A 51,872-nucleotide genomic window follows, 5' to 3' on the forward strand; every position below is an offset into this window, starting at 1 on the left:
AAGACCCTGTGCACCTTTACTATAGCTTGACATTGGATCTTGAACTATCATGTGTAGGATAGGTGGGAGACTGCGAAGCGGGTACGCTAGTATCCGTGGAGTCAACCTTGAAATACCACCCTTGTTAGTTTAGGACTCTAATCCCTCGCCGTCATCCGGCAGGGAGACAGTGTCTGGTGGGTAGTTTGACTGGGGCGGTCGCCTCCCAAAGAGTAACGGAGGCGCGCAAAGGTTCCCTCAGGCTGATTGGAAACCAGCCGTCGAGTGCAAACGCATAAGGGAGCTTGACTGCGAGACAGACATGTCGAGCAGGTACGAAAGTAGGTGTTAGTGATCCGGTGGTCCCGCATGGAAGGGCCATCGCTCATCGGATAAAAGGTACGCCGGGGATAACAGGCTGATCGCATCCAAGAGTTCACATCGACGATGCGGTTTGGCACCTCGATGTCGGCTCATCACATCCTGGGGCTGGAGCAGGTCCCAAGGGTACGGCTGTTCGCCGTTTAAAGTGGTACGCGAGCTGGGTTTAAAACGTCGTGAGACAGTTTGGTCCCTATCTTCTGTGGGCGTAGGAGAATTGAGTGGGTCTGTTCCTAGTACGAGAGGACCGGAATGGACGATCCCCTAGTGGACCTGTTGTCGCGCCAGCGGCATAGCAGGGTAGCTATGATCGGAATGGATAACCGCTGAAAGCATCTAAGCGGGAAACCAGCCACAAGATAAGTTCTCCCTTGTCGAAAGACACTCAAGATCCCAGGAAGACCACCTGGTAGATAGGCCGGAAGTGTACGCGCAGTAATGCGTTCAGCTGACCGGTACTAATAGATCGTGAGTCTTAACTCTCTTCCTTCACCTGTTTCTCTTACATATTTCGTCCTGGTGACCACGGCGGAGGGGCCACACCCGATTCCATTCCGAACTCGGAAGTTAAGACCTCCAGCGCCAATGATACTGCCAGTCCACTGGTGGGAAAGTAGGTCGTCGCCAGGACTTTTTTTATTCCTTCCCTCTCACAACCACATGTCCGCTTTCTTCGCCGCCTTCGTATTCCTCCTTCTCATCACTGCCTTCCCTATGTTTGTCAGATAGCTCTATCTGCTTGTTTTTCTGAGATTCTTTCGGTTCGACAGTCTTTCTGGCCTTGTCGGCTTCGATCAGATAGAACGCTTGCGTGTCACGATCAGAGCACTGAAGATAGCCATCATGCAGAAAATCACAGCTTGGGCCGGTAACGCCTATTTCGCGTCTCACATGCGTAGCGCAGGGTATCATGTCGTTGTCCTGCCGCGGCATCTGCGCACGCTCACTTGGACCGACATCACTCATCATTGCGGCACAGCTCCCGATGTATTCATCTACGGCGATTGCAGCGTTCCTCCATTTTTGCGGGATATCGAATCATTCCCCTGCCCCACGGTTTTTTACGCCATCGACACACACATCCACAGTTGGTATCCGCGCTATGCGCAGGGCTTTGACTTGTGCTGTGTCGCAATGCGCGACCATCTGTCGAGTTTTGCAGGGCATCGCCTCGGAGACGAGCAGATTGTCTGGCTGCCCCTTTTCGCCAAAGATACGGACCGGCGAATACCAATTCATGACGGCCCGCGCTATGATGTCGTGTTTGTGGGCAAGAATGATCCTTTGCTCACTCCAGGCAGGCACAAGCTGCTTCAGGAATTGGCAGGCAAAGTGCCTTTGACGGTTTTGCAGGGCAGATACGACGAGTTGTATTCCCGCTCGAAGCTCGTTCTGAACATATCCGAGCATGGCGATCTGAACTTCAGGGTGTTCGAAGCCTTGGGATGCGGCGCCTGCCTGATTACTCCCCGCGTAGGTCATGGGCTCCGCGATCTTTTTTCTGACGGAAAGGAACTTTTCACCTACGACCCGAACGACATTACGGCGCTGGCCGCACTCGTTCGGGAGTTGCTGGCGGATGAAACGCGGCGGCTCGAGGTCGCCGAAGCGGGTTTTGCTGCCGTGGACGGTAAGCACCGAGCCGCAGACCGTGCTCGCGAGTTCATGGAGTGGATTTCAGCCCACGACCTCGCACGCTTGGTCAGGGAGAGGCTGGCCGCGAAAGAATGGGTCAGGCAGACCTATCTGCGTCTGCTTTACCTCCATCTGGCGGACGCCGAGAGCGACGTCGAACGGGCTAGGATGTATGTCGAATTTGCCGGTCCGGGACCGGTCATGTGATCGGTAGTCGCCTCTCACCGGAGTTTCGCCGGATGAGGCACGTTGAGCGCGATTGGCGGCCTTCATGTGTCAGGCATACGTATGCCAACCGTTCACCCCAGGGTTGCTTTAAGCGCTCTGGCGACGTCCTCGATGATCCAAGAAGGTGTCGACGCGCCTGCTGTAAGTCCGATGCGCTCGAAGGCCTTGAGCTCCCCCCAGGGCAGTTCGTCGGCGGTTTCGACATGCACGCTGAATATTCCCGCTTCCTGGGCGATCTGTGCCAGCCTGCGGGTGTTGCCGCTGTTCTTTCCTCCCACCACGACCATGGCCTGCACCAGCCTCGACAGACTGCGAACCTCTTCCTGCCTGTCCTTCGTTGCGGTGCAGATGGTATCCAGAATGGACATGTCTGGATCGATTTCCCCTAGAAGATATTCGCGGATGGCGGAGAATGACTCACGGTCCTGGGTTGTCTGCGCTGCAAGGAAATATCTGGTGCCCTTTGGAAGCGAAAGCGTTTTCAGCTCCTCAAGGCTTTCAAACACAGTATGCTGCGGTGCATAGCTGATGAGCCCCTTGACTTCGGGGTGATCCCGTTCGCCGAAAAGCAGGAGATGCTTGTCCTGCTCGGCCTGCTTCTGAATGAGGATCTGCGCCTTTTTGACTTTCGGGCACGTGGCGTCGATGAGGACGACGCCCTGCCGTTCGAAGTTTTCCTGCACCTGCTTGGGGATCCCGTGCGCCCTGATGATGACAACGTCCGCAGGGTCCAGGGGTTTTGACCCATCCGTCTGCTTGACCCCGAGGTTCTGGTATCGTTCGAGGACCTGCGGGTTGTGGATGATCGGCCCCAATGTGTGGATGGTACCCTTGCCGGGCGGGTTGCGAACGGCCTTGTCGAGCTTGTTCAGGGCCATGTCCACGCCCATGCAGAATCCCGCGGTCTCAGCGATGATGAGTTCCATGATCTTCCTCCGTCTCCATGTGCGTCGCATGCCCTTCCAGCAGGGCAAACACTTCATCCCAGGTTTTGCAGAACACGATATCGCGCCGCAGGCCGCGCGCGCCTGGCAGGCCTTTGAGAAAACGCGGCACCAGGGTGCGCATCTTCAGAAGACCAAGCCGGTCCATACCGTGTCCCGTATACAGGTCACACAGCCTGCGGACCAGGACGATGGCCTGGCGTCCGCACTTTTCCGGCGCTTGGGCCTGTCCTCGCAAGGCCAGATAGCGTTCGAAAATCGCCGGGTCGTTCAGGGCGCCCCGCGCGAACATGATGCTGTCGACCCCGGTCTGCTCGACGCAGCGGATCGCGTCTTCCGCCAGGAAAAGGTCTCCGCTGGCGATGACGGGCAGGCTGACGGATTTCTTCAGCACCGCCAGCTGGGTCCAGTCCGCGTGTCCGGTGAACCCCTGGGCTCCATAGCGGGGGTGCATGGTCACCCAGCCTGCCCCGAGATCTTCGAGCCCCTTGGCCACATCCAGAAAGACCGGCTGCCCGACGTACCAGCCCAGACGGATCTTGAAACCCATACAGCCGGGTTCGGTGGCGCCGATCATAGCCTTGGCGAGCCGCAGGAGGTGCTGCGGCTCCTTCAGCAGGGCTGCGCCGCTGCCTGTTTTTGAGACCTTGCGCACCGGGCAGCCGCAGTTGAGGTCGAAGTAGCGGAAACCGGCTTCCCGCAGGCGTTCAACGGCCTGAACCAGGAATGGCTCCTCGGATCCGAAAAGCTGCACGACCAGAGGTTCGTCCCCCGCGCTGGTCATGAGCAGTTCCTGCGTGCCGGGGCTTTGGTAGATAAGCCCTTTGGCGCTGACCATCTCCGTTACGGCCACGCGGCAGCCGTGTTCGCGGCAGAGCAGTCTGAAGGGCAGGTCCGAGTAGCCGGCCAGGGGGGCAAGCCATGGCTCTTCGGGCGAAAAGGATAAGCGTGGGGTCATGTGAGCAGCAGGCTGTGGTAGCAATTAAGTGTGTTGTAATGATCGTGGCGGGAATCGTGTCTGGATTTCGGGCCGTCGCAGCTCGAAAGTTCCCTGGGCATCAGGATTCGGTCTTTGGCTGGTCGAGGATGAGCTCCACTTCGTCGACGCTGAGTCCAGTGGCCTGGGCCAGAGCCTGTGCCGACTGGCCGCGTCGAAAACCGCTCAGGATGGTCTGCCGCAGGAACTGGGGCGATTTGGTGAAGTTTTCAGCCTGTTCGAGGAGGCGGCGCATTTCCGTGGAGCGCTGGTGCAGCTTGTCCTCGAGCAGTGCCAGCTCTTCCTGCCGCTTGGAAAAGGTCTCGACGATTTCCTTTTCCAGGCGAGCGTTGAAGTCGAGCTTCTGCAGAAATTCCTGCTGCTTGTCCTGCAGGGAACGGACAAGGAGTTCCGACTTCTTGAGCTTCAGGTAGAAGATGCACGCCAGCACCATGAGCAGGAGCTCCACTGCCGTGGACGCTGCGAGAATCCAGTAGGAAAAATCCGGGTTCATCTAGACCTGCGTGTCGATCAGGCGGCCCTGATCCGATTCGGGTTCAGGCTGCCTGTCCTGGGGCTCCCCATGCCTGGCAAAATACTGTCCGCTCGACTGGTTGTGGCCTTCGGGGTCCACCAGATTGCCGGCATCGGTGCCATCGCTTTTGATGACCTGCTTCTGCTCCTGACGCTGACGGCGCAGCACCGCCTCCTGGGCCAGGGCCTGCTGCGCTTCGGGGTGGGCGACCTGGACATGGTGGATTTTCTGGGCCTCGGGAATCTGGCTGATGAGCGTCGTCAGATTGAGATTGTCGACCATTACCGCACCACATATTCCTCGATAAGGATTTCCGACACGGTCCCGCTTTTCATGTGCCGATTGATGACGGCCGCCAGTTCGCTTTTGAGCTTATCGGAATTGGCCGGGTTGTCCAGAAAGGACAGGGGGGCGTTTTTCAGGTAGCCGTAGATGCCGTCCCGGATGAAAATCGATTTGACCTGCATTTCCAGGCGCATCATTTCCGTCACGTTGGGAATCGACAGGGTGAAGGTCAGGATGCGGATCTGGTCCGCGAGCGCGAATTCCACCTGAAACCGCTCCAGACTGTGGGTCACGAGTTGAGGAAGCTGCGTCGAGGCATTTTCGGCTTCGGGTGTTGCGGTTTCGGGCTGCGCCTGGGGAGCGGCTTCGGTCTGCTGCTGTGGCTCCTCAGCTTCCGCCTGTTGCTTTGCAGGCTCGCCAGTCGGGGATTTCATGAAGAAATACGCGCCGCCGGCGCCAAACAGCAGACAAAGTGCCGCGGCGATACCGAGTATCCAGATTTTTTTCCGTGAACGTTTGGGAGCGGCCTGCTCCTGCGAAGCCAGGGCCGTGGCTGCAGGTTCGGGTTCCTGCTCGGCAGGGGGAGGAGGGGGTTCTTCCTCTTTCTCCTCGAATTCGAGGAACAGGGCGTCATCAAGGTCGAGTTCGACCTTCTGCAGGCCCTTGGGGACCTCGTCCCGCAGGCGTTCATCATCCAGGGCGACATTCGTGTCCCCGTTCTGGAGCGGCTGGGCGAGAAGGACGAGAAGAATCATGGGGCAGCCCCGACCGGCAACGGGGAACGCTGCCGGCCAGGAGGGTTATTCAAAGATTTTGTTGATTTTCTGGCCCAGGGTTTCCGCAGTGAAGGGCTTGACGATGTAGTTGGAAACCTTGGCCTGCACGGCCTCGATGATGTTCTCCTGCTGGGCCTCGGCCGTGACCATGAGGAAGGGCAGGTCCGCGAACTCCTCGCTGGCGCGCACCTTGCGCAGCAGTTCGATGCCGGTCATCTGCGGCATGTTCCAGTCGGAGATGATGAAGTCCACCTGGTCCTTGTTCAGGATCTCCCAGGCCGCTGCGCCGTCGTCGGCCTCGATGATGTTGGAGAACCCGAGCTGTCTGAGGATATTTTTAATGATCCGGCGCATGGTCGAAAAGTCATCGACGATAAGCACCCGCATGTTCGTGTTGACGGCCATGTATTCCTCCGCATTGGAAATTCATGAAATCGAAGGGGAAGTCAGTTTATGTCCCCGTACTCGCGCATGAACATGTGCTTGAGCTTCCCCAGGGCCTGCGAGTGCAGCTGCGAGACCCTCCCCTCGGTGATGTTCAGGGCGGAAGCCACTTCCTTCATGTTGAGCTCTTCGGTGTAGTACAAACTGAGTACCAGCTTTTCCCGTTCGCCCAGTCTATCGATGAGATGACCCAGCTTGTCAATGATATCCTGGAATGCCGCGGAGGCAAAGGGTTCCTGGTGATTGCGCCCCTCGCCGGCCTGCTCCCCGTGGTCCTGGATCGCTTCGAGGCTCAGGATGATCTGGGAGTTCAGGGCTTCGAGGGTCGTCTCCAGTTCCAGGCGGTCCTGGCCCGTGACCTCCAGCAGTTCATTGCGGGACGGGGCGTGCCCGTTCTCCTGTTCGAACTCGCGTATGACCTGTTCCAGCTTCTTGATCTTCTGCCTGAGCCCCCGCGAGAGCCAGTCCATGCGCCGCAATTCGTCGAGCATGGCGCCGCGGATTCTGTTGTCGGCGAAGGTATCGAAGCGGATGCCCAGATCGGGGCGGAACTTGCCGAAGGCTTCCATGAGGCCCAGGGTCCCCGCGCTGATCAGGTCCGACAGTTCGATGTGGGCCGGGAGCTTGGCCTTGAGATGCAGGGCGCTGGCTTTGATGCGGGGGGCGAAGGCGCGGGCGATGCGGTCCTTGTCGGCGGGGGACAGGGACGAGAAGGAGGTGCCGGTCTGCTCCAGCACGGACCAGACCGGTTCGGCGGCGTTATTCCGCAAAGAGGAGCTTCTTCCAGAAGAACTTGATGTTCCCATCGAGATGGTCCTGCGGTTTCCATTGCGCCAGCTTGCGGGCCACGGCGAGCATGGCCCTGGACGCCTCGGCCTCCGGGTTCAGGCTGCAGAAGGGCTGCTGCCGGATGACGGCCTGGCGCACCGTCGGGTCCTGGGGGATGGCGCCGACGAAATCCAGGGAGATGCCCCCCAGAAAATGGTCGCAGGCGTTGTAGAGCTTGGCGAAGATTTCACGGGCCGCTTTTTCGCTGCCGGCCATGTTGACCAGCACGTGGAACGAATCGACACCGTGCCGGAGCTTCAGGACCTTGATGAGGGCGTAGGCGTCGGTCAGGGACGTCGGTTCGGGCGTGATGACCAGCAGCCGGTTCTGGACGGCCAGATTGAAGTAGAGGACGTTGTCGTTGATGCCCGCACCCGTATCGACGATCAGGAAGTCGATGCTGTCCTCAAGGACGTCCATGGCTTCAAGGAGTTCGAGCTTCTGCCCAGTGGACAGGGACAGCATGCCGCTCACGCCGCTGGCCGCCGGCAGGATGGAGAACCCGTATTCCGTCGGGTGGAGGATGTCGCCGATGGACACGCCTTCGTGGAAGACGTGGAACAGGTTCTTTTCCGGCGTCATGCCCAGCACCACGTCGACGTTGGCCAGGCCCAGGTCCGCGTCGAGAATGACGCAACGCTTGCCCAGCCGTGCGAGACACAGGGCGAGATTGACGGAGACGTTGGTTTTCCCGACGCCCCCCTTGCCGGAGGTGACCGAGAGAACGATGGGGAGGTTGGCGCTCATGCTCTGTCCGGGACGTGTTTTCAGTTGGTTGCGAGGGGCAGCTCGTGCCGCAGCAGGAGTTTCCAGACATCGTGCCCGCAGGGCTGGACCAGGGTGTTCTTCAGGTCCGGCCCGACGGAAAAAAGGGAGACGGGCAACCCGGTGCTGCTGGCCAGATTGATTATTTCCCCGTAATTACAGGCTTCGTCCAGCTTCGTCCAGATAATGCTGGACACCGACGGGCAGCGCAGCCGGCTCATGAAGCTCTCCATCTGGGCCGAGCCGAACAGCGGGCTGAGGACCAGATGCACGTGGCAGGCGGGCAGGGCGCCGCCGGCTGCGTCATCCAGCCAGGACGCCAGGCTTTGGCGACCGGGCAGGCCGGGCAGGTCCACCAGGACGAGGTCGTGGCTCTGGGCGTCGCCGCGCAGGGCCTCCCAATGCTCCCTCGAGTCCAGTTCCCGATACGAAAGCCCCGAAAGCTCTGTGTAATGGCGCAGGTAGAGGCGTCCCTTGCCCTGCGAGCGGTCGGCGTTGACCACCAGGATGCGCGCGCCCTTTCGGTTTTTCTTCGCGGCCAGGGCCAGACGCAGGGCCGTGCTGGTCTTGCCGCTGCCGAAGGGCCCGGCCAGGAGATGGACCTTGTGCTCCCACGGCGTCTCCATCCAGGGGGCGACGCCGATCATGTCGTTCATGACCGAGAGGGTGGGCGTGTCGGGCGAACGGCGGAATTTCTCCCACAGGTCCATGAGCACGTCCTCCTTTACGCCTTCACGCTCCAGGTATTCGAAGACCAGCTGCTGGCGGGGCGTGAGCAGGCCTACATCCATCTGGGGCTTGAGCACGGCCATGAGCTGCTTGCGCAGCCTCGTCCACTCCTCGCGCAGGCAGGATGCGTCGTCCTGCCCCAGGGGGGCGGCCGTCTCGGCCGAGGCCGTGGCGGCGGGAGGCACATCCAGGGCGGCCATGATCTCGTAGGTGGTCATCCCTTTGACGGACCGCTTCTGGTTGCTGAGGATGATGGCGTCAGGGCCCAGCTCGGTCTTGATCCGGGCCATGATGTCCTTGGTGCTCGTTCCGGTGAATGTCCTGACCTGCATGCTAGATTTCCACCATGGCTACGGATTCGAGTCTGATGTCGGCCGGGATCTCCGCCTGGGAGATGACCGGCATGGTCGGCAGGAAGCGGGCCAGCAGCTGGGCGAGGTGCTGGCGGATGACCGGGGAGGTCAGCAGCACGGGCTGCCCCTCGGCCACGATGCCCTTTTCGGACGCCTTGTTGATGGCCTGGATAATCTTGTGCGCCAGCCCCGGCTCCATGGCCAGATAGGTGCCGTTGTCCGTCCGCTTGATGCTCTCCTGGAAGGCGTTCTCGATGGCCGGCGCCAGGGAGATGATGGGCAGCAGGTTGCCGGACCCCAGGTAGGATTTGATGATGGTCCTGGACAGGCGCTGCCGCACGAACTCCGTGAGCTGGTCCGGGTCCTTGATGGAGTGGCCGTAGTCGGCCAGGCATTCCACGATGCTCAGCAGGTCGCGGATGGACACGTTCTCCTTCACCAAGTTCTGCAGGACCTTCTGCACCGAGCCCAGGGACAGGGTGCCGGGCACCAGTTCCTCCACGACCTTGGGGGCGCGCTGGGACAGGTTGTCGAGCAGCGCCTGGACCTCCTGGCGGCCCAGGAACTCGTGCAGGTTCTGCTTGAAGACCTCGGTCAGGTGCGTGGCGATGACCGTCGAGGGGTCCACCACGGTGTACCCGGCCATGACGGCTTCGTCCTTCTTGGCGTCCGGGATCCACAGCGCCGGCAGGTTGAAGGCCGGTTCCAGGGTCTCGATGCCCTTGATGCGGTGGCGCGCGTCGCCCGGGTCCATGGCCAGGAAGTGGTCGATCATGATCTCGGCCGAGGCCACGCGGTTGCCCTTGATCTGGACCACATACTCGCCGGGCTTGAGCTGCAGGTTGTCGCGCAGATGCAGGGACGGCACGATGACGCCCATGTCCAGGGCGAACTGACGGCGGATGGAGCGGATGCGCGCCAGCAGGTTGCCGTTCTGCTCCTCGTCCACCAGCGGGATGAGCCCGTAGCCCACCTCCAGTTCCATGACGTCGAGGGGCAGCAGGGCCTGCACCTCTTCGGGGCTGTCGGGCGCCGAGCCCTTCTTTTTCCTGGGTTCGGGCTCCTTGGTTTCGGCCTTGATGCGGTCGGCCAGGACGGACACGCCGAAGAGGGCGCCGGAAATGGTCATGAAGGCCAGGGTCGGCATGCCCGGGACCATGGCGAAGAGCAGCAGCACGCCCGAGACGAGCTTCAGGGCCTTGGGGTGGTTGGTCAGCTGGCCGATGAACTCCTCGCCCATGCGCGCCTCGGCCGCCGCGCGGCTGACGATGATGCCGGCCGAGGTCGAGGTGATCAGCGAGGGGATGGTCGAGACCAGGCCGTCGCCGATGGTCAGGAGCGAAAACGTCTTGGCGGCGTCCATCCAGCTCATGTCCTTCATCAGCACGCCGATGAAGATGCCGCCGACGATGTTGATGAAGGTGATGAACATGCCGGCGTTGACGTCACCGGACACGAACTTGCCCGCGCCGTCCATGGCGCCGTAGAAGTCCGCCTCGCGGCGCAGGTTCTCGCGCTGCCTGACGGCCTGTGCCTCGTCGATGAGGCCGGCGTTCAAGTCGGCCTCGATGGCCATCTGCTTGCCGGGCATGGCGTCCAGGGTGAAGCGAGCGGCGACTTCCGCGATGCGTGTCGTGCCGGCCACGATGACGGTCTTGTTCAGAATGAAGAGGATGAGGAAGATGACCGCGCCGATGGCGAAATTGCCGCCGACCACGAATTCGCCGAAGGCCTGGATGACCTTGCCCGCGGCCCCCGTGCCTTGGTCCCCGTGCAGCAGGATGAGCCTGGTGGAAGCCACGTTCAGGGCCAGGCGCAGGAGCGTGGTCACGAGCAGGACCGACGGGAAGATTGAGAATTCCAGCGGCGAGGTCATGAACATGGAGGTGATGAGGATGACCAGGGAGAAGGAAATGGAGAAGGCCAGCAGTACGTCCAGGACGATGGTCGGCAGCGGCACCAGCATGACGAAGAGCGTCAGGACCACGCCGCCGGCCAGGAGAAAGTCCCCCTGCTTGGTGAAGCGCTTGTAGTTGATGTCCATGACCTGGGCGCGTGAAGACATTATTTTGACGTCCTGAAGCGGTTGCGGTTCTAGGGGCGGCGCTGCCTGGTTCGGTAGATCTGGGCCAGGATCGCGGCCACGGCCTGGTAGAATTCCTCGGGGATGGTGTCCCCGACCTCGACCACCTTATACAAGGCCCGTGCCAGGGGTTTGTTTTCCCGGATGGGGATGCCGTGTTCGCGGGCGATCTCCCTGATGCGCTCGGCCACCTTGCCGGCGCCCTTGGCCAGCACGATCGGGGCCGGGGCCTCCTGGGCGTTGTAACGGATGGCGATGGCCAGGTGGGTCGGGTTGGTGATGATGACGTCGGCCTTGGGCACGTCCTGCATCATGCGCCGCATCATGACGGCCATCATCTTCTGCCTCTGCTTGCTCTTGACGACCGGGTCGCCCTCGGCCTGCTTGCGCTCGTCCTTGACCTCGCTCTTGGTCATCTTGATGTTTTCCTCGTAGTCCCAGCGGGAATAGAGCAGGTCGGCGATGCCGATGATGAGCATGGGCGCCAGGGCGTACTGGAACATGGTCTGCCCGGCCGAGAGGACGTAGGCGGCGATGGCCTCGGGAGTCTGGTAGAAGAGGGGGATGACCTCGCCGAAGGCCTGCTTCAGGACCACGTAGGGCCCGATGGCCACGGCCACGGCCATGAAGATGCTCTTGAGCAGGCGGACGACGGCCTGTTTGCTCAGGACCAGTTTCTTGAGTCCTGATACGACGTTGAGGAATTTGAACTTGGGCTTGAGGACCTTGGGCGCCCAGAGCTTGCCGACCTGCAGGCGGATCGCGATATAGGCCGCGACGGAGATGACCAGCATGACGGGCAGCACCATGACGGCGATGCTGACGAGGCAGTCCTTGAAGAGCGCGTATACAGAGGTGCGGGTCAGTTCGAAGACGAACCCCTCGTGGAAGAACCAGCGCATGAGCTTGTCCATCTCGGCGTGGATGGTGTCCAGATACAGGCGCAGCATGATGATGCCGAAGAGCAGGGTCAAAGGCTTGGGCAGTTCCTGGCTCTTGGGTACGCTCCCTTCGTCGCGGGCCTTGTTGCGGCGTTTGGGGGTGGCTCTCTCTGTGCGGCTCGGATCGTTCTGGGACATGGGGTCCTAGCGCATGGCGCCGATGAGTTGGGAGAAGAGAAGCGGCATGCGCGACACGAAACCCTCCATGTGCAGGGTCAGAATCTCGAAAATGATGCCCAGGAACAGAAAGCCGATGCTGATCTTGATCGGGAAGCCGATGATCAGCACGTTCATCTGCGGGGAAGCGCGCGAAACCAGGGCCAGGGCCAGGTCCACCAGCAGGATGGCGGCGATGACCGGGGCGCCGATCTGGATGGCCAGGACAAAAATCTGACCCGAGAGGGCGAAAACCTGGGAGACCAGCCGCTCGGTGATGAGGATGGAGCCCGGCGGCAGCACGTCGAAGCTCTTCATCAGGCCGCTCAGGAGGTAGAGGTGCCCGTTGAAGCTCAGGAACGTCAGCAAACTGACCATGTAGAGGAAATGCGCAGTGACCGCCTCGGACGCGCCGGAATCCGGGTCCACGACGTTGACCATGGCGAAGCCCATCTGGAAGCCGATGAGCTGGCCGCCGGTCTGGATGGCGGCGAAGACGAAGCGGATGACCAGGCCCAGGATCAGGCCGATCAGCAGTTCCGCGCCGAGCATGACCGCCAGGGAGAACGGGTGCGCGGGCAGTTGGTCCCCGACCAGCGGCAGCCGCGGCCAGAGGGCCAGGGTCAGGGTCAGGCAGAGGGCCGCCTTGGCGGGCGTGGGCAGGGTCTGGCCGCCGAAGAAGGGCATGAGGAAAAGAATCACGCTGATGCGCATGAGCGCAAACAGAAAGGTCAGGGTGACGCCCGGATCGAAGGAGAAGAGGTCCATGCGCCGCCTGAAGCAAAACGCGGACCATGGCGCGGGGGCGGCCCCGCGACGCGTCCTAGACCATGCCGGGCCAGGATTCGGTCTGCCAGCGGCGCAGGGCGTTGAACATGTTGGTGCGGATGCGCTTGTCGCCCTTGCACAGGGCCAGGGCGGCGTCCAGGGTCTCGCTGCGGGCCGTCGCGTCCTTGGACGGGCAGTCGTTCTGCCAGACCGGGAGCTTCCACTGCCGACAGGCCTGGGAGATGGTGGACTTGTCCAGCAGGAGCAGCGGGCGGATGAGGGTCAGCTGGCCGCCGAAATAGGTTTCCTTGGGCACCAGGCCGTATATTTTCCCCGTCTTCAGCATGTTCATGAAGAAGGTCGAGACCAGGTCGTCGGTGTTGTGTCCCAGGGCCAGGTGGGTCAGGTTGTACTGGCGGCAGAGGTCGAAGAGGCGCTTGCGGCGGTGCCAGGCGCAGAAGAAGCAGGGCGATTTCTTGCGGTTTTCCGGCGAGTGGGCCCGGGGTCCGAAGTCCGTGGTTTCGAGATGGCCGGCCACCCCGTGCTCCCGCATCCAGTCGGCCAGGGGCGCGTGGTTGGTCGCGTCGAAGCCGGGGTTCAGATGGATGACGAAGAGTTCGAAGGGGAAGGGGACGATACGCTGGCGCATGGTCATGACCTGGAGCATGACCCAGCTGTCCATGCCGCCCGACACGGCCAGGCCGATGCGGGCCCCGGGCCAGGCCATGCCCGTCTGCTGCATGAGTTTGCCGGCCTGCCCGAGGCAGGACTGCTGGGCGTATTTGAGTTTGCCCCACTGGGCCATGGCGGTCTCCGGAAATCGGCTTGTAGCGGTGCGTGGAGGCACTTCCGCAGGGGTTTGACAGATTCGCGATGCGTATTATGAGCCTTGGATGCCCGCCTCCCTATCGACGCCGCAGGCCCGTGTAAAGGGCCGGTCCCGGGGCGGAGGCGAGTTGCACGTTGACAGGGCCCGGAGGTTGTGCGTAACGTGAAATGTTATTCCCGACTCGATCCGTTGAGTCGGGCATTTTTTCCGTGTATTCTCAACTTGATATATATTTCGGAGGTGCAATGGCCAGGATTACCGTTGAAGATTGCCTGGAGAAGGTCAACAACAGATTTCTGATCGTGCAGATGGCCATCAAGCGGGTCAAGCAGTATCACGAAGGGTACGATCCCCTCGTCTCGACCAAGAACAAGGAAATCGTGACCGCCCTGCGCGAGATCGCCGAAGGCAAGGTCCTGCCCGATGTGGAGCACATCGAGGATTTCAGTTTCGAAGCCGACGATCAGGATGAATAATGGCTGACAAGCGCGATTACTACGAAGTGCTGGGCGTCGGCCGCAGCGCCTCGGCGGATGAGATCAAGAGCGCCTATCGCAAGCTCGCCCTGAAGTACCACCCCGACCGCAACCCGGACAATCCGGAGGCCGAGGACATGTTCAAGGAGGCGGCCGAGGCTTACGAGGTCCTGAGCGACGCGTCCAAGCGCGCCCAGTACGACAGGTTCGGCCATGCCGGCGTCAATGGCCAGGGCTTCGGGGATCATTTCCACTCCTCCGAGGACGTGTTCAGCGCCTTCGGCGACATCTTCGGGGATTTCTTCGGCTTCGGCGCGGCCGCGGGCGGCAGGCGTCGCCCACGGGCCGGCGCGGACCTCCGCTACAACCTGAACGTGTCATTCCGCGACGCGGCCAAAGGAACCGAGGTCGAGCTCAACATCCCCAAGAAGGAGACCTGCTCCGACTGCGGCGGGTCCGGCTCCACTCCGGGCCACACGCCCGAGACCTGCCAGCACTGCCGCGGGCAGGGCCAGGTCACCCAGAGCCAGGGATTTTTCCGCATCTCCGTGCCGTGCCCCGTCTGCCGGGGCGAGGGCAAGGTCATCACCCACCCGTGCGCCAAGTGCCGCGGCCAGGGCGTGACGCAGATCAACAAAAACCTCAAGGTGCGCATCCCGGGCGGCGTGGACAACGGCAGCCGCCTGCGCCTGCGCGGCGAGGGCGAACCCGGCGATTTCGGTGGGCCCCACGGCGACCTGTACGTGGTCATCTACGTCGAGGACGACAAGATCTTCACCCGCCGCGGCCAGGATCTGGTCATCGTGGCCGAGATCTCCATCGTGCAGGCCATTCTCGGCGCCAAGATCGAGGTGCCGACACTCGACGAGCCCGTGAGCCTGGAAATCCCCAAGGGCACCCAGTCCGGCAAGATCCTGCGCATCAAGGGCCTAGGCCTGCCACATCTGGGCAGCACCCAGAAGGGCGATCTGCTGGTGGAGGTCTCGGTGCGCATCCCGACCAACGTGACCAAGAAGCAGGAGGAACTGTTGCGCGAGTTCGAGAAGCTCGAGGACAACCGCCCGCTGAACAAGGTCAAGGATTTCTTCAAGAAGGCCATGGGCGACTAGCCCCGGCTGCGGACGCCAACGGCCGGAACCTGTTTCCGGCCTTTTTCATTTCCGGGAGGGCGCGTGGAGCAGAAACTGACGCATATCGACGAGGCCGGGAACGTGGTCATGGTGGACGTCGGCGGCAAGGCCGACACCAAAAGGCGGGCCGTGGTCCGCTGCCGCGTGCTGCTGAACGCGCACACCTTCGACCTGTTGACCAAAAACGCCCTGCCCAAGGGCGACGTGCTGACCACGGCCAAGGTGGCCGGCATCATGGCCGCCAAGCGCACCTGGGAGCTCATCCCCATGTGCCATCCCATCCTCCTGTCCAAGGCCGACGTGCGCCTGACCCCTGTGCCGGCCGACCTGTCCGTCGAGATCGAGGCCGAGGCCCGCACCACCGGGCCCACGGGCGTCGAGATGGAGGCCCTCATGGCGGCCCAGGTGGCGGCCATGACCATCTACGACATGTGCAAGGCAGTGCAGCGCGACATCCGCATCACGGACTGTCGCCTGACGCACAAGAGCGGCGGCAAGAGCGGCGAGTTCAACGCCGAGTGACCTTGAAAAGGATTTTCGGTTTTCACGGCGCGCCCCGGTCCTTCCCCGGCGCGCCTTTTTTCGCGGCCCAGGCACCCCGTGGCGGTGAACGCCACGCAACCCATTGAAACTGCAGACAAGGATATATTCGTGAGCACAGAGACCATCATCAAGGACACTTCGGCCAATCCCGCGCCCCTGGGCCTCATCGGCTTCGGGCTGACCACCATCCTGCTGAACATCCACAACGCCGGACTCTACCCGGTCAACTCCATGATCATGGGCATGGGCATTTTCGTCGGCGGCATCGCGCAGATCTTCGCCGGCCTGCTGGAATCCAAGAAGAACAACACGTTCGGTCTGACGGCCTTCACGGCCTACGGCTCCTTCTGGCTGTCCCTGGTGGCCATCTGGATCCTGCCCGCCCTGGGCCTGGCAGAGAAGAGCGACGAGACGGCCATGGGCATCTACCTGGCCATCTGGGGCCTCTTCACCTTCTGCATGTTCCTCGGCACCTTCCGCCTGAGCCGTGCCCTGCAGGTCGTCTTCGGCACCCTGGTCGCCCTGTTCTGGCTCCTGGCCATCGGCGACCTGACCCACATCGCCGCCTACAAGACCACGGCCGGCTACGTCGGCATCCTGTGCGGCTTCTCGGCCTTCTACACGGCCATCGCCCAGGTCCTGAACGAGGTCTACGGCCGCACGGTGCTCCCGCTGGGCCCGGTGGCGAAGAAGTAGTTTGGGGACGCCTTGGCGCCATGAAAGGCCGATCACGCTGTGGTCGGCCTTTTTTTAGGCGTTCGGTCGGAAAAAAAGAAAAGCCCCCGTCCGGAGACGAGGGCCTTTGGAAGGGCAGATTGGCGGTTGCGCTACCAGATGCGGCGCACCTTGACCCCTTTGTCGGCCATGTAGTTCTTGAGGTCCGTCACCGTGTACTCGCCGTAGTGCACGATGGAGGCGATGAGGGCGGCCGAGGCGCGGCCTTCGGTCACGGCGTCGACCATGTGCTGCGGGTTGCCGGCTCCGCCCGAGGCGATGACCGGGATGCGCACGCTGTCCGCGATGAGGCGGGTCAGGGTCAGCTCGTAGCCGTCCTTGGTGCCGTCGGCGTCGATGGAGTTGACGCACAGCTCGCCCGCGCCCAGCCGCTCGACCTCCCTGGCCCACCACAGGGCGTCGATGCCCATGTGCTTGCGGCCGCCGTGGATGACGATCTCGTAGCCCGAGGGGATGGTCTCGGACGCGGGCACGCGCAGCACGTCCATGCCGACGACGATGCACTGGGAGCCGAAGGCCTCGGCCCCTTCGGTGATGATGTGCGGCGTCTTCACCGCGGCCGAGTTGACGGAGATCTTCTCGGCGCCGGCCAGGAGCACGTCGCGCATGTCGGCCACGGTGGAGATGCCGCCGCCCACGGAGAAGGGGATGAAGATCTGCGAGGCCACGGCCTCCACGACCTTGAGCATGATGCCCCGGCCCTCGTGGGAGGCCGTGATGTCGTAGAAGACGATCTCGTCGGCCCCTTCGTCGTAGTAGCGCTTGGCCGTCTCGACCGGGTCGCCGATGTCCACGTTGCCTTCGAACTTGACGCCCTTGGTCAGCTTGCCGTTCCTGACGTCCAGGCAGGGGATGATCCGTTTACTGAGCATTGGCCGCCTCCCTGCAGTACGCGTAGAAGTTGGAGAGCAGCTTCAGGCCCGGCCGACCGCTCTTCTCCGGGTGGAACTGGGCCGACCACAGCCCGTCGCGGCCGTGCACGGAGCAGAACTCCCGGCCGTAGTAGGTCGTGCCGATGACGTATTCGGGAGCGGGGTTGGGGTAGTAGCTGTGCACGAAATAGAATTCGCTCTCGGAAGAGATGCCGTCGAAGAGGGGGCAGTCCTTCTTGAGGGCCACGGTGTTCCAGCCCATGTGCGGGATGTTGATGGGCGAGCCGTCTTCCTCGGTCAGGTCCGGGGTGAAGATGTCGCAGCGGCCCGGGATGAGGCCAAGCGTCGTCGTGTCGTTCTCGGGACTGTATTCGAGCAGGATCTGGCAGCCCAGGCAGATGCCCAGGAGCGGCTTGCCCGAGGAGATCTCATGGGCCATGATTTCTTTCAGCCCCGACTGGCCGAGGTAGGCCATGGCCGATCCGGCCGCGCCCACGCCGGGGAAGATGAGGCCTTCGCAGCCGGCTATGACCTGGGCGTCGGCCGTGATGGTGCAGGGGATGGAGAGGTAGTCCAGGGCGCGCTTGACGCTGGTCAGGTTGCCGGCCTTGTAGTCAAGGATGGCGAGCATAGGGTGCTCCTCGTGGAAGTGGTGAACAGGAAGGCGGCACTGTAGCCGAGGCGTGCGCAAAAACCAAGACCCGAATGTTCCTCTGGCCGGAACGACGGCGCGGAGGCGGCCGGGAATCCGTCCCGTCCAGGGGCTGGCTTCTTGCCCCTGATTCCCTTTCAAGCTAGGGGCGGTGGGAGAAGATTCGAAAGGGAGGCACTATGATCATCATCACCGGCGGCGCCGGCTTCATCGGCAGCGCCATGGCCTGGGAACTGAACCGCCAGGGCGTCCGCGACATCCTCGTGGTCGACAATCTCGGCTCCACCAACAAGTGGCGCAACCTCGTGGGCCTCAAGTACCACCGCTACATCCACAAGGACGAATTCCTCGGGCTGACCAAGACCCGCTACATGGAGGGCCGAATCGAGGCCGTGATCCACATGGGCGCCTGCTCGGCCACCACCGAGGCCGACTGCGACTACCTCGTGCACAACAACCTCGAATACTCCAAGACCCTGTGCCGCTTCGCCCTGGAGCGCGACGCGCGCTTCATCTACGCCAGCTCCGCCGCGACCTACGGCGACGGCAGCCGCGGCTTCGACGACTCCGACGAGGCCATGGAGGCCCTGCAGCCCCTCAACATGTACGGCTACTCCAAGCATCTCTTCGACCTCTGGCTCAAGGGCGACGGGCTCCTGGACAAGGTTGCGGGCCTGAAGTTCTTCAACGTCTTCGGCCCCAACGAGTATCACAAGGACGACATGCGCTCCGTGGTCTGCAAGGCCTTCACGCAGATCCGTCAGACCGGGAAGCTCAAGCTCTTCAAGTCCTACCGCCAGGAGTACGCCCACGGCGAGCAGCGCCGCGACTTCGTCTACATCAAGGACTGCGTGCGGGTCATCGACTGGCTGCTCAAGAACCGCGGCGTCGGCGGCGTCTTCAACGTCGGCACGGGCCAGGCAAGAACATGGAACGACCTGGCCCGGAGCGTGTTCGCGGCCATGGGCCGGGAGACGCAGGTCGAGTACGTCGACATGCCCGACGCCCTGCGCGGCAAGTACCAGTACTACACCTGCGCCGACCTGAAGAAGCTGGCCGGCCGCGGCTGCGACGTGGACTTCCGCCCCCTGGAGGACGGCATAGCCGATTACGTGCAGAATTACCTGATGCACGGCTACGCGCACATGACATCGCGTTACTGACGGTCGGAGCGCGGGGCGAAAAAGGCGGCCGGGTCTCCCGGGCCGCCTTTTTCAATTGCGGCGCGCTTCGAGCATGATGGAGACGATTCTCGGGTCGAGGCAGGAGCGCATGAACGCGTTCATGTCCGTCTCGTCGCCCGAAGGATAGAAGGCGAGCATCAGTTCGTTGAACTCCAGGCGGCGGCTGGCCGGCAGGTTGATGGCGGGGTAGCCGTTGGCCAGGAGATGTCCGTTCATGAGGAATCTTCCCATGCGCTTGTTGACGTCATAGAAAAATTGGCAGCGGGCCATGGTCAGGAAGATGTGGATGGCCTGGTCGTAGATGTCGGGCATGGTGGCCGCGGTCAGAAGCATGTCCTCAAAGAGGCGCGGGAGTTCGTCGGAAGCCGGCGGCGTGTACTCCGTTCCCGCGATCAGCACGCCGCCCGAGCGGAACCGCCCCCATTCCAGGGCGTCCTCGCGCGCAGCCAGGGCGTGAAGGGCGCAGGCCTTGTCCCGGGTGAGTTCGAATTCCCCAGCCTCGACCCATTCGAAGAGCCGAGTCCAGGCTTCGCGCTGGTTGAGGGCTATCCTCTGGTCCGAAAGTCTGTGCCCTCCGACTGTGACGCCCTGCAGGAGTGTCTGGATTTCCGGCAGCGTGAACGGGATGCCCTCCAGGTTCACGGCGTCGTAGACGAATTCCGCAAGCTGGCGCTTGGCCAGCATGAGGGCCTTGGACCGGTCGGGCGTCATGCCCCAGTGCGCGTCCGTCATCAGGCGGCTCTCCTTGGTTGCCGGGTAGCGGCTGTTCCGGGCAGGCATACCTTCAATTCCCCGCCCTTCGCAAGGCTCGGTTCACAGCTCCAGAAACGGCCCCGTGACCGAGCCGGGGTTTTGCTTCAGTTCCTCGGGCGTGCCCTGGGCCACGACCAGGCCACCTTTCTCGCCGCCGCCGGGGCCCAGGTCGATGACGTGGTCCGAGGCGGCCACCACGTCCAGGTTGTGCTCGATGACGATGACCGAGGCGCCCTTGTCCACTAGGGTGTGCAGCACCGAGATGAGCTTGCCGACCTCGTGCATGTGCAGGCCCGTGGTCGGTTCGTCCAGGATGTAGAGGGTGCCGGGGAGGCTCCGCTTGCCCAGCTCGCGCGAGATCTTGATGCGCTGGGCCTCGCCGCCGGACAGGGTCGTGGCCGGCTGGCCCAGGCGGATGTACTCAAGGCCGACCTCCTCCAGGACCCCGAGCTTGCGCTCCAGGGCCGGGTGGTTGGCGAAGAACTGGCGGGCCTGGCGGACCGTCATGTCGAGGACATCGGCGATGGACTTGTCGCGGTACAGGATGTCCAGGGTCTCGCGGTTGTAGCGCTTGCCGCCGCAGACCTCGCAGGTCACGAAGACGTCGGGCAGGAAGTGCATCTCGACCCGGATCTGGCCGTCGCCCTGGCAGGCCTCGCAGCGGCCGCCGCGCACGTTGAAGCTGAAGCGCCCGACGTTGTAGCCGCGCTTGCGGGCGTCCTTGCTGCCGGCGAAGATGCCCCGGATCTCGTCGAAGACCTTGGTGTACGTGGCGGGGTTGGAGCGGGGCGTGCGGCCGATGGGGCTCTGGTCGATGGAGATGATCTTCTCCAGGGCCTCGGCGCCATCGATGCCGGCGATGGTCCCCGGCGCCTCGACCTTGAGGCCCTGGGCGAGGGCCAGGTGCTTGTACAGGGAGTCCACCACCAGGGAGCTCTTGCCCGAGCCCGAGACCCCGGTGATGCAGACCAGGGAGTCCAGGGGGAAACGGACGTCGATGCCGCGCAGGTTGTTGGTCGTCACCCCGCGCAGGGTGACGGCCCGGCCCGATGTCCTGCGCGCCGGCGGCCGGGCGATGCGCAGGTCGCCGCGCAGGTACTTGCCCGTCAGGCTCTGGGACTCGTTGACCAGTTCCTCGGGCGTGCCGGCGAAGACCAGGTCCCCGCCCAGGAACCCCGAGCCGGGGCCGAGCTCCAGCACGTGGTCGGCCGAGCGGATGGTGGGCTCGTCGTGCTCGACCACCAGCACCGTGTTGCCCCGGCTCTGGAGCTGGCGCAGGGTGCTGATGAGGCGCTCGTTGTCGCGCGGGTGCAGGCCGATGCTCGGTTCGTCCAGGACGTAGGTCACGCCGACCAGACCCGAGCCGAGCTGTCCGGCCAGGCGGATGCGCTGGGCCTCGCCGCCGGACAGGGTGGTCATGTTGCGGGCCAGGCAGATGTAGTCCAGGCCCACGTTGGCCAAAAATTCCATGCGATGGCGCAGCTCTTTGAGCAGCGGCGTGCTGATCTCGGCGTTCACGCCGGCGAAGTCCAGGCCCTGCAGCCACTTCAGGGCGCGGGCGATGGGCAGGGCGCAGAAGTCGAAGATGTTGAGCCCCTCCACGCGCACGGACAGAGCCTCGGGCCGCAGACGGGCGCCCCTGCATTCGGGGCAGTCCATGGTCTGGCGGTAGCGCGCCAGTTCGTCGCGCCAGATGTGGCCGAGTCCCTGGCCCTGTTCGAGGAAATGGATGACGCCCGGCCACTGGCCCTCGCCGTGGAACAGGGCGTGCCGGGCCTCGGGCGTGAACTCCCGCAGGGGCGTGTCCAGGGTGAACCCCTGCCGCAGGCCCAGGGCCTTCAGGTCGGCGGCGAAGCGGTCGAAGGAGCGGCCCTTCCAGGGCAGGATGGCGCCCTGGCGCAGGGACAGGCCGCCGTTGGGGGCCAGCAGCACCGGCTCGTAATATTCCACCGCGCCCAGGCCCGAGCAGTGCGGGCAGGCTCCCTGGGGGCTGTTGAATGAGAAGAGCTGGGGGCTGGGCTTGGGCAGGCTCAGGCTGCAGCGGGGGCAGACCGCGTCGGTGGAGAAGAAGATGTCCTCGCCGCCGATGACGGACACGACGATGCGCCCCTCGCCCGACGTCAGGCCCAGCTCCACGGAGTCGGCCAGGCGCTTGCGCATGTCGGCCTTGAGCACCAGGCGGTCAACCACCAGGTCGACGCTGTGCTTCAGGTTCTTGGCCAGCTCCGGCATGGGGTCCAGGGGCAGCACCTCGCCGTTCACGCGCACACGCACGAAGCCCTGGCTTTTGAGCTTCTTGAAGAGGTCGGCGTGGGTGCCCTTCTTGTGGTCGACCATGGGCGCCAGGAGCATGAACTTGGTGCCCTCGGGCAGGCTCATGATGCGGTCCATGATCTGGTCGCCGGTCTGGGCCTGGATGGGCACGCCGCATTCGGGGCAGCAGGGCGTGCCCAGGCGCGCGTAGAAGACGCGCAGAAAGTCGTAGACCTCCGTGACTGTGCCCACGGTGGAGCGCGGGTTTTTGGAGATGGTCTGCTGCTCCAGGGAGATGGCCGGGGTCAGTCCCTCGATGAGGTCGATGGCCGGCTTGTCCATCTGGGGCAGGAACTGGCGCGCGTAAGCCGACAGGGACTCAACGTAGCGGCGCTGGCCCTCGGCGTAGACGATGTCGAAGGCCAGGGTGGACTTGCCCGACCCCGAAGGGCCGCAGACCACCACAAGCTTGTCGCGGGGGATGTCCAGGGTCAGGTTCTTGAGGTTGTGCTCGCGTGCGCCTTCTATATGTATGACTTTGGTATCCATGAACGCCCTGTTGCTGCTGCAGGGGAAATGCAGGTTTAGACTTGCGGGATGCTACCTATAACCATATGAAAATCCCTGGCAAGTGGGACCTTAGGAAATGAACGTGACGCCATCCCGGAGACGACCATGAAAATCTCCCTCGGGGCCAAAACCCTGGCCCAGCCAACGCCCTTGTGGATCGTCGGCTCCTATGACGAAAGCGGCAAGCCCAACGCCATGGCCGCGGCCTGGGGCGGGATCTGCTGTTCCAAGCCGCCGTGCGTGGCCGTTTCCCTGCGCGAGGAGCGGCACAGCTTCTCGGCCATCACCGCCCGCAAGGCCTTCACCGTGAGCGTCCCCTCGGTGCGTTTCGCCGCCCAGGCCGACTTTTTCGGCATCGCCTCGGGCCGCGACACGGACAAGTTCGCCGCCGCGGGCCTGACCCCGGTGCGCTCGAAGCTCGTCGACGCCCCGTACGTCGGGGAGTTCCCCCTGGTGCTGGAGTGCGCACTGCTGCGGACCGTGCCGCTGGGCATGCACGTGCAGTTCATTGGAGAGATCGTAGATGTCAAGGCTGACGAGGATGTCCTGGATGCGAAGGGATATCCGGACGCGGCCAAGGTGCAGCCCCTCATCTTCACCCCCGTTTCCAGGGCCTATCACGCCGTGGGTGAGTATGTCGGGCAGGCTTTCGAAATGGGCCGGGCCTTCTGCGGGAAGGACTAGTCCGGACCTCAACCTCACGGAATAAGGTCATGACCGAGCACTACGCCGATTTCTTCTGTTCACGCGACGTCGTCCTGTCCCTCGTCAAGGCGGGCGTCCCGGCCAACTCCAAGTGGGGGGCCCTCATCCTCTACATGCGCTCCATCACGGAGTACGACTACCTTTCCGCTGAGCAGAAGCAGCAGATGCAGGACCTGGTCATGCAGGTCATCCGGGAGCGGGACTACTCGGAGACGCGTTTCAAGGAGTTCGTGCGTCTGCAGGAGCAGATCCTCTACAAGCCCTGGAACAAGAAGCTCGAGGAGGCCTTCCGAGAGACCGTGGGCCTCATCGAGCACATCCGCTCCCAGAACATCCAGCGGGCCAAGGAAGTCAAGGACCTGCGCGAGACAACCATCAACACGGTGCGCGACCAGAACGCCCTGGAGGACATCGTCGTCGAGATCAGGGCGGCCTTCGAGAAGGTCATCTCGCAGATGGAGGAGGACACCCGCGACCTCGTCGAGATGAGCTACACCGACCAGCTGACCAAGCTCAACAACCGCCGGGCCTTCGATCGCTACTTCCGGGCCACCCTGACGGAGCACGTGGTCACGGGCAAGCCCATGAGCCTCATGTTTCTGGACATCGATCATTTCAAGGCCTTCAACGACTCCTACGGGCACCGCATCGGCGACCAGGCCCTGGTCACGGTGGCGGGCAAGCTCATGGGCTTCGCCCACAAGTACAGCACCATGCCCAACCGCAGCTTCTTCCCGGCGCGTTTCGGCGGCGAGGAGTTCATCGTCGCCCTGCCGGGCGTGGGCCTGGACGAGGCGAAGGAGGACGCGGAATCCCTGCGCAACATCATCGAGGAATACAACTTCATCATCCGCGACCACAACGGCCAGGTGCTGCAGAAGGGCATCAAGATCACCGTGTCCGTCGGCGTGGCAACCCTGCGGCCGGAATGGACCGCCAGCCATGGAGAACGGCTCCTCGACGAGGCCGACCGGGCCATGTACCGGGCCAAGAACCAGGGCCGCAATCGGGTCTGCGCCATGGACGAGTGCTGAGCGGCTGCTTCGGGACACGATGCACGGAGGGCTCCGCGGGATTTCCGGGAGCCCTTTCGTGTTTCAGGGGCTAGACCCGGATCGCGTCCAGGAGGACCTCCAGCCTGCGGACGTAGGTATGCTCCGCCAGGATGTGTTCCTGCCAGGCCCGGCGCAGCTCATCCTTGCGTTTTGGAGCGGCGGCCAGGGCTGACAGCAGATCCGCGGCCTGTTCAGGGGTTTCGAAGGTCACGGGCCGGGTCAGGTCCGGCGGGAAGACCGAGAGACCCGGTGTGTCGTCCGTGAGCAGGAAGCCGCCGCAGGCCCAGACGTCGAAATGGCGCTGGGTCAGGCCGCGGGGCAGGAGCAGGCTCGTCAGGTTCAGGGTGAAGGATGCCCGGCGGCAGACGTCGGCCAGACCGGCGTAGTAATCCACGGGCGGCAGGAGACGAACCCCGGGCACAAGGCTGCGCCAGGCGTCGTCCCCGATGACGGTCAGGTCCGTCGCGGCGGCCAGGGCCGTCAGGCAGTTCCTGCGCCACGCGGCGGACGCTGTTTCCGCCCCCAGGCCCAGGGCCCGGACGTCGTTGCCGGGCCAGAGGGGGATGTCCGGCAGCCTGTCCCGCCACCAGCCGAAATGGGCCTGCCGGCCAGGCAGGTTGCGCGCTTCGTCGGCCAGGTTGCCCGGGATCCTGCAGGCGGCGAAGAATCTGTCCCGGTCCGGGAAGGACGAGCGTCCGACGAAGGTCAGGTCGCGGCCTGCCGGGCACGCGGCTTCCGGGGCGAAGAATTTCGGGCTCACGGCCAGGGGCAGATGCCTCGCGTCGGCGCCCAAGGAGCGCAGGGGCCCGATGAACCAGTCGTCGGTGACGAAGAGGGGCAGGCGCTTCCAGAGCAGGTTTTTCTGGCCCGTGAGCAGGTGGACGGGGTTGTCCACGCACCACACGGCCACGGGCACCCCGGCCGCTTCCAGCAGGGACTGGTTCTCGCCCCAGGGGTCCAGGCCGTGGAAATTGACGCTCAGGAACAGGCCGGGAGCCTCCGCTTCCAGCATCCTGGCCAACTCGGCGGTCGGCAGCCCGGCCGGCAGGCGTCCGGGCCGAAGCCCCAGGGCAAGGGCGGCGTCCTCCAGTTCCGGGACGATGAGCCCTTTTTCCGGGCAGGGCAGCCAGACGTCGGCCTGATTACGGGCCTTGGGCGCGGGGTGAAGGGCGGCCAGCAGCGGCGCATAGACCGAGGGCAGCAGGCGGGTGGCCGGCGTGTAGTGCAGGACTCGCACGCCAGGCAGCAGGGATGGGGCGACTTCCATGGAGACGGGCTCCCATTCCGGCGGAAGGGCGCCGGGCCATGCGGGGGGCATCCGCCTCTCGAATTCCGGCACGCGGAGCACGAAGACGCGCCGCGCCCCGGACAGCAGCGGCGCGCAGAGCTGCGGCTCGGGCCCCGGACAGAGGACCAGGATGTCCCGCCCGCTGCCCAGCAGACGAAGATATTGCTCTCCAGCGGGGAGCGATGTAGAAATCCCAAGCTCGTTTTTGAACTTTACACGTATGGGTCTGGCTGGCATGAAGGCGCTCGCTTGGGTGGTCGGGATGCTGCCCCGGTCATGAGAGCATGAAACAATACCGCGATTACTATTTCAAAAAGGCCAAGCAGGACAACTACCCTGCCCGCTCCGTATACAAGCTTCAGGAAATGGACAAGGCGCACAGGCTGTTGCGCCCCGGCCAGAAGGTCCTCGACCTCGGGGCCTGTCCCGGCTCCTGGACCCTGTACGCGGCCGAGCGCGTCGGCGCCGGGGGGCGGGTGCTGGGCATCGACCTGAACATGCCGGACACGGTCTTCCCGGAGCAGGTGACCTTCCTGCAGGAAGACATCTTCGCGCGCACGCCCGTGTTTCTCGGGCACCTGCAAACCCTGGCGCCCTTCGACGTGGTCATGAGCGACATGGCCCCGAAGACCACGGGATCGAAATTCACGGACCAGGCCCGCTCCATCCAACTCGTGGAGGCGGCCTTCGGCGTGGCCGAAGAGTGGCTCGCAGCCGGCGGGACGTTCATCGCCAAGGTCTTCGAGGGGCCCGACGTGCACCCCTTCGTGCAGTTCCTGCGTGGACGCTTCGCCAAGGTCAGCATGTTCAAGCCCAAGAGCAGCCGGTCCGAGAGCAAGGAAATCTTCATCCTGGGGCTGGGGTTCGTCCCGGCCGGGCGCGAAGAACATCGCGAATAACGAATTTTTTTGGAGGAAACATGGCAGGACATAGTAAATGGAAGAACATCCAGCACCGCAAGGGCCGCCAGGATCTCAAGCGCGGCAAGATGTTCACCAAGGTGACCAAGGAAATCATCCTCGCGGCCAAGGGCGGCGGCGACCCGGACATGAACGCGCGCCTGCGCGCGGCCATCGACGCGGCCAAGGCCGTGAACCTGCCCAAGGACAAGATCGACACGGCCATCAAGAAGGGCACGGGCGAGTTGGCTTCCGAGGCCCTGGAAGAGATCATGTATGAAGGCTACGCCCCCGGCGGCGTGGCCATCCTCATCGAGGCCGTCACGGACAACCGGAACCGTACCGTGGCCGAAGTGCGCCACATCCTGAGCAAGGGCGGCGGCTCCATGGGCGCGGCCGGCTGCGTGGCCTGGATGTTCGACAAGAAGGGCGTCTTCGCCTTCGACAAGAAGTATTCCGAGGACCAGCTCCTGGAAGTGGGCCTGGAGGCCGGCGTCGAGGACGTGCTCGATGACGACGATTCCTGGCAGGTGCAGTGCGCGGCCGAGGATTTCCATGCCGCCAAGTCCGCCTTCGAGGCCGCGGGCATCGAGATCATGAGCGCCGGGCTGAACCGCATCCCCCAGAACACCGTGGCCGTCGACGCCGAGACCGGACGCAAGGTCCTCAAGCTCTACGACGCCCTGGACGACAACGACGACGTGCAGAACGTCTACGCCAACTTCGAGCTGCCCGCGGAACTCCTGGCGGAGATGTAAGCCCGGGGCATGGCAGTCGAACGCGTCATCCTGGGAGTGGACCCCGGGTCGCGCTGCATGGGCTACGGCCTTGTGCGGGAGCGGTCCGGGGTTTTGTCCCTGGTGGAGGCGGGGGTCGTCCGGCCGGCAGAAGAGGCCATGAGCGCCCGGTTGGGGCTCATGTTCTCCCGAATCGCTGAGTTGCTGCAGCGGCATTCGCCCCAGGCCGTGGCCGTGGAGAACGTGTTTTTCGCCCGCAACTCGGCCTCGGCCCTGAAGCTCGGGCAGGCGCGCGGGGCGGTGCTGGCCGCCTGCGGGGTGCACGGGACCGAGGTCTTCGGCTACGAGCCGACGCTGGTCAAGAAGTCCCTCGTGGGCGCGGGCCGGGCCGAAAAAGCCCAGGTGTCCTTCATGGTCGGCCAGCTCCTGGGCGTGCGCCCCGACTGGGCCGAAGATGCCGGCGACGCCCTGGCCCTGGCCATCTGCCACCTCAATCACTCCCGCTTCCTGGCCGCCGTTGCGGCTGGTCAAGATGGGGCAACTCGTCTATAGCCTCTGTCCATGATTGCATATCTCGAAGGAACCGTGATGCGCCGTGACGCGGAGGCCTGCATCCTGCTGACCTCCGGCGGGGTGGGGTACCAGGTCCACATGACCGTCGGCGGCTTGGCGTCCCTGCCCGGGGCCGGCGACACGGCGCGCCTCTTCGTGCACACCCTGGTGCGCGAGGATGCGCTGGTGCTGTACGGCTTCGGGACCTGGGAGGAGCGGGAGGCGTTCGAGACCCTGCTGGCCGCGCCCAAGCTCGGGCCCAGGACGGCCCTGGCCATGCTCGGCTGCTACGGCCCCTCGGAGCTTGCGGCCTGTATAGCCCGGGAGGACGTGGCCGCCCTGACGCGGGTGCCCGGCATCGGGGCCAAGACGGCCAAGCGGCTGCTTCTGGACCTCAAGGACAAGCTCGTGGCCTCGGCCCCGCTCTCGTCCGGCAGGACCGCCCCGGCGGTCACGGCCGAGTCCGACTGCGCCGCGGCCCTGGTTTCCCTGGGCTACGGCCGGCACGAGGTGGACGAGGTGGTCAGGAAGGTGTTCGACACGGAGCCCGACCTCGACGCGGGCAGCGCCATCCGGCAGGCGCTCAAGATTTTTGCGGCAAGGCAGCACGGCTGACATGGCCCAGAACCCAGGCGAAGAGCACATCCGTCCGCGCACGCTGGACGACTTCATCGGCCAGGAGGACGTTCGCGGCAACCTGAAGATCTACCTTCAGGCGGCCAAGGAACGCGGCCAGCACCTGGACCATTGCCTGCTCTACGGCAACCCGGGCCTCGGCAAGACGACCCTGGCCCAGATCATGGCCAGCGAGCTGGGCGTGAACCTGGTCTCAACCTCCGGCCCGGTGCTGGAGCGCAGCGGCGACCTGGCGGCCATCCTGACCAGCCTGAACCGGCACGACCTGCTCTTCATCGACGAGATCCACCGCATGCCTGCAGTCGTGGAGGAGATCCTCTACCCCGGCATGGAGGATTTCAAGCTCGACCTCATCGTCGGGCAGGGCCCCGGGGCGCGCACGGTCAAGATCGAACTGGAGCCCTTCACACTGGTCGGGGCCACGACGCGCATCGGCCTTTTGACCTCGCCCCTGCGCGACCGCTTCGGGGTCATCTGCCGCCTGGAGTTCTACAACCCGCGGGAGCTGGCCCAGATCGTGACCCGTGCCGCGCGGATTCTCGGCCTTGAGATCAGCCACGAGGGCGCACTGGAGATCGGGCGGCGGTCCCGCGGCACGCCGCGCATCGCCAACCGGCTGCTGCGGCGCGTGGCCGACTACGCGCAGGTGGCCGGCAGCCCGGTCATCGACGCCGAGGTGGCGGCCAAGGGCCTGGACATCATGGACGTGGACTCCATCGGCCTGGACATGATGGACCGCAAGATCCTGGAGTGCATCATCGACCATTTCGGCGGGGGACCCGTGGGCGTGAAGACCATTGCCGCGGCCTGCTCCGAGGAGGTCCGCACCATCGAGGACATCTACGAGCCCTACCTCATCCAGTGCGGGTTCCTGAAGCGCACCCCGCGCGGGCGCGTGGTCACGGCCAAGGCCTACCAGCACATCGACGGCGGCCTGAAGCTGCGCAACGCCTAGCCGGGTCGCGCGTGCGACGCTTTCGCGCGCGTCATTCATCCTTTCACCAACCAGTTCAGCGAGGAGCCATGAAAGTCATCGACCCCAGTTTCTCCTTCATGCACCTGCCCGACGGCGAGTTCATCCTGCAGCACCTCGAACTGGCCGCCCGCACCTGTTACAAGTCCGAGGACAAGGCCAGCCCCGACTCGGCCCGCAAGCTCCTGTCGCGCATCGTCCGCCTGGGCCACGACAGCGTGCTCGAACACATCTCCGTCACCGTGCGCATCGTCTGCGACCGCGGCGTGACGCACGAACTGGTCCGTCACCGCCTGTGCTCCTTCTCCCAGGAGAGCACCCGCTACGCCAACTACGCCCAGGACAAGTTCGGCCGTGAGATCACCGTCATCCGTCCCTTTTTCTGGGCCGAGGACGACGCCCGCTACGCCCTCTGGCTTTCGGCCATGCAGGCCTGCGAGGATGCCTACCTGCGCCTGGTGGATGCCGGGGCCACGGCCCAGGAGGCCAGGAGCGTCCTGCCCAACAGCCTCAAGACCGAGATCGTGACCACGGCCAACATCCGCGAGTGGCGGCACATCTTCAAGCTGCGCTGCGACAAGGCCGCCCACCCGCAGATGCGCCAGGTCATGCTGCCGATGCTGGCCGCCTTTGCCCAGCGCATCCCGCTGCTCTACGACGACCTGGCCGAGCGTTTCGCCGACTCCATCCGCGAGATGAGCGACCAGGGCGCTGCCGCGTCCATCTTCTGATCCTCCCTGTCAGCGCGCTTTCATCCGGGCATGTTCAAAAAACGTGCCCTTTTTTTGTTTTCGGATGTGAGAAATTGTCTGACAACGATGTCGTCTACCCTCCAAATGGCATCACAAGCGATAAAACACCTGTTTTAGCTCTATGCTGCGGATATTTCGGAGCACTTCTCTCAATTATTTTCTCCTGCGAAATCTACCTACATAGCTGTATAAATAAGCCTGCATAGAAGGGCTTATAATTTTAATGTTTTATTTCAATATGTTGGTTCTTTTCGTTTGTCGTTGGCGTGTTGTACAAAGAGCTGTTCTCATTACGGTGGGTGTGATCTGAAATTTGAAGAAATTAAACGAAAAATCGAGATAATAATTTTAGGCTTGAGGAAAAAATTTTTCCGTATGTGGAAAAGTAACCGTTGACAATCCGGGAGCGTCGGCCAAGCGGGACAATGACGATTCCGCGCCAGAGCCCCGGAAGTCGAAGAGAATGCGGAAGGTTATGAATTACAGCATGTTGGCCTGTATAGAAAGAGTTTGCCCGAGTCGCGACAGGCTCCCTTTACCGGAGTTGTCGTTGGCCTGTCGCTTGGCTAAGACCCCTTCCCATGATTGACGCATGGGACCGGATTTCACATTCGCTGGAGAGGACGCTTTCTCCGGGGCACTTTCAGCTCTGGATCAAGCCGTTGCAAGGCTGCCTCGAGAACGACACGCTCGTGCTTCGGGCGCCGAACGACTTTGTCTGCACCTGGGTCAAGGATCGCATGCTCGGCCGGATCAGGGATGCGGCCGCGGACGTGCTGGGATTTGCGCCCCGCGTCGACCTGGGTTCAGCCCAGGCCGGCGCTCCCATGCTTCCCGTTGAACCGGCCGCGCCCCAGAGACGCATCGTCACCCACCAGATGGGCCTGCCCATGGCGCACGCCCTGCCCACCCAGACCGTGCACAACTGGCGGCATCAGTTCGATGATTTCATCGTCGGCCCGTGCAACAACCTCGCCTATGTCGCGTCAAAGAGCTTCTGCCAGGACGTCGCCGGCTCGGACCAGCTTTTCCTCTGCTCCGCCCCGGGCCTGGGCAAGACCCACCTCGCCCAGGCCATCGGCAGCGAGATCGCCCGGCAGACCAACCGCCAGCACCTGCGCGTCTGCTACCTGAGCGCCGAGGAGTTCTCCTCACAGCTCGTCATGGCCATCAAGGCCAAGGCCGTCGAGCAGTTCAAGACGCGCTTCCGCTCCGATGTGGACCTCCTCCTGCTCGAAGACGTGCACTTCCTGCAGGGCAAGGAAAAGATGCAGGATGAGCTCCTGAACACGCTGAAATCCCTGCAGAACCAGGGGCGGCGCGTGGTCATGACCAGCACCTTCCTGCCGAGGGAGCTCGCGGACATCGATGCAAACCTGACGTCGCGCTTCGCCCAGGGATTCATGGCCGTGATCAACAAGCCCGACCACCAGACCCGGCTGTCCATCATCGACGCCAAGGCGCGGGCCGCCCGGGTGAACATGCCCGGGAGCGTCGCCGAGCTTCTGGCTACGCGCATCACCTCCGACGTCCGCCAGCTGGAGAGCTGCCTCAAGAACATCTTCCTCAAGTCCAGGCTGCTGAACATGGACATCTCCATGGACCTGGTCTGGGACATCCTGCAGAACTACGACCTTGGCGGCGGCTCCATCGACCTGGACAAGATCATCAGCTTCGTTTGCCAGGCCTACGGCTTCGGCTTCGACGACCTCTGCTCCAAGAGCCGCAAGCGCGACCGCGTCGTCGCCCGCAACACGGCCTTCTACCTGGCCCGCAAGCACACGGACCTGTCGCTGGTCGACATCGGGCGGCGTTTCAACCGCAAGCATTCGACTGTTATCAAGGGCATCGCCTCCGTGGAACAGGAAGTGTCCCGCAAGACGTCGCTGGGCAACCAGATCGCCCGGACCATCAACCAGCTGCAGGCCTGAACCGGCCCCCCACGCTATTTTGCGCAACGCGAAAGGCCCGGACGCTGCCAAGCGTCCGGGCCTTTCGCGTTGCGTGTCGTCGAGCCGCGGTTAGGAGCAGACCACCGCGCACTCCATGGCCTTTTCCAGCACCCGGCTGCCGCGGGCCGTGCCCAGGGCCGACTGCAGGGCGTCCAGGACCTGCGGGTCGTAGCTTCCCGTAGAGGCGCGCATGATCTCCAGGGTCTGGTCCGTGCTCATGGCCGGGCGGTAGGACCTGGGGCGGATCATGGCGCAGAAGCTGTTGGCCACGCTCAGGACCCGGGCCTGAAGGCTGATCTCCCCGTCCTGCAAGCCCTTGGGGTAGCCGCTGCCGTCCAGGCGTTCGTTCATCTGGTAGACGGCCTCGTAGACGGGCAACTCGAAGTCGATCTGGCGCAGGATGTCCCCGGCGTGCTCCACGTGCTTCTGGACCATCTGCTTCTCCTCTTCCGAGAGCTGGTCCACCTTGGTCAGGAGCGACTTGTCGATGAAGATCTTGCCGATCTGGGAGAGGTGGGACGCGATCTCCACCGTGGCCTTGTCCTCGGGCGAGAGCTTCAGGGTCTCGGCCAGCAGGGACGCCACGTCGCGCATCAGGATCGAGTGGCCGGCGAGGTACGGGTCCGTGAACTCGATGGCCTTGACCAGCGCTTCCACCGTCTGGGAGATGGCCTGACGCTTGCGCTCCTCGGCCTTGACCATGCTCGTGATGTCGCGGAACACGGACACGATGCCCGTGGGCGCGCCCGAGTCCTCCTTGAGCATGACCTTGGTGATCTGGAAGTAGTGTTCCTGCGATTTCAGGAAGATGCGCTCGGTGAAGGTCACCGGTCGGCCGGTCTTCAGGGCCTGGTCGTCGGACTGTTCCAGACGCTTGCCCGTGTCGAAGCCGAACAGCGCGATGTCGTCGAGGCCCAGGACCTCCTCCTCGGGCCGCCCCACGCCGTCGGCCAGGGCCGGGTTGGCGTAGGTGTAGTTGCCGCTCAGGTTCTTCACCGCGATGAAGTCCGGGATGGTGTCGTTGATGGAGTCCAGGAAGTTGCGCTGCTGTTCGAGCTCCTGGGCCAGGTGCTGGAATTCCCCGGCGATGCGCTTCTGGTTCTGACCCAGGGTGCGCCACCAGATGGCGCCGAAAAGCAGGCTCAGCACCATGGCGATGAGCCCGGCGATGAGCACGGAGATGCGCGTGTAGTCCTGCAGGCTCTTGGTCGCGTCCTGCACGTCCACCTCCTGCACCATCCACAGGTCGAGGTCGGGAATCTTGACCCCGAGGGAAAAGACGGGGGTCTGACCGCCCAGACTGTCGCGTTTGGCGAACCCGAGGCTCTGGTCCGACTGCAGTTCGGGCGGAGCGGCCAGGGTGGCTGTGCCTTCGGGCTTCCAGGGCACGATCTCCTGGAAGCCGCCCTCGGTCCGCTGCATGACCCGCGTGCGCTCGCCCTTGGCCGACATGGGCGTGTTGGAGACCAGGGAGGTGACGGTCGTGCCCGCGCTCTTGGTCAGCATGACCACGGCCACGGCCTTTTTCGTCCCGTTGTCCTCGGCCGTGGACAGGATGGGCACGAACATGTCGATGACCATGCCGTTGTCCGTCTGCCGCAGGGGCGAGAAGTGGGGCATGGGATAGGCGAAAGTCTTCTTGATCAGGCCGGACTGGACCGGCGAGAGCGGGACCATGCGGTTGTCCGAGCCGATGTAGGACTGGCCGCTGCGGTGCACGATGCGCCCGGACAGGAAACCGGCGAAGGACGTGAAGTCGGCGAAGGTCTGGTGCATGAGGGGGAATTGGTCCGTGAGCTGGGCCAGGCGGTCATACTCCTTGCCCTCGGGAATGATGCCGGTGATCAGGAAGCTCGGGTCCACCTCGATGAGGTCCATGTCCGTGGCGTACAGCCGGAACAGGTCCGAGGAGATGAGCTTGTCCGTCTGCTGCACCAGCCCCGACAGCCAGGTGCCGAAGACCTCCGCGCGGCTGTTGGCCAGCAGCTCCAGGCGCTCCCGGACCTGTTCCTGCAGTTCCCCCTGCTTGACCCGGACGGTCCAGGCCACCCATGCCAGCAGGGCCGTGAGAATCAGCGAGATGATCGCGACCCCCATGACAAGTTCCGACTTGCTCCTGCCCACGGGCGGACTCGTTCTGCCGTTTTCTCGTGTCATATTCCCGTCTCCATTAAGGTTTTGTGTCCAGAGGGATGTGCGACCACCGGTACCGTTCGTTCAAGGAGTAATAGGGCGCGTAATGCTTGTACTTGTCGTGCGAGAAGACCACGCTGGTGACGTTGTCGAGGACCAGGGCGTCCCCGCCGACGAAGACCGTCAGGACCGCATGCGCGATGCCCCGGATGCGGTCCTTCAGGACGACGATGCGCAGGTCGTCCGGAGAATAGCCGAGTTCCCGCAGCGCAAAGTACTTGGTGATGGCGAAGTCCTCGCAATCGCCGGAAATCTTCAGAAACTCCTGCGGAGTGGCCCACCAGTCGGAGGTTCCGTAGGCATCCTGGTCCAGGCGGTAGGGCCACTTGTTGAAAAACGAGTTGACCGTTTTCAACTGTTCCATGGGGGCAAGACCCCTGGCCTGGGACATGATGCGCTGCCAGCTCGTGGCTCCCGGGGGGCATCCCGCGCCGCTGCAGGAATTCAGCACCCGGACCTGGGCCTCGGCCTTGGACAGGACCCGCTTCCATTTGGGCAGGGCGTCGAAGTTGCCCCTGAAGGCCGCGGTCCGGAAGAGCCGCACGGGCTGGCCCTTGGCGTCCTGTCCCGGCTGTCCGGCTGACGCAGTCCCCGCAGGCCGCGGTTGTCCGGGCGCGCTGTCTGTCCCGGTCTGCGCCCGGCCGTCGTCCCTCCAGGGTTTGGCTGCGGCCTGGTCCGTCAGTGGCCGCGACGGCGCGGTTTCGACCGCATCCGCGGGCGGTTGCGGACTGACGGGCTCCGTATCCGCCACCTCGGCCGGGGCAGGTTCCGACTTCTCGGCGACCTCGCCGGGTTGCGCCGGGTCCGGCTTCGGGGCGGCTTCATCCTCCAGCCTGCCCGACGCGTTTTCGTTCCGCGCATCCCCGTCCCGGTCCGTGGCCGCCTGTCCGCTCATCTCGGCGGGTGAAGCCGCACCGCCTTCGCGACCCTGGTCCCCGGTCGCGTCTTCGCTTCGCGTGGGGGGGGGGATTTCGTCAGTCCGGCCGACCGGGTCCGGCTTCTTCTCTTGCCGCGCTTGAGCGTCCCGGTCCTGTTCCGCGCCTGCCTTGATTTCGGGCCCCGGTCCCTGCGCCCCCATGGGCTCCGCGCGCTCCGCCAGGAGCAGCCACGGCAGCAGGAGGGCCGCCGCGATCAGCGTCAGGATTGCCTGGGGCCGAAGCATCAAGACATCACCGCTCCCTCAAGGCGTTCTCCTTGGCCTTGAGAATGGGTTTCAGCAGGTAGTCCAGCACGCTCTTCTTGCCCGTCAGGATGTCCACGCTGGCCGTCATGCCCGGGATGATGGGCAGCTTCTCGCCGCGGTAGACGATGGCCGCGGCCTTGGTGCGCAGCTTGACCTTGTAGAAGCTCTCGCCCTTCTGGTTTTCGATGGTGTCCGCGCTGATCTGCTCCACCGAGCCTTCGAGTCCGCCGTAGATGGAGAAGTCGTAGGCCGTGATCTTGATCATGGCCTTCTGGCCCGGGTGCAGAAAGGCGATGTCCGCAGGCTTGATGTTGGCCTCGACGAGGAGGGTGTCGTCCAGGGGCACGATCTCGAGGATGGGCTCGCCGGGTTTGACCACGCCGCCGATGGTGTTGAGGATGACCTGCTTGACCGTGCCGCGCACGGGGCTGCGCACGTCCGTGCGCATGACCCTGTCCTTGCCGGCCGAGAGTGCGTGCAGCTTGGAGTTCAGCTCCACCTGGTGCTGGTTCATCTCCTGCAGGGCCATGGCCTTGAACTCTGCCATGCGCTGGGCCTCGCGCTGCTTGATCTCCTGGGCCGCCTGCTGGGTGCGCGGGATGGCCACGTTGAGGCTCTGCACGTCGCCGCGCAGCGAACTGACGGCGCGCTCCAGGGAGAGGTAGTCAACCCTCGGGTAGACGTTCTTCTCCATGAGGGGCTTGGCGATGGCCATCTGCTCCTGGGCCAGCTTCAGGTCCTGGGCTGCCTGGTTGCGGCGGATGGTCATCTCCTGGGCTTCCTGGACGCGCTGGGAGTACTGGCTGCGCAGGATGGCCATCTCCTGGTTCAGCTGGGCCATGCGGGCCTGGTAGATGGCCATCTGGTCCCGGACGGCATCGGGAGCCTTGGTGCTGACCTCTTCGGGGAAGGACGGCTCCGTACCCGTGGCTTCGGCCTGAAGGCGGGCGATGGCGGCCTTGTGCTCCAGGGCCTGGCTGGCCACGTCCTTCAAGGTGCTCTGGGCCATCTCGTTGCTGATGCGCACCAGGATGTCGTCCTTCTCCACGATCTGGTTCTCGCGGACCAGGATCCCTTCGAGGATGCCGCCTTCGAGGTTCTGGATGATCTGCACACGCTGGGAAGGGATGACCTGGCCCATGCCGCGCGTGACCTCGTCGAGGATGGCGAAGTGGGTCCAGAAGAGGAAGGCGGCCAGCAGCAGGCAGATGGTCAGGGACAGGACGTAGGCCCAGCCGTGCCCGCGGCGGTAGAGGGCGGCGTCGACCTCGCTCATGAAATTGAGGTCGTCTTCGGAATATTTCAGGTTACTCACGTTTGGCTCCATTGCCGCGTTTCTGCAGTTCGGCCAGCACGGCGTTGCGCGGTCCGTCGGCGACGATCTTGCCGTCGTCGAGGGCGATGACGCGGTTGGCCAGGGAGAGCAGGCTCGGCCGGTGGGTGATGAGGATCAGGGTCTTGCCCTTCAGGGCCGAGGACAGGCGCAGCTTGAGGATGGCCTCCACGCCCACGTCCATGGAACTGCTCGGTTCGTCCAGGATGACGATGTCCGGGTCCAGGAGCAGGGTGCGGGCGATGGTGATGGCCTGCCGCTGCCCGCCGGACAGGGCCAGGCCGCGTTCGCCGACCTGCAGGTTGAAGCCTGCCGGGTTGTTCTTCACGAAGTCCGTCACGCCGGCGATGGTCGCGGCTCGCAACAAGGCTTGGTCGCTGACGTGGGGCGCGCCCAGGGTGATGTTCTCGCGCACCGTGCCGTAGAACAGGAAGTTGTCCTGGGCCATGTAGCCGATCTTGGCCCGCAGTTCGGCCGGGTCCAGCTGCCGGATGTCCATGCCGCCGATCTTCACCGCCCCGCGCTGGGGCGTGTAGAGCCCGGTGATGAGCTTGCCCAGCGTCGTCTTGCCCGAGCCCATCTTGCCGATGACGGCCACGTGCTCGCCCTGGGCGATGTGGAAATCCAGGTATGACACGGCGTTGGTCAGTCCGCCGGGGTACTTGAAGCTGACGCCCTCGAAGGTGATCGTGCTGCGCAGGTCCTGGTGCTCCATGCGCTGGGCCTCTTCGGGGCGTTCGCTGGGGATCTGCATGAGCAGGTCCAGGTTCTTGAGGGCCATGCGGCTCTGCTGCAGGCGGGTCAGCATGGCGGCCACGGCGCCCAGGGGGCTCATGGCGCGTCCCACGAGGATGGAGCAGGCGATGAGCCCGCCGGTGGTCATCTCGCCTTCGGCGATGCGGTACACGCCCCAGATGATGACGCCGCAGTAGACGATCTGCGAGGCGAACTGGGTGAAGCTCATGGAGAAGGTGGCCAGGGCCTTGGAGCGGATGGCCGAGCGTGCGCCCTGGCCCACGATCTTCTCCCAGCGGCCGAGCATGGAGCCTTCGGCCCGGCTGGTCTTGATGGTCTCCATGCCGCTGATGGCCTCGACCAGCAGGGCGTTCTTCTGCGTGGACTCCTTGTAGCCGCCCTCAATGGCGCGCTTGAGGGGGCCCTGCATGACGATGCCGACCAGGATGACGATGGGCGCGATGACGGCCGGGACCACGGCCACGGGGCCGCCGATGTAGGCGATGATTATAATGAAAAGGATCAGGAAGGGCAGGTCCACCAGGGCCAGGAGGGTCGTGGAGCTGAAGAACTCGCGCAGGGCGTCGAACTCGCGCATGTTGTTGACCAGTGCGCCAGTGGATTCGGGCTTGTGGTCCATGCGGATGGACAGGAGGTGGCTCATGAGTTTGCTGGCCACGAGGATGTCCGAGTTGCGGCCGGCGATGTCCACGAAGTAGCCGCGCAGGTTGCGCAAGGCGAAGTCGAAGAAGAAGGCCAGTCCCACGCCCACGGCCAGGACCCACAGCGTCTCCACGGCGTTGTTGGGCACCACGCGGTCGTAAACGTTCATGGTGAAGATGGGCGAGGCGATGGCCAGCAGGTTGATGAAGATGGAGGCCAGGATGACGTGCCGGTAGATGGGCAGGAAATGGAGGATGGTGCCCCAGAACCATTTCTTGGTGTCGAAGATCTTGAGTCCCTCGGTGCGGCTGTCGAGGCGCCCCTTGGGCCGGGCGAAGACCGCGTGGCCGGAGTAGTCCTGCCGCAGGGTCTCGATGGGCGTGTCGAAGGGCGCGTCGGGGTTCTCGGGCATGATGATGCGCGCACTCTCCCCGTCCACCGAGGCCAGCACGCAGGCGCCGCCGTCGGACATGAGCAGGATGCAGGGCATGTTCAGGGGCGAGATCTTCGCGATGTCCGGCTTGTGCGCGATGCGGGCGTCGATGCCCTCGCGCCGCGCGGCCCGGATGCAGGCGTATGGCGTCAGCCCCTCCTGGGTCCGCGGCAGGCCGCTCTCCAGGGCCGTGACGGTCACGGGCTTGCCGTGCAGTCGGGTGACGATGGCCAGGCATTCGACCAGCGGGGGGGTGAAGGCGACCTGGGAGGGCGCGAGTTGCAGGGTGATGGAGGGCCGCGCCGGTTTGGGGGCGACGGTGGGCTTGACCTCCACGGGAGTGACATTCGGGTCGTTCATGCGCTCGCTACCTCTAGGATACAGAATTTGTGGAACATTATGCGCTCACCCCTGCGCATGCAAGGGAAATCGGGGAGAGGTGGTCATCGCCCGAAAGTGTGAGGGTGACTCGGGCGATGGTGAATGGTGAAGGCAAGGTGTCTGGGTATTGTCATCGTTGTCAGTGGGTTATGGAGTAGTCTCGGAATGGAGTGTGAGTTTCATGTAAAACAGTGCGTGTTTCTCTGTATGTCGTGACTGTATGTCTGCGCTTTGTGTGGCCTGTCGTGTCTGCTTTGTTCGTAAGTGTTTGAAGTTGATTTGTAATAAGTTTCGTACGTATGAAGATGTGTTTTCATACTTGCACCTCTGTATCCCCTGCTTACCGGAAAAGCATGAAGAGTGATTTGCCGGTTTCAGCATTGGCCTGTCGGCCAGGGAAAGGAGGGCACCATGGCAGAGAAAATCAGCAACACGACACGAGTGGTCGAGGCGCCGCTGGCCGGCCAGACAATCGTCATCACGGCAACGGCGGGGCAGGACATTGTCCTGTCGGCGGCTTTCGAGCTGGCCGAACCCCGACTCGAAGGTGACTCCGTCATATTTGCCTTCGACAATGGCGGTAAGGTTGTCATCGACTTCGCCGACCTTGGCGAAGCTCAGATGCCCGACATCATCCTTGCCGACGGGACCACGCTGAGTGCAGAGGAGTTCCTGGCCTTCGTGGCCGGTGAGCGGATGGCGTCCTTGGAAGGCGAGGAGATCGAACCCGCCGCCGGCCCGGCCGGAGGCGCTGCCGGAGGTGGTGTCGGCGCGTACGTGGATGACGCGGGCAACATCATCGACGGCGTGGACAAGCTGGGCGGCCTGGACCCGCGGGACTTCGCCACCATCACGGTGGAGCCTCTCGAAGCCGAACCGGAAGAGGAAGAGCCGGCGGTCGTGCCGCCGAACAACCCCCCGAGCATCGCCATCAATCTCGACGCCATCGGTGACGAGGTGGACGAAGCCGGGCTGCCTGAGGTCGGGTCCAACGCCGGGTCCGATGCGGAATTCGCGGCGGGCAGCTTCACCCTTTCGGACCCGGAAGGGCTCGGCAACCTCGCCTCGCTCTCCATCAACGGCGTCTCCATCGCAATTTCGGGACTTGTCGGCAGCGTGATCACAACGGAAAAGGGCACGCTGACCATTACCGGGTACGATCCGGCAACGGGCATCGTTACGTATGGCTACGTCCTGAACACTGCACAGGACCATGCAGGCGGTCCTGTCTCCGATTCGTTCACCCTGGTGCTGACCGACCTCGGGGGACTTTCTTCCGCCCCGGTCGGAATCGCGATCGACATCGTGGACGACGCGCCGACGGCTGTCGATGACGGCCCGGCCGCCGTGACTGAGGACGCCGCAAGCTTCGTGTCTGGCAACGTCCTGGACAATGACGCCTCGGGCGCCGACGTCTCCAAGGAGTTCGTGTCCTGGACGGCGGACGGGCACGACAACGCGGCCGCCCTGGCCGCCCTCGGCGGGTACGGTAGCCTGGTCCAAGGCCCTGGCGGATCGTGGAGCTTCACCCTCGACAACACCCTGGCCGCGACGCAGTCCCTGACTGCCGAGGACAGCCTCAGCTTCGACATCTGGTACACCATGCAGGACGCCGACGGCGACGAGTCGCCGGCCAGGCTGACCATCGTCATCAACGGCGCAGCCGACGGGGCCACGGTGGTCACGGCGGCGGCCCAGGGCGCGGACAACACCGTTGACGAGGCGGGCCTGAACCCCGACGGATCCGAGGCCGGCCTGAACACCGAGACGGACGACGGCACGTTCGCGGTATCCGCCACGGACGGCATCGCGAACATCGTCATCGGCGGGCAGATCTTCAGCCTTGACCAGATGCAGGCCTTCGACGGCACGCAGACGGTCGACACGGGCGAGGGCGTCCTGACCCTGACCGGCTATGCGGGCGACTCCTTCGGCGGCACGGTGAGCTACACCTATACGCTGAAGGCGACCATCGACAACGACACCAAGGCCGACGCGACGGACGGGCATTTCGACGACGTCGTGGGCCTTACGGTCAACGGCATCGGCGGGACCACGGCCAGCGACGACCTGGTGGTGCGCATCCTCGACGACATGCCGACGGCTGTCGACGACGCCGACAGCGTGACCGAAGGCCTGGGTCACATCGCCGACGGCAACGTGTTCACGGGCGGGGGCGGCGATGACGAGAACGCCACGGACGGAGTCCCCGACGTGCTCGGCGCCGATACGGAGAGCCTCGGCGCCACGGTGACGGGCGCCCGTCTCGGAATCGAGGCCGGCCCCGGCGCCCTGACGCTGGTGACGGCGGGCGGCGTGATCATCGCCGGCATGTACGGCGACCTGAAGATCGCGGCCGACGGCAGCTACACCTACACGCTCAAGACGGATGCGATCCCCCTTGGCGTGGAGAGCGAAACCTTCACCTACGAGATCACGGACGGCGACGGCGACACGGATCTGGCCCAACTCGTGATTGATCTGAACCAGGACCTCCGCGTTCCCGACGTGACCGGCGACGCCCGGACCGTCTACGAGGACGGCCTGGCCGACGGTCAGCAGTACGGCGCCGACAGCGAGATCGTGACCACGGGCAGCTTCACGGTCGACGGCAACAACGAGAACTACTCGCTGCTGCTCAACGGCGTTCTGATTGACGAAGAGGGTGACACCGTGGACACCGGCAAGGGCGTTCTGCGGATCACCTCCATATCCGACCCGGACGCGGGGGGCGTGGTGACCTACGGCTACACCTACACCCTGTCCGCCAACCTGGCCCATACCGGCCAGGGCGAAGTGAACCCCATTCTGGACGCCATCGCCATGTCCATCACGGACGCGACCGGTGACAGCGACCCGACGCCGGGTTCCATCCTCATCTCCATCGTCGACGACATCCCGACACTCTCGGCGGGGAGCCTTGCGGTTGCCAACGAAGTCGGGACGCACACAGGGGAATACTCCTTTGAAGTCGGCGCGGACGAGCAGGCCTTTGCCGACAGTTTCGATGCCGCCTCGCTGGTCTGGTTGAACCAGGCGTCCGGGTTCGTCTTCGAATACGACGGCCTCGCGTCCAGCGCCTCTACGCTGGTCTACAACGCCAAGGACGCGGAAGGGAACCTGTTCTTCACCGTGTCGGTCAACAGCGACGGCACCTATGACTTCAACCTCGTCAACCCCGTGCCGGTATCCGAGATCGAGATCCCGAGCCTGCTGGCCGGCATCTCCGGCGGCACGGGCCTTCCGAGCTACACCTTCCCGAGCGCCATGTTCGACGGCCAGTTCGAACTGGTGGCAACGGGGACGAGCGGAGGATCGGACGAAGGGCTCTGGATTTCCGCGACGGACCTGGGAGTGGGCGACAACGTCATGCACGGCAACAAGGTAGATGTCCTCACCTTCGACGTGGTGCCCGTCGGCGGCTCGACGGCCTCCATCTCCGAACTGACCATCTCCATGTCGGGCACGGCCGGGACAAAGGCCACGGACATGGTCACGCTCAAGGCCTACTACACGGACGGGACCTCGACCTCCGTTGATCAGGTCATCGGAAGCGATCTGGAAGTGACGTACGAACTCAATGTCGCCAAGACCGTGGATTACCTCGAACTGTACCCGTACGACAGCTCCGTGAGCTTCAAGATCGACGGGTTGTCCGCCAAGTACATCACCAAGGTCTACCCCGACGACTTCGAACTGCAGTTCCTGCTGACGGGCGACGACGCGGATCTCGATACCGCTTCGGCCGGGTTCGTGGTCGCCGTGAACACGGAAGACGACGGCGAGTACGAAATCCACGGCACCAGCGGCCACGATTTCGTTTACGGCACGGACGGCGACGACGCCCTCTTCGGCCACGACGGCAACGACGTCCTCTTCGGCGGCCAGGGCGGCGACACCCTGACCGGCGGCGCCGGGGCCGACACCTTCGTCATCCTCGAAGGCGACCTGGGCGGCGGCGTCGACCACATCACCGACTTCCATGTCGGCGGCGGGGATACCCTCGATGTGAGCGACCTGTTCACGCCCGCTGCGGGCAGCGAGCTTGGGGACTATCTGGAATTCCGGAACGTGACGGCCATCGACGCGACGACCAGGACCGCTGACCTCTACGTGGACCGGGACGGCTCTGGAGCCGGGGCCGAGGAGCATGTGGCCACGATCACCATCACGGGCCTGGCCGCCGATGCAGACACCGGGGCCGAGGTGCTGAGCGCCATGGAAAGCCAGATCAAGCCCGAAATGCCCTGACGGCGCGGGACTACGGGAAGGCGGGCTGCGGCCCCCTTCCCGCCGTTCCGCAAGAGCGGGAACAGGAACGAGAGTTGAAGGAAGTCATCGGAGGGAACTCCCATGATCGAGACAATACGCATGATATCCTTCGCCGGGCAGCCCGTGTCCGATGACGGCCTGACCATTCAGACTCCCCAGGGCTGGGAGCTGACGGTCTGGCCGGACGGGAGCTACGCCTTCGCGCCACCGGAAGGCGGAGCGTCGGACGGACAGGCGCCGGTCACGACCCACTACAGCTATGTCATGGAAGACATCGACGGTTCGATGTCCGTGGGAACCCTGGCCCTGAACCCAGGGGACGCGGCGCCCGGCCCCATGGTGGATTTTCAGGCCTGGTCGCTGTCCGAACTGCTTCACGACGAGGCCGACGCGGCGTTGCTTCTCGGCGGCGAGGGCGGCCTGAGCGGTCTTGCGGCGGCAGTCGGAGCGGATGCCCATGCCAATGAACCCCACCTTGAGTTCATGGGTGATGGTTCCTTCGATGACGATCTGACTCGCCTCATTCTTCACTCCCAGAATTCATGAGCCGGTCTGGTCAAAAGACGAGGCCGGTTTTCGGGGCGCGAGGGCGCCCATTTTTATTTCTGTCGGTCGGACAGAACTGAATTCCCCCTTTGCTTTGCGGGGGCGTCCAGCCTGTGCGCTTTTGGAGAGGGGCTGGGCTTCGTGACGCGAAGTCAGCGCGCGGGCAGTCGCCTTCATGAAAGAGCATAAATTCGGTATGTTGCGAGCGCACTGAAAAGGAGGGAGGGCAGGGAGGCTCACCCGAAAGTGTGAGTTGTGTGGTATGATTGGGAGTTTTTGGGACTCATTCTCGTTAGAGCTATCTCTTGCTAACTACTTGAAATCATGTCTGTCGCCAATTGGGGAGTACGAGAACTAATTTAATACCTTGGAAAAATTTTTCATACTTGACCCCATTCTAGCTCACATTCATATACGTAACCATAATAAGAAAAGTTATTTTTTAATCCATATCTATACCAAGTCCCGATCTGGGCGGAGGGTTCCATGGCTGAGACGACGCAGAACACCAAGAAGATAGTCCAGGCTCCGAAGGCAGGCGAAACCATCGTCATCAAGGCCATGCCCGGACAGGACATTGTGTTGTCGGAAGCCTTCGAGCAGGTCGATCCTGTCCTCGAAGGCTCGACGGTACTCTTCGCCTTCGACAACGGCGGCAAGGTCATCATCGACTTCGCCGACCTGGGCGAAGTCCAGATCCCGAACATCATCCTCGCCGACGGCACGGTCCTCGGCATCGACGAATTCCTGGCCTCGGTCGCCGGGCATAAGGAAGCGGCCTTGGAAGGAGAGGGCGTAGAGCCCGCAGCAGGGCCTGCCGCGGGTGGTACTGCCAGCGGCGGTGTCGGTTCTTATGAGGACGGCGCGGGTGACACCATTGATGGCGTGGACAAGTTGAATGGGTTGGATCCGCGGGATTTTCAGACGATTACGGTGGAGCCGATTGATGCTCAGCCTGAAGAGGAGGAAGAAGTCGTCAGTGATACTGTTCCGACAGTTCCTGTTGATGATACAATAACTGTCGAAGAAGGAAGCATTCCGGAAATTGGAGGGAACATCGATTTGCCAGGTGTGTCCTTTCAGGTTCTCGATGGAACGTTTGCTGATAACGCAAGCTGGGGTGCGGACGGGTTCGGGGGTATTGTTAGCGTCAACGGCGTAACGCCGGTGGGCGGAGTTATCACGATTAATGGTGCCGGGTTTTCCTTGGTGGTCAACGCAGCGACCGGAGCTTACGAGTACAGACAGACCGACAACCTCCTTCAGGGCGGAGCAGGTCAAAATACACAGGCCGGTCCGACCTTTGCGATCATTGCTCAAGACGGCGATGGCTCGACCATCGGGTTCAATTTGACCGTCGGCGTTATCGACGATCTGCCACAGGCTTCCCTTGAACCAGTGGCTGAATCCAGTGTGGTTCTCGACGAGACCATCGGTGGAGAAGGCGCGGGCGACGATGAAGTGAGTGGCAACCCCTTTAATCCGGCCTGGAATACCCCCATCGGCTTGGTTTCAGGGAAATGGGTCGTTGACGCTTCAGGAAGCAAATCTGGCGCCGACTTTGAAGAATCTACCAAGGTCATTTCACTTGCGATTGATAACCCTGATTCTGACCTTCGTACTACGGCCGGGGAGGAGATCACGTTATATGCCGAGGGAAATGGCGTTGTGACCGGTCGGGCAGGTGAAGAGGGGAGGGTGATTTTTGCCATTTCCATTAACAACGATGGGAAGTTGACCGTAGCCCAGTATGAATCTTTGGAGCATGGGAACATCAATAGTAACGATGATTCCGTGAATCTTGCAGGAAAATTGTCCGCATTGGTGACAGTAACGGACGGTGATGGGGACGTTTCTACAGCATCTGTTGCAATTGGCGCACAAATCAGCTTCGAAGACGATGGCCCCGGCCTGATGTCTGCGGAAGCGAACGCGATTGTCGAGGACGAGCAGCTGAACCCCGCGACGGACGAGTCCGACGACGCGACCCCGGATTACACTGCGGTGGCGACCGGAGACGTGAGCGACAACGGGAACTGGGGAGCGGACGGCTTCGGGGCGGTGACGCAGTTCCAGGTTGGTACTAACCTCGCAGTGAGTGTTCCCAGTGGCGGCTCGGCGACGGTCTACTTCGGCCAGGACGGCACCTATCTTGGAACAACGTCGACTGATCCGGCGGCCTCGCTGCTGGTCAACAGTGATGGGACCTACGAGTTCACTCTGATCAAGAACATGTTGATTTCTGGAAACGGCGAGCAGCCGGACAGTCTTGGCACAGTGACGTTCACGGGCGTCGATGGCGACGGCGATTCGGCGACGATCGGCCTGACCCTTCAGGTCATCGATGACGTGCCCGGCCTGATGTCTGCGGAAGCGAACGCGATTGTCGAGGACGAGCAGCTGAACCCCGCGACGGACGAGTCCGACGACGCGACCCCGGATTACACTGCGGTGGCGACCGGAGACGTGAGCGACAACGGGAACTGGGGAGCGGACGGCTTCGGGGCGGTGACGCAGTTCCAGGTTGGTACTAACCTCGCAGTGAGTGTTCCCAGTGGCGGCTCGGCGACGGTCTACTTCGGCCAGGACGGCTCCTATCTTGGAACAACGTCGACTGATCCGGCGGCCTCGCTGCTGGTCAACAGTGATGGGACCTACGAGTTCACTCTGATCAAGAACATGTTGATTTCTGGAAACGGCGAGCAGCCGGACAGCCTCGGCACAGTGACGTTCACGGGCGTCGATGGCGACGGCGATTCGGCGACGATCGGCCTGACCCTTCAGGTCATCGATGACGTGCCCGGCCTGATGTCTGCGGAAGCGAACGCGATTGTCGAGGACGAGCAGCTGAACCCCGCGACGGACGAGTCCGACGACGCGACCCCGGATTACACTGCGGTGGCGACCGGAGACGTGAGCGACAACGGGAACTGGGGAGCGGACGGCTTCGGGGCGGTGACGCAGTTCCAGGTTGGTACTAACCTCGCAGTGAGTGTTCCCAGTGGCGGCTCGGCGACGGTCTACTTCGGCCAGGACGGCTCCTATCTTGGAACAACGTCGACTGATCCGGCGGCCTCGCTGCTGGTCAACAGTGATGGGACCTACGAGTTCACTCTGATCAAGAACATGTTGATTTCTGGAAACGGCGAGCAGCCGGACAGCCTCGGCACAGTGACGTTCACGGGCGTCGATGGCGACGGCGATTCGGCGACGATCGGCCTGACCCTTCAGGTCATCGATGACGTGCCCGGCCTGATGTCTGCGGAAGCGAACGCGATTGTCGAGGACGAGCAGCTGAACCCCGCGACGGACGAGTCCGACGACGCGACCCCGGATTACACTGCGGTGGCGACCGGAGACGTGAGCGACAACGGGAACTGGGGAGCGGACGGCTTCGGGGCGGTGACGCAGTTCCAGGTTGGTACTAACCTCGCAGTGAGTGTTCCCAGTGGCGGCTCGGCGACGGTCTACTTCGGCCAGGACGGCTCCTATCTTGGAACAACGTCGACTGATCCGGCGGCCTCGCTGCTGGTCAACAGTGATGGGACCTACGAGTTCACTCTGATCAAGAACATGTTGATTTCTGGAAACGGCGAGCAGCCGGACAGCCTCGGCACAGTGACGTTCACGGGCGTCGATGGCGACGGCGATTCGGCGACGATCGGCCTGACCCTTCAGGTCATCGATGACGTGCCCGGCCTGATGTCTGCGGAAGCGAACGCGATTGTCGAGGACGAGCAGCTGAACCCCGCGACGGACGAGTCCGACGACGCGACCCCGGATTACACTGCGGTGGCGACCGGAGACGTGAGCGACAACGGGAACTGGGGAGCGGACGGCTTCGGGGCGGTGACGCAGTTCCAGGTTGGTACTAACCTCGCAGTGAGTGTTCCCAGTGGCGGCTCGGCGACGGTCTACTTCGGCCAGGACGGCTCCTATCTTGGAACAACGTCGACTGATCCGGCGGCCTCGCTGCTGGTCAACAGTGATGGGACCTACGAGTTCACTCTGATCAAGAACATGTTGATTTCTGGAAACGGCGAGCAGCCGGACAGTCTTGGCACAGTGACGTTCACGGGCGTCGATGGCGACGGCGATTCGGCGACGATCGGCCTGACCCTTCAGGTCATCGATGACGTGCCCGGCCTGATGTCTGCGGAAGCGAACGCGATTGTCGAGGACGAGCAGCTGAACCCCGCGACGGACGAGTCCGACGACGCGACCCCGGATTACACTGCGGTGGCGACCGGAGACGTGAGCGACAACGGGAACTGGGGAGCGGACGGCTTCGGGGCGGTGACGCAGTTCCAGGTTGGTACTAACCTCGCAGTGAGTGTTCCCAGTGGCGGCTCGGCGACGGTCTACTTCGGCCAGGACGGCTCCTATCTTGGAACAACGTCGACTGATCCGGCGGCCTCGCTGCTGGTCAACAGTGATGGGACCTACGAGTTCACTCTGATCAAGAACATGTTGATTTCTGGAAACGGCGAGCAGCCGGACAGCCTCGGCACAGTGACGTTCACGGGCGTCGATGGCGACGGCGATTCGGCGACGATCGGCCTGACCCTTCAGGTCATCGATGACGTGCCCGGCCTGATGTCTGCGGAAGCGAACGCGATTGTCGAGGACGAGCAGCTGAACCCCGCGACGGACGAGTCCGACGACGCGACCCCGGATTACACTGCGGTGGCGACCGGAGACGTGAGCGACAACGGGAACTGGGGAGCGGACGGCTTCGGGGCGGTGACGCAGTTCCAGGTTGGTACTAACCTCGCAGTGAGTGTTCCCAGTGGCGGCTCGGCGACGGTCTACTTCGGCCAGGACGGCACCTATCTTGGAACAACGTCGACTGATCCGGCGGCCTCGCTGCTGGTCAACAGTGATGGGACCTACGAGTTCACTCTGATCAAGAACATGTTGATTTCTGGAAACGGCGAGCAGCCGGACAGCCTCGGCACAGTGACGTTCACGGGCGTCGATGGCGACGGCGATTCGGCGACGATCGGCCTGACCCTTCAGGTCATCGATGACGTGCCCGGCCTGATGTCTGCGGAAGCGAACGCGATTGTCGAGGACGAGCAGCTGAACCCCGCGACGGACGAGTCCGACGACGCGACCCCGGATTACACTGCGGTGGCGACCGGAGACGTGAGCGACAACGGGAACTGGGGAGCGGACGGCTTCGGGGCGGTGACGCAGTTCCAGGTTGGTACTAACCTCGCAGTGAGTGTTCCCAGTGGCGGCTCGGCGACGGTCTACTTCGGCCAGGACGGCACCTATCTTGGAACAACGTCGACTGATCCGGCGGCCTCGCTGCTGGTCAACAGTGATGGGACCTACGAGTTCACTCTGATCAAGAACATGTTGATTTCTGGAAACGGCGAGCAGCCGGACAGTCTTGGCACAGTGACGTTCACGGGCGTCGATGGCGACGGCGATTCGGCGACGATCGGCCTGACCCTTCAGGTCATCGATGACGTGCCCGGCCTGATGTCTGCGGAAGCGAACGCGATTGTCGAGGACGAGCAGCTGAACCCCGCGACGGACGAGTCCGACGACGCGACCCCGGATTACACTGCGGTGGCGACCGGAGACGTGAGCGACAACGGGAACTGGGGAGCGGACGGCTTCGGGGCGGTGACGCAGTTCCAGGTTGGTACTAACCTCGCAGTGAGTGTTCCCAGTGGCGGCTCGGCGACGGTCTACTTCGGCCAGGACGGCTCCTATCTTGGAACAACGTCGACTGATCCGGCGGCCTCGCTGCTGGTCAACAGTGATGGGACCTACGAGTTCACTCTGATCAAGAACATGTTGATTTCTGGAAACGGCGAGCAGCCGGACAGCCTCGGCACAGTGACGTTCACGGGCGTCGATGGCGACGGCGATTCGGCGACGATCGGCCTGACCCTTCAGGTCATCGATGACGTGCCCGGCCTGATGTCTGCGGAAGCGAACGCGATTGTCGAGGACGAGCAGCTGAACCCCGCGACGGACGAGTCCGACGACGCGACCCCGGATTACACTGCGGTGGCGACCGGAGACGTGAGCGACAACGGGAACTGGGGAGCGGACGGCTTCGGGGCGGTGACGCAGTTCCAGGTTGGTACTAACCTCGCAGTGAGTGTTCCCAGTGGCGGCTCGGCGACGGTCTACTTCGGCCAGGACGGCACCTATCTTGGAACAACGTCGACTGATCCGGCGGCCTCGCTGCTGGTCAACAGTGATGGGACCTACGAGTTCACTCTGATCAAGAACATGTTGATTTCTGGAAACGGCGAGCAGCCGGACAGTCTTGGCACAGTGACGTTCACGGGCGTCGATGGCGACGGCGATTCGGCGACGATCGGCCTGACCCTTCAGGTCATCGATGACGTGCCTTTGATTGATTCTCCTGACGGATTTATTGAGAATGATGCGAATACAGTTTTAAAAGGGCTCATTGACTACGATATGGGTGCCGATGGGTTGGGGAATATCAGCTTGAGCGATATTGTAACTGCGACTTCAGGTGGAGTTATTCTTAATTTAACCTCTAGCGGGTACTCTTTGAATTATACTGTCACAACAGCGCCTAATGGATTAGATGCGTTGAGGGCCTACTATATCGATGACAACGGTGTAATGCAGGATGTATTCAGTCTTGAGCCAAATGTGATAGGTTCTGAAGGAGACTATAAATTCACCTTGATTAGGCCGATTGACCAACCTGTTCCAACTACGACGGTTTCATTTTCCGGAATCAATGCGACTGGTCCAATCGAGGCATTGCCGGTTGGTTCTTCGCTTCTTATTTCTGATGTTAATTTGTTGGATGATAAATATATTAATGCGAACACAGGGTATTTAGGAATAGGAAATACTACTTTGGATAGTGGTGAAAAAATTAAATATGAATTTGGAACTGTTTCAGGGTTGAGTATTTCTCCAGATGAACACATTGTTGTCAATAATGTATCATTGCTTATTTTTAATAAAGATCAACCAGCTAATTTTAGCTGGCAGGCATATAAGTGGATTTATAATGAATCTACTGATTCATATATAGAAACGTTGGTTGGCTCTGACAGTATTCCGGTTGCGAAAGGAGATAGTTCTACAGATTCAATATATGTCGATGGTGGATTTGATACTCTGATTGTGTCCATGAGTAGTGGCGGGTTTAAAGTTGGTGGTCTTACATACGAATCGCTCGGCGATGTTAAAGATGTAACTTTGAACTTTGACTATAGTGGATTTGATGCTGACGGAGACGGAGTTAGCGGTTCTTTTGATGTTACAATAACAGGTGGTGACGGTATTTCTTCTACTGGCCAGATTTATTCCGGTACTGCCGCCAGCGATCATTTGGTAGGTGGGGAAGGAAGTGACAATTTGTTTGGGTATGAAGGAGATGACTCGCTAACTGGCGGAAATGAAAATGATTTTCTGGTTGGTGGGTCTGGGTCTGACACCATGTCCGGCGGAAGCGGCTCTGATACATTTGTTTATAATTCCGGTGACATCGGCGTAGATGTTGATCATATTGCGGATTTCCAGGTAGGCCCTGATGGAGATTCAATTGAACTTCATGGCATTCTACAAGGGTATTCGGAAGGCGTCAGCGATTTGGCTGACTTTGTAAAAGTCGAAGGGGCTGGCGGAACTGCGACGATAAGCGTGGATAAGGATGGTGGCGTTGATAACTTCACCCAGATAGCTACGGTGACATACTCTGGCGACTTGGGGCCCGATCCTCTGCAAACCATGATTGACAACGACAACATCAAGATATCTTGATGATT

At 62.9% G+C, this 51,872-nt stretch carries 40 protein-coding genes and 2 rRNA genes (1 of these 42 cut by a window edge); 20 read left to right on the forward strand and 22 right to left on the reverse strand.

Going from position 1 to position 51,872, the window contains the following annotated elements:
• From ACZ5AC_RS17840 to ACZ5AC_RS17850, 3 genes are all read left to right on the forward strand, one after another.
• Positions 1–843 (forward strand): 23S ribosomal RNA (locus ACZ5AC_RS17840); it begins 2,100 nt to the left of the window's first position.
• A gap of 32 nt (positions 844–875) precedes the next feature.
• Positions 876–990, forward strand: a 5S ribosomal RNA gene (gene rrf / locus ACZ5AC_RS17845).
• A 213-nt stretch (positions 991–1,203) separates the two neighbouring features.
• Positions 1,204–2,202 (forward strand): glycosyltransferase family protein, encoded by a 999-nt coding sequence (locus ACZ5AC_RS17850; RefSeq protein WP_464248889.1) that lies wholly within the window; start codon positions 1,204–1,206, stop codon positions 2,200–2,202.
• A 92-nt stretch (positions 2,203–2,294) separates the two neighbouring features.
• On the opposite strand, the gene ispH is transcribed toward ACZ5AC_RS17850, so the two are convergent.
• From ispH to ACZ5AC_RS17915, 13 genes are all read right to left on the reverse strand, one after another.
• Positions 2,295–3,149, reverse strand: coding sequence for a 4-hydroxy-3-methylbut-2-enyl diphosphate reductase (gene ispH, locus ACZ5AC_RS17855; protein WP_464248890.1), 855 nt, complete (start codon positions 3,147–3,149; stop codon positions 2,295–2,297).
• Positions 3,130–4,125 carry a tRNA dihydrouridine synthase gene (locus tag ACZ5AC_RS17860; protein WP_464248891.1) on the reverse strand — a complete coding sequence of 332 codons (996 nt, stop codon included), beginning with the start codon at positions 4,123–4,125 and terminating at the stop codon, positions 3,130–3,132. Before ACZ5AC_RS17860 ends, ispH begins: the two co-directional genes overlap by 20 nt.
• 100 nt (positions 4,126–4,225) lie before the next feature.
• Positions 4,226–4,657, reverse strand: a complete 432-nt coding sequence (locus tag ACZ5AC_RS17865; protein ID WP_464248892.1) for a hypothetical protein — start codon at positions 4,655–4,657, stop codon at positions 4,226–4,228.
• On the reverse strand, positions 4,658–4,960 hold the full coding sequence (locus tag ACZ5AC_RS17870; RefSeq protein WP_464248893.1) for a hypothetical protein: 303 nt from the start codon (positions 4,958–4,960) through the stop codon (positions 4,658–4,660).
• Complete coding sequence (locus ACZ5AC_RS17875) at positions 4,960–5,718, reverse strand: flagellar basal body-associated FliL family protein (RefSeq protein ID WP_464248894.1); 759 nt, start codon at positions 5,716–5,718, stop codon at positions 4,960–4,962. The genes ACZ5AC_RS17870 and ACZ5AC_RS17875 overlap by 1 nt, the downstream gene beginning before the upstream one ends.
• A 45-nt stretch (positions 5,719–5,763) precedes the next feature.
• Complete coding sequence (locus tag ACZ5AC_RS17880) at positions 5,764–6,144, reverse strand: chemotaxis response regulator CheY (protein ID WP_464248895.1); 381 nt, start codon at positions 6,142–6,144, stop codon at positions 5,764–5,766.
• A gap of 41 nt (positions 6,145–6,185) precedes the next feature.
• Positions 6,186–6,989: a FliA/WhiG family RNA polymerase sigma factor gene (locus ACZ5AC_RS17885; RefSeq protein ID WP_464248896.1), complete on the reverse strand. Its 804-nt coding sequence runs from the start codon at positions 6,987–6,989 to the stop codon at positions 6,186–6,188.
• The gene (locus tag ACZ5AC_RS17890) at positions 6,943–7,758 is read right to left on the reverse strand and encodes a MinD/ParA family protein (protein WP_464248897.1); all 816 of its coding nucleotides are present in this window, start codon (positions 7,756–7,758) and stop codon (positions 6,943–6,945) included. The genes ACZ5AC_RS17885 and ACZ5AC_RS17890 overlap by 47 nt, the downstream gene beginning before the upstream one ends.
• A gap of 20 nt (positions 7,759–7,778) precedes the next feature.
• Positions 7,779–8,837, reverse strand: a complete 1,059-nt coding sequence (locus ACZ5AC_RS17895) for a flagellar biosynthesis protein FlhF (RefSeq protein ID WP_464248898.1) — start codon at positions 8,835–8,837, stop codon at positions 7,779–7,781.
• Between the two features lies 1 nt (position 8,838).
• Positions 8,839–10,923 (reverse strand): flagellar biosynthesis protein FlhA, encoded by a 2,085-nt coding sequence (flhA, locus tag ACZ5AC_RS17900; protein WP_464248899.1) that lies wholly within the window; start codon positions 10,921–10,923, stop codon positions 8,839–8,841.
• A 29-nt stretch (positions 10,924–10,952) separates the two neighbouring features.
• Positions 10,953–12,020, reverse strand: coding sequence for a flagellar biosynthesis protein FlhB (gene flhB, locus ACZ5AC_RS17905; protein WP_464248900.1), 1,068 nt, complete (start codon positions 12,018–12,020; stop codon positions 10,953–10,955).
• A 6-nt stretch (positions 12,021–12,026) separates the two neighbouring features.
• Entirely contained in the window at positions 12,027–12,806 is a 780-nt protein-coding gene (fliR, locus tag ACZ5AC_RS17910; protein ID WP_464248901.1) for a flagellar biosynthetic protein FliR, read from the reverse strand.
• A 55-nt stretch (positions 12,807–12,861) separates the two neighbouring features.
• Complete coding sequence (locus ACZ5AC_RS17915; protein ID WP_464248902.1) at positions 12,862–13,611, reverse strand: tRNA lysidine(34) synthetase; 750 nt, start codon at positions 13,609–13,611, stop codon at positions 12,862–12,864.
• A gap of 269 nt (positions 13,612–13,880) precedes the next feature.
• On the opposite strand from ACZ5AC_RS17915, the gene rpoZ reads away from it, so the two are divergent.
• The 4 genes from rpoZ to ACZ5AC_RS17935 all read left to right on the forward strand — a co-directional run bounded on the left by rpoZ (position 13,881) and on the right by ACZ5AC_RS17935 (position 16,480).
• Entirely contained in the window at positions 13,881–14,111 is a 231-nt protein-coding gene (rpoZ, locus tag ACZ5AC_RS17920; RefSeq protein ID WP_464248903.1) for a DNA-directed RNA polymerase subunit omega, read from the forward strand.
• Positions 14,111–15,220, forward strand: coding sequence for a molecular chaperone DnaJ (gene dnaJ, locus ACZ5AC_RS17925; RefSeq protein WP_464248904.1), 1,110 nt, complete (start codon positions 14,111–14,113; stop codon positions 15,218–15,220). Before rpoZ ends, dnaJ begins: the two co-directional genes overlap by 1 nt.
• A gap of 63 nt (positions 15,221–15,283) precedes the next feature.
• Positions 15,284–15,763 (forward strand): cyclic pyranopterin monophosphate synthase MoaC, encoded by a 480-nt coding sequence (moaC, locus tag ACZ5AC_RS17930; protein WP_464248905.1) that lies wholly within the window; start codon positions 15,284–15,286, stop codon positions 15,761–15,763.
• Between the two features lie 147 nt (positions 15,764–15,910).
• Complete coding sequence (locus tag ACZ5AC_RS17935) at positions 15,911–16,480, forward strand: acetate uptake transporter (RefSeq protein ID WP_464250634.1); 570 nt, start codon at positions 15,911–15,913, stop codon at positions 16,478–16,480.
• A 131-nt stretch (positions 16,481–16,611) separates the two neighbouring features.
• Here ACZ5AC_RS17935 and hisF read toward each other — a convergent pair whose 3' ends face one another.
• Both hisF and hisH read right to left on the reverse strand, forming a co-directional pair.
• Positions 16,612–17,391, reverse strand: a complete 780-nt coding sequence (gene hisF / locus ACZ5AC_RS17940) for an imidazole glycerol phosphate synthase subunit HisF (RefSeq protein WP_464248906.1) — start codon at positions 17,389–17,391, stop codon at positions 16,612–16,614.
• A complete protein-coding gene (gene hisH, locus ACZ5AC_RS17945; RefSeq protein WP_464248907.1) occupies positions 17,381–18,022 on the reverse strand; it encodes an imidazole glycerol phosphate synthase subunit HisH in 642 nt (213 codons plus the stop codon). The genes hisF and hisH overlap by 11 nt, the downstream gene beginning before the upstream one ends.
• A gap of 200 nt (positions 18,023–18,222) precedes the next feature.
• Here hisH and rfaD point away from each other — a divergent pair, with 200 nt between their 5' ends.
• Positions 18,223–19,206, forward strand: a complete 984-nt coding sequence (gene rfaD / locus ACZ5AC_RS17950; RefSeq protein WP_464248908.1) for an ADP-glyceromanno-heptose 6-epimerase — start codon at positions 18,223–18,225, stop codon at positions 19,204–19,206.
• 51 nt (positions 19,207–19,257) lie between these two features.
• Here the strand turns inward: rfaD and ACZ5AC_RS17955 are convergent, their stop codons facing one another.
• Both ACZ5AC_RS17955 and uvrA read right to left on the reverse strand, forming a co-directional pair.
• On the reverse strand, positions 19,258–19,959 hold the full coding sequence (locus ACZ5AC_RS17955; protein WP_464248909.1) for a Fic family protein: 702 nt from the start codon (positions 19,957–19,959) through the stop codon (positions 19,258–19,260).
• A gap of 81 nt (positions 19,960–20,040) precedes the next feature.
• Complete coding sequence (uvrA, locus tag ACZ5AC_RS17960; protein ID WP_464248910.1) at positions 20,041–22,782, reverse strand: excinuclease ABC subunit UvrA; 2,742 nt, start codon at positions 22,780–22,782, stop codon at positions 20,041–20,043.
• A gap of 126 nt (positions 22,783–22,908) precedes the next feature.
• Between uvrA and ACZ5AC_RS17965 the strand changes: the two genes are divergently transcribed.
• Positions 22,909–23,487 (forward strand): flavin reductase family protein, encoded by a 579-nt coding sequence (locus ACZ5AC_RS17965; RefSeq protein WP_464248911.1) that lies wholly within the window; start codon positions 22,909–22,911, stop codon positions 23,485–23,487.
• Between the two features lie 29 nt (positions 23,488–23,516).
• On the forward strand, positions 23,517–24,542 hold the full coding sequence (locus ACZ5AC_RS17970; protein WP_464248912.1) for a GGDEF domain-containing protein: 1,026 nt from the start codon (positions 23,517–23,519) through the stop codon (positions 24,540–24,542).
• Between the two features lie 70 nt (positions 24,543–24,612).
• On the opposite strand, the gene ACZ5AC_RS17975 is transcribed toward ACZ5AC_RS17970, so the two are convergent.
• Positions 24,613–26,088, reverse strand: a complete 1,476-nt coding sequence (locus tag ACZ5AC_RS17975) for a glycosyltransferase family protein (protein ID WP_464248913.1) — start codon at positions 26,086–26,088, stop codon at positions 24,613–24,615.
• A 47-nt stretch (positions 26,089–26,135) separates the two neighbouring features.
• Between ACZ5AC_RS17975 and ACZ5AC_RS17980 the strand changes: the two genes are divergently transcribed.
• The 7 genes from ACZ5AC_RS17980 to dnaA all read left to right on the forward strand — a co-directional run bounded on the left by ACZ5AC_RS17980 (position 26,136) and on the right by dnaA (position 32,331).
• Positions 26,136–26,750, forward strand: a complete 615-nt coding sequence (locus ACZ5AC_RS17980; protein WP_464248914.1) for an RlmE family RNA methyltransferase — start codon at positions 26,136–26,138, stop codon at positions 26,748–26,750.
• A gap of 20 nt (positions 26,751–26,770) precedes the next feature.
• Positions 26,771–27,508, forward strand: coding sequence for a YebC/PmpR family DNA-binding transcriptional regulator (locus tag ACZ5AC_RS17985; protein ID WP_464248915.1), 738 nt, complete (start codon positions 26,771–26,773; stop codon positions 27,506–27,508).
• 9 nt (positions 27,509–27,517) lie between these two features.
• Entirely contained in the window at positions 27,518–28,039 is a 522-nt protein-coding gene (gene ruvC / locus ACZ5AC_RS17990) for a crossover junction endodeoxyribonuclease RuvC (protein ID WP_464248916.1), read from the forward strand.
• A gap of 9 nt (positions 28,040–28,048) precedes the next feature.
• Entirely contained in the window at positions 28,049–28,654 is a 606-nt protein-coding gene (gene ruvA, locus ACZ5AC_RS17995; protein WP_464248917.1) for a Holliday junction branch migration protein RuvA, read from the forward strand.
• Between the two features lies 1 nt (position 28,655).
• Positions 28,656–29,630, forward strand: coding sequence for a Holliday junction branch migration DNA helicase RuvB (gene ruvB / locus ACZ5AC_RS18000; RefSeq protein WP_028578382.1), 975 nt, complete (start codon positions 28,656–28,658; stop codon positions 29,628–29,630).
• Positions 29,631–29,698: 68 nt separating this feature from the next.
• On the forward strand, positions 29,699–30,379 hold the full coding sequence (gene thyX, locus ACZ5AC_RS18005) for an FAD-dependent thymidylate synthase (RefSeq protein WP_464248918.1): 681 nt from the start codon (positions 29,699–29,701) through the stop codon (positions 30,377–30,379).
• 602 nt (positions 30,380–30,981) lie between these two features.
• Positions 30,982–32,331 carry a chromosomal replication initiator protein DnaA gene (gene dnaA / locus ACZ5AC_RS18010; RefSeq protein ID WP_464248919.1) on the forward strand — a complete coding sequence of 450 codons (1,350 nt, stop codon included), beginning with the start codon at positions 30,982–30,984 and terminating at the stop codon, positions 32,329–32,331.
• A 90-nt stretch (positions 32,332–32,421) separates the two neighbouring features.
• On the opposite strand, the gene ACZ5AC_RS18015 is transcribed toward dnaA, so the two are convergent.
• The 4 genes from ACZ5AC_RS18015 to ACZ5AC_RS18030 all read right to left on the reverse strand — a co-directional run bounded on the left by ACZ5AC_RS18015 (position 32,422) and on the right by ACZ5AC_RS18030 (position 39,252).
• The gene (locus ACZ5AC_RS18015) at positions 32,422–34,449 is read right to left on the reverse strand and encodes an HD domain-containing phosphohydrolase (protein WP_464248920.1); all 2,028 of its coding nucleotides are present in this window, start codon (positions 34,447–34,449) and stop codon (positions 32,422–32,424) included.
• A 73-nt stretch (positions 34,450–34,522) separates the two neighbouring features.
• On the reverse strand, positions 34,523–35,707 hold the full coding sequence (locus tag ACZ5AC_RS18020; RefSeq protein WP_464248921.1) for a transglutaminase-like cysteine peptidase: 1,185 nt from the start codon (positions 35,705–35,707) through the stop codon (positions 34,523–34,525).
• Positions 35,708–35,714: 7 nt separating this feature from the next.
• A complete protein-coding gene (locus tag ACZ5AC_RS18025) occupies positions 35,715–37,043 on the reverse strand; it encodes an HlyD family type I secretion periplasmic adaptor subunit (protein ID WP_464248922.1) in 1,329 nt (442 codons plus the stop codon).
• Positions 37,036–39,252: a type I secretion system permease/ATPase gene (locus ACZ5AC_RS18030; RefSeq protein ID WP_464248923.1), complete on the reverse strand. Its 2,217-nt coding sequence runs from the start codon at positions 39,250–39,252 to the stop codon at positions 37,036–37,038. The genes ACZ5AC_RS18025 and ACZ5AC_RS18030 overlap by 8 nt, the downstream gene beginning before the upstream one ends.
• 432 nt (positions 39,253–39,684) lie before the next feature.
• On the opposite strand from ACZ5AC_RS18030, the gene ACZ5AC_RS18035 reads away from it, so the two are divergent.
• The 3 genes from ACZ5AC_RS18035 to ACZ5AC_RS18045 all read left to right on the forward strand — a co-directional run bounded on the left by ACZ5AC_RS18035 (position 39,685) and on the right by ACZ5AC_RS18045 (position 51,867).
• Positions 39,685–43,524 (forward strand): type I secretion C-terminal target domain-containing protein, encoded by a 3,840-nt coding sequence (locus ACZ5AC_RS18035; RefSeq protein WP_464248924.1) that lies wholly within the window; start codon positions 39,685–39,687, stop codon positions 43,522–43,524.
• A gap of 102 nt (positions 43,525–43,626) precedes the next feature.
• Positions 43,627–44,091: a hypothetical protein gene (locus ACZ5AC_RS18040; protein WP_464248925.1), complete on the forward strand. Its 465-nt coding sequence runs from the start codon at positions 43,627–43,629 to the stop codon at positions 44,089–44,091.
• A gap of 486 nt (positions 44,092–44,577) precedes the next feature.
• Positions 44,578–51,867, forward strand: a complete 7,290-nt coding sequence (locus tag ACZ5AC_RS18045; RefSeq protein ID WP_464248926.1) for a DUF5801 repeats-in-toxin domain-containing protein — start codon at positions 44,578–44,580, stop codon at positions 51,865–51,867.
• The last annotated feature ends 5 nt before the right edge of the window (positions 51,868–51,872 follow it).

The sequence above is a fragment of the Desulfomicrobium aestuarii genome (genome assembly GCF_055385525.1).

What these genes read in the sequence shown, in the direction of transcription:
- ACZ5AC_RS17880 (WP_464248895.1), bottom strand. Translation starts at nt 6,144, where the DNA reads ATGGCCGTCAACACGAACATGCGGGTGCTTATCGTCGATGACTTTTCG.
- ACZ5AC_RS17885 (WP_464248896.1), bottom strand. Translation starts at nt 6,989, where the DNA reads ATGGGAACATCAAGTTCTTCTGGAAGAAGCTCCTCTTTGCGGAATAAC.
- hisH (WP_464248907.1), bottom strand. Translation starts at nt 18,022, where the DNA reads ATGCTCGCCATCCTTGACTACAAGGCCGGCAACCTGACCAGCGTCAAG.
- dnaJ (WP_464248904.1), top strand. Translation starts at nt 14,111, where the DNA reads ATGGCTGACAAGCGCGATTACTACGAAGTGCTGGGCGTCGGCCGCAGC.
- ACZ5AC_RS17985 (WP_464248915.1), top strand. Translation starts at nt 26,771, where the DNA reads ATGGCAGGACATAGTAAATGGAAGAACATCCAGCACCGCAAGGGCCGC.
- ruvB (WP_028578382.1), top strand. Translation starts at nt 28,656, where the DNA reads ATGGCCCAGAACCCAGGCGAAGAGCACATCCGTCCGCGCACGCTGGAC.
- flhA (WP_464248899.1), bottom strand. Translation starts at nt 10,923, where the DNA reads ATGTCTTCACGCGCCCAGGTCATGGACATCAACTACAAGCGCTTCACC.
- ACZ5AC_RS18020 (WP_464248921.1), bottom strand. Translation starts at nt 35,707, where the DNA reads ATGCTTCGGCCCCAGGCAATCCTGACGCTGATCGCGGCGGCCCTCCTG.
- ACZ5AC_RS17875 (WP_464248894.1), bottom strand. Translation starts at nt 5,718, where the DNA reads ATGATTCTTCTCGTCCTTCTCGCCCAGCCGCTCCAGAACGGGGACACG.
- ACZ5AC_RS17965 (WP_464248911.1), top strand. Translation starts at nt 22,909, where the DNA reads ATGAAAATCTCCCTCGGGGCCAAAACCCTGGCCCAGCCAACGCCCTTG.
- ACZ5AC_RS18040 (WP_464248925.1), top strand. Translation starts at nt 43,627, where the DNA reads ATGATCGAGACAATACGCATGATATCCTTCGCCGGGCAGCCCGTGTCC.
- ACZ5AC_RS17895 (WP_464248898.1), bottom strand. Translation starts at nt 8,837, where the DNA reads ATGCAGGTCAGGACATTCACCGGAACGAGCACCAAGGACATCATGGCC.
- ACZ5AC_RS18035 (WP_464248924.1), top strand. Translation starts at nt 39,685, where the DNA reads ATGGCAGAGAAAATCAGCAACACGACACGAGTGGTCGAGGCGCCGCTG.
- ACZ5AC_RS18045 (WP_464248926.1), top strand. Translation starts at nt 44,578, where the DNA reads ATGGCTGAGACGACGCAGAACACCAAGAAGATAGTCCAGGCTCCGAAG.
- ACZ5AC_RS18030 (WP_464248923.1), bottom strand. Translation starts at nt 39,252, where the DNA reads ATGAACGACCCGAATGTCACTCCCGTGGAGGTCAAGCCCACCGTCGCC.
- rfaD (WP_464248908.1), top strand. Translation starts at nt 18,223, where the DNA reads ATGATCATCATCACCGGCGGCGCCGGCTTCATCGGCAGCGCCATGGCC.
- hisF (WP_464248906.1), bottom strand. Translation starts at nt 17,391, where the DNA reads ATGCTCAGTAAACGGATCATCCCCTGCCTGGACGTCAGGAACGGCAAG.
- rpoZ (WP_464248903.1), top strand. Translation starts at nt 13,881, where the DNA reads ATGGCCAGGATTACCGTTGAAGATTGCCTGGAGAAGGTCAACAACAGA.
- ACZ5AC_RS17980 (WP_464248914.1), top strand. Translation starts at nt 26,136, where the DNA reads ATGAAACAATACCGCGATTACTATTTCAAAAAGGCCAAGCAGGACAAC.
- ispH (WP_464248890.1), bottom strand. Translation starts at nt 3,149, where the DNA reads ATGGAACTCATCATCGCTGAGACCGCGGGATTCTGCATGGGCGTGGAC.
- ACZ5AC_RS17970 (WP_464248912.1), top strand. Translation starts at nt 23,517, where the DNA reads ATGACCGAGCACTACGCCGATTTCTTCTGTTCACGCGACGTCGTCCTG.
- thyX (WP_464248918.1), top strand. Translation starts at nt 29,699, where the DNA reads ATGAAAGTCATCGACCCCAGTTTCTCCTTCATGCACCTGCCCGACGGC.
- ACZ5AC_RS17890 (WP_464248897.1), bottom strand. Translation starts at nt 7,758, where the DNA reads ATGAGCGCCAACCTCCCCATCGTTCTCTCGGTCACCTCCGGCAAGGGG.
- ACZ5AC_RS17915 (WP_464248902.1), bottom strand. Translation starts at nt 13,611, where the DNA reads ATGGCCCAGTGGGGCAAACTCAAATACGCCCAGCAGTCCTGCCTCGGG.
- ACZ5AC_RS17975 (WP_464248913.1), bottom strand. Translation starts at nt 26,088, where the DNA reads ATGCCAGCCAGACCCATACGTGTAAAGTTCAAAAACGAGCTTGGGATT.
- flhB (WP_464248900.1), bottom strand. Translation starts at nt 12,020, where the DNA reads ATGTCCCAGAACGATCCGAGCCGCACAGAGAGAGCCACCCCCAAACGC.
- dnaA (WP_464248919.1), top strand. Translation starts at nt 30,982, where the DNA reads ATGATTGACGCATGGGACCGGATTTCACATTCGCTGGAGAGGACGCTT.
- ACZ5AC_RS17865 (WP_464248892.1), bottom strand. Translation starts at nt 4,657, where the DNA reads ATGAACCCGGATTTTTCCTACTGGATTCTCGCAGCGTCCACGGCAGTG.
- ACZ5AC_RS17870 (WP_464248893.1), bottom strand. Translation starts at nt 4,960, where the DNA reads ATGGTCGACAATCTCAATCTGACGACGCTCATCAGCCAGATTCCCGAG.
- ruvA (WP_464248917.1), top strand. Translation starts at nt 28,049, where the DNA reads ATGATTGCATATCTCGAAGGAACCGTGATGCGCCGTGACGCGGAGGCC.
- fliR (WP_464248901.1), bottom strand. Translation starts at nt 12,806, where the DNA reads ATGGACCTCTTCTCCTTCGATCCGGGCGTCACCCTGACCTTTCTGTTT.
- ACZ5AC_RS17955 (WP_464248909.1), bottom strand. Translation starts at nt 19,959, where the DNA reads ATGACGGACGCGCACTGGGGCATGACGCCCGACCGGTCCAAGGCCCTC.
- ruvC (WP_464248916.1), top strand. Translation starts at nt 27,518, where the DNA reads ATGGCAGTCGAACGCGTCATCCTGGGAGTGGACCCCGGGTCGCGCTGC.
- ACZ5AC_RS18015 (WP_464248920.1), bottom strand. Translation starts at nt 34,449, where the DNA reads ATGGGGGTCGCGATCATCTCGCTGATTCTCACGGCCCTGCTGGCATGG.
- ACZ5AC_RS17850 (WP_464248889.1), top strand. Translation starts at nt 1,204, where the DNA reads ATGCAGAAAATCACAGCTTGGGCCGGTAACGCCTATTTCGCGTCTCAC.
- ACZ5AC_RS17860 (WP_464248891.1), bottom strand. Translation starts at nt 4,125, where the DNA reads ATGACCCCACGCTTATCCTTTTCGCCCGAAGAGCCATGGCTTGCCCCC.
- uvrA (WP_464248910.1), bottom strand. Translation starts at nt 22,782, where the DNA reads ATGGATACCAAAGTCATACATATAGAAGGCGCACGCGAGCACAACCTC.